This window comes from Microcoleus sp. B7-D4, from assembly GCF_036705125.1.
Lineage (GTDB): Bacteria > Cyanobacteriota > Cyanobacteriia > Cyanobacteriales > Microcoleaceae > Microcoleus.
On the sequence record NZ_JAUBTT010000016.1, the window covers coordinates 57,672 to 103,677 of the forward strand.

At 47.4% G+C, this 46,006-nt stretch carries 34 protein-coding genes (1 of these 34 running past the window's edge); 16 read left to right on the forward strand and 18 right to left on the reverse strand.

Features of this window, described 5'->3' with window-relative positions:
• Positions 1-656 carry the 5' portion of a carbohydrate kinase gene (locus QUB12_RS08910; protein ID WP_333306430.1) on the reverse strand. It extends 322 nt beyond the left edge of the window, so only the first 656 of its 978 coding nucleotides appear in the window; the start codon lies at positions 654-656; the stop codon falls past the left edge of the window.
• 148 nt (positions 657-804) lie between these two features.
• Positions 805-1,965, reverse strand: coding sequence for an RNA-guided endonuclease TnpB family protein (locus QUB12_RS08915; protein ID WP_333145332.1), 1,161 nt, complete (start codon positions 1,963-1,965; stop codon positions 805-807).
• 202 nt (positions 1,966-2,167) lie between these two features.
• Between QUB12_RS08915 and QUB12_RS08920 the strand changes: the two genes are divergently transcribed.
• The 8 genes from QUB12_RS08920 (at position 2,168) to QUB12_RS08955 (ending at position 8,530) form a co-directional block, all read left to right on the forward strand.
• Positions 2,168-2,305: a hypothetical protein gene (locus tag QUB12_RS08920; RefSeq protein WP_333301020.1), complete on the forward strand. Its 138-nt coding sequence runs from the start codon at positions 2,168-2,170 to the stop codon at positions 2,303-2,305.
• Positions 2,306-2,391: 86 nt separating this feature from the next.
• Positions 2,392-2,667 carry a photosynthetic electron transport-dependent transcriptional regulator PedR gene (locus tag QUB12_RS08925; RefSeq protein WP_006633901.1) on the forward strand — a complete coding sequence of 92 codons (276 nt, stop codon included), beginning with the start codon at positions 2,392-2,394 and terminating at the stop codon, positions 2,665-2,667.
• Positions 2,668-2,701: 34 nt separating this feature from the next.
• Positions 2,702-2,983, forward strand: a complete 282-nt coding sequence (locus QUB12_RS08930) for a hypothetical protein (RefSeq protein WP_333145331.1) — start codon at positions 2,702-2,704, stop codon at positions 2,981-2,983.
• 130 nt (positions 2,984-3,113) lie between these two features.
• A complete protein-coding gene (gene hisS / locus QUB12_RS08935; RefSeq protein WP_333145330.1) occupies positions 3,114-4,391 on the forward strand; it encodes a histidine--tRNA ligase in 1,278 nt (425 codons plus the stop codon).
• A 272-nt stretch (positions 4,392-4,663) separates the two neighbouring features.
• Positions 4,664-5,434, forward strand: a complete 771-nt coding sequence (locus QUB12_RS08940) for a Uma2 family endonuclease (RefSeq protein WP_333306432.1) — start codon at positions 4,664-4,666, stop codon at positions 5,432-5,434.
• Between the two features lie 96 nt (positions 5,435-5,530).
• On the forward strand, positions 5,531-6,655 hold the full coding sequence (locus QUB12_RS08945) for a DNA cytosine methyltransferase (RefSeq protein WP_333306435.1): 1,125 nt from the start codon (positions 5,531-5,533) through the stop codon (positions 6,653-6,655).
• A gap of 73 nt (positions 6,656-6,728) precedes the next feature.
• Positions 6,729-7,952: an AAA family ATPase gene (locus QUB12_RS08950; protein ID WP_333104285.1), complete on the forward strand. Its 1,224-nt coding sequence runs from the start codon at positions 6,729-6,731 to the stop codon at positions 7,950-7,952.
• Positions 7,953-7,954: 2 nt separating this feature from the next.
• Positions 7,955-8,530, forward strand: a complete 576-nt coding sequence (locus tag QUB12_RS08955; RefSeq protein WP_333145327.1) for a hypothetical protein — start codon at positions 7,955-7,957, stop codon at positions 8,528-8,530.
• Between the two features lie 21 nt (positions 8,531-8,551).
• On the opposite strand, the gene QUB12_RS08960 is transcribed toward QUB12_RS08955, so the two are convergent.
• From QUB12_RS08960 to QUB12_RS08975, 4 genes are read right to left on the reverse strand one after another with little or no spacing between them, the layout of a single operon-like run.
• A complete protein-coding gene (locus tag QUB12_RS08960) occupies positions 8,552-9,787 on the reverse strand; it encodes a class I SAM-dependent methyltransferase (RefSeq protein WP_333145325.1) in 1,236 nt (411 codons plus the stop codon).
• A gap of 35 nt (positions 9,788-9,822) precedes the next feature.
• Positions 9,823-10,050, reverse strand: a complete 228-nt coding sequence (locus tag QUB12_RS08965; RefSeq protein WP_333145324.1) for a type II toxin-antitoxin system HicA family toxin — start codon at positions 10,048-10,050, stop codon at positions 9,823-9,825.
• Positions 10,050-10,328, reverse strand: coding sequence for a type II toxin-antitoxin system HicB family antitoxin (locus tag QUB12_RS08970; RefSeq protein ID WP_333145323.1), 279 nt, complete (start codon positions 10,326-10,328; stop codon positions 10,050-10,052). The genes QUB12_RS08965 and QUB12_RS08970 overlap by 1 nt, the downstream gene beginning before the upstream one ends.
• A gap of 40 nt (positions 10,329-10,368) precedes the next feature.
• Positions 10,369-11,553, reverse strand: coding sequence for an NAD(P)H-quinone oxidoreductase subunit H (locus QUB12_RS08975; protein ID WP_333145322.1), 1,185 nt, complete (start codon positions 11,551-11,553; stop codon positions 10,369-10,371).
• Positions 11,554-11,610: 57 nt separating this feature from the next.
• Between QUB12_RS08975 and rsmH the strand changes: the two genes are divergently transcribed.
• The 3 genes from rsmH to QUB12_RS08990 all read left to right on the forward strand — a co-directional run bounded on the left by rsmH (position 11,611) and on the right by QUB12_RS08990 (position 15,685).
• Positions 11,611-12,513, forward strand: coding sequence for a 16S rRNA (cytosine(1402)-N(4))-methyltransferase RsmH (rsmH, locus tag QUB12_RS08980; RefSeq protein WP_333145321.1), 903 nt, complete (start codon positions 11,611-11,613; stop codon positions 12,511-12,513).
• 562 nt (positions 12,514-13,075) lie between these two features.
• The gene (locus tag QUB12_RS08985) at positions 13,076-14,749 is read left to right on the forward strand and encodes a SpoIIE family protein phosphatase (RefSeq protein ID WP_333145320.1); all 1,674 of its coding nucleotides are present in this window, start codon (positions 13,076-13,078) and stop codon (positions 14,747-14,749) included.
• 513 nt (positions 14,750-15,262) lie between these two features.
• Complete coding sequence (locus QUB12_RS08990; protein WP_333104293.1) at positions 15,263-15,685, forward strand: anti-sigma regulatory factor; 423 nt, start codon at positions 15,263-15,265, stop codon at positions 15,683-15,685.
• A 523-nt stretch (positions 15,686-16,208) separates the two neighbouring features.
• Here QUB12_RS08990 and QUB12_RS08995 read toward each other — a convergent pair.
• The 3 genes from QUB12_RS08995 to QUB12_RS09005 all read right to left on the reverse strand — a co-directional run bounded on the left by QUB12_RS08995 (position 16,209) and on the right by QUB12_RS09005 (position 17,946).
• Positions 16,209-16,643, reverse strand: coding sequence for a nuclear transport factor 2 family protein (locus tag QUB12_RS08995; protein ID WP_333145319.1), 435 nt, complete (start codon positions 16,641-16,643; stop codon positions 16,209-16,211).
• A gap of 36 nt (positions 16,644-16,679) precedes the next feature.
• Positions 16,680-16,874, reverse strand: a complete 195-nt coding sequence (locus tag QUB12_RS09000) for a hypothetical protein (RefSeq protein ID WP_333145318.1) — start codon at positions 16,872-16,874, stop codon at positions 16,680-16,682.
• 109 nt (positions 16,875-16,983) lie between these two features.
• Entirely contained in the window at positions 16,984-17,946 is a 963-nt protein-coding gene (locus QUB12_RS09005; protein WP_333145317.1) for an orange carotenoid protein N-terminal domain-containing protein, read from the reverse strand.
• 278 nt (positions 17,947-18,224) lie between these two features.
• Here QUB12_RS09005 and queG point away from each other — a divergent pair, with 278 nt between their 5' ends.
• Both queG and QUB12_RS09015 read left to right on the forward strand, forming a co-directional pair.
• Complete coding sequence (gene queG / locus QUB12_RS09010; protein ID WP_333145316.1) at positions 18,225-19,160, forward strand: tRNA epoxyqueuosine(34) reductase QueG; 936 nt, start codon at positions 18,225-18,227, stop codon at positions 19,158-19,160.
• Positions 19,161-19,466: 306 nt separating this feature from the next.
• Positions 19,467-20,105 (forward strand): HAD-IA family hydrolase, encoded by a 639-nt coding sequence (locus QUB12_RS09015; RefSeq protein ID WP_333145315.1) that lies wholly within the window; start codon positions 19,467-19,469, stop codon positions 20,103-20,105.
• Positions 20,106-20,256: 151 nt separating this feature from the next.
• Here the strand turns inward: QUB12_RS09015 and QUB12_RS09020 are convergent, their stop codons facing one another.
• Entirely contained in the window at positions 20,257-21,084 is an 828-nt protein-coding gene (locus tag QUB12_RS09020; RefSeq protein WP_333145314.1) for an SWIM zinc finger family protein, read from the reverse strand.
• A 135-nt stretch (positions 21,085-21,219) separates the two neighbouring features.
• The gene (locus tag QUB12_RS09025) at positions 21,220-24,615 is read right to left on the reverse strand and encodes a DEAD/DEAH box helicase (RefSeq protein WP_333145312.1); all 3,396 of its coding nucleotides are present in this window, start codon (positions 24,613-24,615) and stop codon (positions 21,220-21,222) included.
• A gap of 648 nt (positions 24,616-25,263) precedes the next feature.
• Between QUB12_RS09025 and QUB12_RS09030 the strand changes: the two genes are divergently transcribed.
• Positions 25,264-27,417, forward strand: coding sequence for a polyribonucleotide nucleotidyltransferase (locus QUB12_RS09030; RefSeq protein ID WP_333146959.1), 2,154 nt, complete (start codon positions 25,264-25,266; stop codon positions 27,415-27,417).
• Between the two features lie 358 nt (positions 27,418-27,775).
• Here QUB12_RS09030 and QUB12_RS09035 read toward each other — a convergent pair whose 3' ends face one another.
• The 5 genes from QUB12_RS09035 to QUB12_RS09055 form a co-directional block, all read right to left on the reverse strand.
• Positions 27,776-29,026 (reverse strand): Rid family detoxifying hydrolase, encoded by a 1,251-nt coding sequence (locus QUB12_RS09035; protein ID WP_333146957.1) that lies wholly within the window; start codon positions 29,024-29,026, stop codon positions 27,776-27,778.
• A gap of 301 nt (positions 29,027-29,327) precedes the next feature.
• Positions 29,328-34,643: a response regulator gene (locus tag QUB12_RS09040; protein WP_333306437.1), complete on the reverse strand. Its 5,316-nt coding sequence runs from the start codon at positions 34,641-34,643 to the stop codon at positions 29,328-29,330.
• Between the two features lie 51 nt (positions 34,644-34,694).
• Positions 34,695-35,513: an HNH endonuclease gene (locus tag QUB12_RS09045; protein ID WP_333306439.1), complete on the reverse strand. Its 819-nt coding sequence runs from the start codon at positions 35,511-35,513 to the stop codon at positions 34,695-34,697.
• A 140-nt stretch (positions 35,514-35,653) separates the two neighbouring features.
• Positions 35,654-38,746 (reverse strand): methyl-accepting chemotaxis protein, encoded by a 3,093-nt coding sequence (locus QUB12_RS09050; RefSeq protein WP_333306442.1) that lies wholly within the window; start codon positions 38,744-38,746, stop codon positions 35,654-35,656.
• Positions 38,747-38,893: 147 nt separating this feature from the next.
• On the reverse strand, positions 38,894-39,427 hold the full coding sequence (locus QUB12_RS09055; RefSeq protein WP_039887356.1) for a chemotaxis protein CheW: 534 nt from the start codon (positions 39,425-39,427) through the stop codon (positions 38,894-38,896).
• A 538-nt stretch (positions 39,428-39,965) separates the two neighbouring features.
• On the opposite strand from QUB12_RS09055, the gene QUB12_RS09060 reads away from it, so the two are divergent.
• Positions 39,966-40,142, forward strand: coding sequence for a hypothetical protein (locus tag QUB12_RS09060; protein WP_333146950.1), 177 nt, complete (start codon positions 39,966-39,968; stop codon positions 40,140-40,142).
• Here QUB12_RS09060 and QUB12_RS09065 read toward each other — a convergent pair.
• Positions 40,128-41,366, reverse strand: a complete 1,239-nt coding sequence (locus QUB12_RS09065) for a response regulator (protein ID WP_333146948.1) — start codon at positions 41,364-41,366, stop codon at positions 40,128-40,130. The two genes, QUB12_RS09060 and QUB12_RS09065, sit on opposite strands and share 15 nt — an antisense overlap.
• Positions 41,367-43,000: 1,634 nt before the next feature.
• Between QUB12_RS09065 and hmpF the strand changes: the two genes are divergently transcribed.
• Positions 43,001-44,746 carry a pilus motility taxis protein HmpF gene (gene hmpF, locus QUB12_RS09070; protein ID WP_333146946.1) on the forward strand — a complete coding sequence of 582 codons (1,746 nt, stop codon included), beginning with the start codon at positions 43,001-43,003 and terminating at the stop codon, positions 44,744-44,746.
• Here hmpF and tilS read toward each other — a convergent pair.
• Positions 44,743-45,888 (reverse strand): tRNA lysidine(34) synthetase TilS, encoded by a 1,146-nt coding sequence (tilS, locus tag QUB12_RS09075; protein WP_333146944.1) that lies wholly within the window; start codon positions 45,886-45,888, stop codon positions 44,743-44,745. The two genes, hmpF and tilS, sit on opposite strands and share 4 nt — an antisense overlap.
• Positions 45,889-46,006 lie beyond the last annotated feature (118 nt).

Consider the following 46,006-nt stretch of genomic DNA (forward strand, 5'->3'; position numbering starts at 1 on the left):
TAGGTAATAGCTCCAGGATCGGTAGTGTCAAACAACCATTCGGCTTCTTCCTCGGATAGCTTGACAAAATCCACTTTTTTTAATATTTTTCTAATGGGCGCTTTTGCTTCGTCTGGATTTGGCCAAAACACGGGACGCCAATTGATGTCAAGTATAATTTTAACGTCGTACTGTTCTGCTAGTTCGATCGCTCGGACGATCGCCTCTCGACTTTCAGGGTAAGCTAATTCTAAAGTGCCTAGCACTAAATATTCGGCATTTTCAAACAGCACTTCGGGTAGTTGTGCAGCAAGGAGGCGGGTGTCTGCAAAATCCGCAGTATCAAATTCGCCAAAACCGGCAAAAGATCGATCGCCCGCTTCATTCCGCAAGACATAAACTTGCCGCGTCGGCGCACTTGGATGTCGCTGCACTCCAGCGGTATCAACCCCTATTTCTTGCAATACCTGCACTAGAGAATTCCCCAATTCATCCCCACCTACAGCACCGATAAATCCCGCCGCCGTCCCCAATTTAGCCAAAGCACAGGCAACATTAGCAGGAGCACCGCCGGGATATGCCGTCCAAGATTCTACCTCTTCGAGAGATACTCCTGGTTTGTCTGCTAAACAATCAAATAAAACTTCACCCAGACACAGAACGCGAGGATAAGTCATATCAATTTTAGATTTTACATTTTAGATTTTAGACCAGCAGTAGACAGGCCAATAATTATTTTTAACCCATCTCAGAAAAATTGCAAGCTATTTTTTAATGGCTGCTCCTTTGACAACTCCCCGCCGTAAAACGGCCGAGATTCTTCCTTCATCCAACGTTGCCTCTAAAAGCAGTGCCTTTAGATGGTCTTACACGTCGTCTGGAAGCGTTAGCGAGATGCCCTCCCGCCAAAAGTCGTAAACCTTCATCGCGGATATTCATGGCGGCGTTAATGTCTCTGTCATGTACCGTTTGACATTTGGGACATTGCCAGCTACGAATATCTAAACTCAGGTTATCTAGTTGATGTAAACAGTTACTACAAGTTTTGGAACTGGGGAAAAATCTATCGATTTCGATATAGATTCTTCCCTCCCACTCTGACTTATACTTCAACATGGTGCAAAATTTACCCCATCCAGCATCACTGATTGATTTAGCTAGTTTGGAATTTTTTACCATGTTTCTAACTGCCAGATTTTCTACAATTATGACTTGGTTTTCGTCAACTAATTTACGACTTACTTTTTGGAGAAAATCTTCACGACATCTGGTGATTTTTGAAGGCACTTTAGCAACTTTAATCCGTGCTTTTTTACGATTGCTAGACCCTTTTTGTTTGCGACTAAGTTGCTTTTGTCTCTTGGCTAATTTAACTTCATATTTACGGTAATATTTGGGGTTGCCATGCTTAGTCCCGTCGGACGTAATTGCATAATAATTTATCCCCATGTCTATACCAATAGCTTTTCCCTCTGATGATGAAACAGGCTTATCTTTACCATCATCGTAGAGACAAGCGGCGTAGTATTCACCTGATGGATTTAGCGATACGGTAACAGATTTTAACTTCCCTTCGAGCAATCGAGATACTTTGCAGTAAACCTTACCTAGTTTAGGCAACGTGAGATAGTCGCCATCTAATTTAATTCCTTGTGGAAATCGGATAGATTGCTTTTGTCCCTTTTTCTTAAAATTTGGGTATTTAGCCCGTTTCTCAAAAAAGTTCAAAAAACCACTAGACAAATCCAATGCTACTTGCTGTAAACATTGTGAAGGTGGTTCTGTTAACCATTCATATTCTTTTTTTAGCGAAGGTAACAAATTAATGATGTCGTTTCGACTTAAACCCTTACCTGTTGCTTTGTAAGTTTCACTGGTTAGGTTAAGCGCAAAATTGTAAAACCACCGTACACATCCAAACGACTTACCAAGCAATATAGATTGCTCTTGAGTCGGATAGATTCTGTACTTGCAGGCTTTTAACATTGCACTTACCAAACTATATTTGCTATGGTAAGCTAAAGTGAAACAAAAGTAAAGTCCCCCTAGAAGGGGGAGGTTTTAGACCCAATTTTTCGATAATATCAGACTTATTGATACTGGCAGTTACTCGCTCAACGCACAAGTGCAGTGCGGGCGTATCAGTTGTTTTACCTGAAAACACCTGCGGGTTTGGCCCGGATGCCAGATGCGCGCAGGTAAAGGGCTCACCCGCCGCCCTCCGGTGCCAGCAGTGCAAGTCGGTGCGGGTCATGCTGTGTCGGCGCTGAGTTTGCACTTTTTGCGATTCTGCAAGCGAGTTGGTGCTTCGGCCCCGAAAGAGTAGCACAGCAAATTTAATTTTCTCTTCATACTTCATCCCTCATCCTCTAGAATTGTAGATAGGTAAATATGCAGACATAGGAAAAATTTATGAGTGGGATTGTCTCTGGAACCCCTGTCACCCTGTCGGACAGAGAATTGCAAGTGGTAGAGTTAGTAGCGGCGGGATTGACTAATGAGAAAATTGCCGAAAAGTTAGAGATTAGCAAGCGTACAGTTGACAACCACATTAGCAATATCTTGAACAAGACGCGCGCTGACAATCGAGTTACCCTTGTACGCTGGGCGTTGCAGTGGGGAAAGGTATGTTTGGACAATATTAACTGCTGTCCTCTACCGCGACCGATCGATAAAGAAGTATCTTAAGTAGGGTTTCTGGTTGGGTACAGGCAAAGAAATGATGCAAACGGCACAAGAAAAACAACTCCGCTATCACATTCAATCCCCTGGATTGCCGCTGGCGGTGTATCGCGAAGTGGCGACCCATTTGCGTCAAGTTGAAGGGGTGCAAACCGGTTTAATCCCGCAGCAGTCGCAGCGGTTTGATTACAGCGACAGCCAAATTGGGGGTTTGTGGATACAGTATCCTGAAGCGTTCGATTTGGCAGGTCGCGAGCGGGTCGATCGCATTTTGGCTTATTATGGCGATCGTTACGGAGCCTGGGAATTATTAAGTCCTTAGTTATTGGGAATTGTTAGCTGTTGACTGTTGACTGTTAACTAATAACTACTGACTAATGATTAATGACTGCGGACTAATGACTAATGACTACTGACTACTGACTACTGACTACTGACTACTGACTAACAAAATGAGTGCAATTAAAACTTTAACGGGAACGCGAGATATTTTGCCCGATGAAATTCGATATTGGCAAAATGTCGAAGAAGTGGCTAGAACAATTTTGAAAAAAGCGGCTTATCGGGAAATTCGGACGCCGATATTTGAACAGACATCTTTATTTGAACGCGGCATCGGCGAAGCTACCGATGTTGTAGGCAAAGAAATGTACACTTTTAAAGATAAGGGCGATCGATCGACTACTTTGCGCCCAGAAGGCACCGCCGGAGTAGTGCGAGCTTTTATTCAAAACAGTTTGTACGCAGCGGGAGACGTGCAGCGTCTGTGGTATGCTGGGCCGATGTTTCGCTACGAACGCGCGCAAGAGGGAAGACAGCGGCAGTTCAATCAAATTGGCGTGGAAGTCTTGGGGAGTGCGAATCCTCGTGCGGATGTCGAAGTAATTGCGATCGCCTGTGATATCCTGCAAACTCTCGGTTTAAAAAATTTGCGTCTCGATATTAATTCCGTCGGAAATAAGCAAGACAGACAAAATTATCGGCAAGCATTAATAGATTATTTTACACCGCACAAAGACGAATTAGACGCCGATTCTCAAGACCGCTTGACTCGCAATCCGCTGCGGATATTGGACAGCAAAAATCAGCGGACTCAAGAAATTGTAGCTGGTGCGCCTAGCATTTTAGAATATTTGGGAGAGGAATCGCGAGATCACTTCGAGCAAGTGCAGCAGATGCTCACAAATTTAGGAATTAGTTATCAGTTAAATCCCCGATTAGTGCGCGGTTTAGATTACTATACCTACACCGCATTTGAAATTATCTCCGACGATTTGGGAGCGCAAGCCACAGTTTGCGGAGGCGGCCGCTACGACGGTTTAGTAAAAGAATTGGGTGGCCCAGATACGCCTGCAGTCGGTTGGGCAATGGGTATCGAAAGGTTGATTATTCTGCTGCAAAAGTTGCAACCTTTGCCCGCGCCCAAGTTGGATTTTTATTTGGTATCCAGGGGCGAAAAAGCAGAACAGCAATCGGTATTGTTAGCTCAAAAATTGCGAAGTGCCGGGTTTAGTGTAGAGATAGATTTGAGCGCTAGTGCTTTCGGGAAACAGTTTAAAAGAGCCGACAGAAGCGGTGCGGTTGCGTGTTTAGTTTTGGGAGATGCGGAAGCTGAAAACGAGACGGTACAGTTGAAGTGGTTGGCGAGTGGCGAACAAAGTGCGATCGCCCAATCGGAACTACTAGCAATGACAAACGAGCTACAGCAGAAGATCATAGCTGCATATTAAGTCCGGCAGGGAATGAATTCCCTGCCTCAAAGCTAAAGTCCTCTGAAGAGGACTAATTATTTTAACAGTTTTCTTCTCAGTCCTCTTCAGAGGACTTTCGCTATTAGCCAGGGGTTTCAACCCCTGGCGGACTGTCGGCTTAAGTCGTTACTAATTGACTCTGCCCGGTAACGCATATCCAGAGGCTCTGCCTCGTCATTAAGCCATTAACATTAATCCCAAAAACCAAGAGATATAATTTAAGCATTAAAACATTTAACCTCTGATAAACTATGTCTGTAGCAACTAAAAACCCAGAAACAAAACTCACAATCACCTGGCCGCTACTACCAGAAGATTTCCAGCTACCAGACGACCCCGTAGAAGACGAAAGCCAACCATTGTTGGCTGCCGCTTTGCGCCAGCCGCTAACAGGATTTCCTGAATTAATGCAGGATGCCTTAATTGTTTCCAACTTTGCCTTGTGTGCCGGCATAAGTTTCCCAGGTTCAAGCAGCGACGAACAGCGTATTATCTGCAAAGCACCAGATTGGATGTACGTGAAACCCGTCAATCCAAAAAATGTCTCGGAAGTCCGCCGCAGTTACACGCCACACACAGAAGGAACCATCCCCCAAATCGTGATGGAATTTCTTTCAGAAACCTATGGAGAAGAATACTCGGTTGAATTTACCTCGCGGGTGGGAAAGTGGTATTTTTACGAGCAAGTAATCAAAGTTCCCCGATACGTCATATTCCGAGCCAAAACAGCTCATTTAGAAGTTTACGCTTTAGAATCAGAGCACTACAACTTGCAAAAACCTGATGAAAACGGACGTTATTGGATACCGGGATTAAACCTATTTTTAGGTATTTGGGAAGGAACGCACGAAGGAAGGACAGGCTGTTGGTTGAGGTGGTGGAATCCTGAAGGCGAATTGTTGCTTTGGTCGGAAGAACGAGTAGAACAAGAACGCCAACGGGCCGATCGCGAAAGACTCCGCGCGGAAAAATTGGCCGAAAAACTGCGTCAAGCGGGGATCGAGTTAGATGATGAAGAGTGAAATATCAATTGATGAGTCGAGTTCGATCGTGTTTTGGTATGATGACACTCTTGTGGTGGGGGCATCCAGCCCGCCCTTGGCTAACTTTGTACTCCTATGTTAATAGAACGTCTCCAGCCGATCGCCTGGACAAAAAAACCGCGACTCATATCCTTATTTTCTGGTTGTGGCGGCATGGATTTGCCATTCCATCAAGCCGGATTTGAGGTAGTTTGGGCGATCGACTCCAATCAATACGCCTGCAAAACATTCAGCAGAAACATTGCTGATGTCATCATCAACGACAGCATAGAAAATATAGACATTGCACAAGTTCCCGAAGCTGAAATATGTATAGGAGGGTTTCCCTGTCAAGATTTCTCCCTAATTTGGAAGCGCCCCGGACTTGAAGGAACCAGAGGCAATTTATATACATACTTTCTCGATTTTGTCAACAAAAAAAAGCCCAAAGCTTTTGTAGCAGAAAATGTCAAAGGCTTATTAAGTGCAAATAATTATCAAGCAATAAAACAAATAATTTCGGACTTTGAAAGTATAGCTCCGGGCTACTTAGTTAAACCTAAACTCTACAACTTTGCGGATTACGGAGTTCCGCAAGTTCGGCAAAGAGTGTTATTAGTTGGCATTCGGATGGATACAGGATTTAACTTTGTGCATCCTCAGCCAGAATACGGTCAAAATCGCAAAAATCCTTATCGAACAGCGGGCGAAGCACTCAAAAATGTGGAAGCAGTTCTTGACAATAACCAACATCATAAAATTCAAGCCCGCACCGTTGAAATTTTAAATCGAATTAAACCGGGAGGCAATTTCTCTGATATTCCCAAGGATAGTCCATACTATGTCAAAGGCATGATCAGTCACGTTTATCGGCGAATTCATCCAGATAAACCATCATCGACAATCATTGCTGGTGGAGGTGGCGGAACTTGGGGTTATCATTATTTAGAACCGCGTTCTTTGACAAATCGTGAAAGGGCAAGATTGCAAACATTTCCCGATGATTTTGTTTTTGAAGGTTCTACGACTGAAGTGCGGCGGCAGATTGGAAATGCAGTGCCACCGCAGGGAATCGCTGCTGTTGTTGAGTCTTTAATTCCGCTATTTAAGGGGGATTATCCGAAAGTGGATTTATATGAAATGAGTAAAAAGTTGCAGGGGATGTCAATTCAAGAACGATTAAAATGGGCTGAATTAGAACCAAGTGAAAATATTTTATAATCAGCAAGTAGTTTATAGTACAATATTTCTAAATATTGAGCTAATTATGTAGCTGATAGAGTGAATATTCAAAATGCTGAAAGAACTTCATCTAAAACAAGTCGGAACCGCCCCCCAGTTCGATGTAGAATTTGCCGATCGCATTAATTTATTTACTGGCGACAATGGTTTGGGGAAAACTTTTTTGCTTGATGTTGCTTGGTGGGTACTAACTGGAAAATGGGCGGATAGTCCAGCTTGGCCACAGCAGGGACAGGGCAATTCCCCGGAAATCACTTCTCGTTTAAGCAATCAAAAAAAATCCGATAAATATCGAAGTCTGTTTAGTTTTTCCGAACAAAAGTGGTTAGACAGTGGCAAGTATTCTAGTTTCAAAGGGTTAATTATTTACGTCCGTGTTGATGGATTTTCAGTCTTAGATCCTGCCCGTAATCGCTTAGCAGCTTATCACTTCAATTATGATAGTCTTTGGAATGGATTGATTAATTCCGAAGGAAAATTTATCTGTAATGGTCTAATTCATGATTGGGTGAACTGGCAACGTCAACCAGACCGATCTCAATTCCAACTATTATCTCGCGTCATTAAACAACTTTCTCCCGATGCTGATGAATGGATGGAACCGGGAGAACCAATCAGGGTTTCTGTTGAGGATGTGCGTGAGATTCCTACCTTAAATTTTCCCTATGGCAATGTTCCGATTATATACGCATCAGCGGGCATCAAGCGAATTTTAGGATTAGCTTATTTGTTAGTATGGACTTGGTATGAACACACAATGGCTTCTAAGTTGCGGCAACAAGAACCTCTGGATAAGATAATTCTTTTAATCGATGAAGTTGAAGCTCATTTACATCCACAGTGGCAACGATCAATCTTGCCAGCTATCTTAGAAGTAGCAACAAACCTCGAAAATGAAATGAAACTTCAGCTAATAGCTACAACTCATTCTCCGCTGCTACTTGCCTCAATCGAGCCTGAATTTGATGAGGAGCAAGATAAGTTATTTTTGTTTGAGTTACAAGGTAAAGATGTAACTCTTAATGAAGTTCCTTGGACAAAACATGGCGATGCTGTTGGCTGGCTAACTTCAGATATTTTTGGGTTAAAACAGGCTCGTTCCCGCGAAGCAGAAATAGCGATTGAGGCTGCGTATACCTTCATGCGAGGAGAAAGCATGGAAACTTTTCCTGAATACCTCAGAACTAAGGATCAAATTCATCAGGAACTCCTGCGAGTTTTACCAGAACACGATCGCTTCTGGCCGCGATGGATTGTGAGCACCGAGGTAGAGTAAAGATGATGCGATTTACTCCGCCACCGGAACCACCGGATTTTGAGCAACAAGTGCGACAAGCCGGCAATAATTGGTTAGTTAAAAATCCTGGTAAAGAACCAAAAGATTTTTGGTCTACCTTCAAACCTCAATTAGCTAAAGACTTCCAAAATCTTTGTGGCTATTCAGTTATGTACATACCGAGTCGGATGGGTACTGTAGATCATTATTTGAGTAAAAGTAAAGCCGAAAATCGGCATTTGATTTATGACTGGAAAAACTATCGCTATGCTTTGCAACGGGTAAATAGTTGCAAAGGAACTTACGATAGACAAATTCTCGATCCGTTTGAAGTAGAAGATAATTGGTTTGAGATTATCCTACCTTCTTGTCAGTTGATTTTGACTGATGCGATTCCTTCCCACCAGCGCGACCGAGCCGAATTTACCCTCAAAAAGTTACAGATTCAGAATAGTGAATGGGTTATAGAACAACGTCAGGAGTGGTATCGGATGTATCTAGAGAAGGAACTTAATTTAGAAGGGTTAGAAAAGAAAGCGCCTTTAATCGCTCGTGCGGTTAAAAAACAGCTTAATTAGTTAATAATCAATCTAAAATAATCAATCAGGCACCATCAAACCCTTCAATATTCTCCCCTTTTCCTCCTCCCTCAACCCCTTCGACTGCACCAAAACCCCAAAACCGCCCAAACCCATCGGATCGATCAACTGATGCAAAGCCTCCCGTCGCCGCAAAAACGTTGCCACATCCAATACTTCCGCATGATTTGTTGATAGAGAAGCAATACGATCGCCCAAACCCAACGCCATCAAAAACAAAGCCTGCTGAGTAAACCCTACCACATCCAAACCGCACAATTCCCCCTGCCTTTCCAACGCCGTAAAATTAACATGAGCCGTTAAATCCTGCCGCCCCACATTAATATAAGGATTGCTGTGATATCGGTGGCGATAATAACACTGTAGCGTCCCCTCCCTGCGCCTCGGATTGTAATAGCGGTGCGCCGGATGGCCGTAATCAATAGTTAACAAATATCCCCGCTGCAACTTTTTAGCAACTGTACTCATCCAGTCCAAAGCAGCCAAATTCACCTCACTGCGATAACCATCGCCATAAGCACTCGCCGACAAATCGATGCCCACCAAATCCAAATATTCGGCAATTTTAGGGGTGGAAACTTCGCCAACTACTTCAACAAATTTTATCTCTTCTTGTTCATTTTTTGGGGTTTCTGCGGCAACATAAATCTCCCTAACTTGCCCTTCTTCCAGAATGAATTGATGCACTGGCAAAGCATCCACTAACTCGTTAGAAAAAAAACAACCGACTATTGAATTATTAACTATCTCATCCCAATTACACCACTTAACACACTTAATATCGGCTAAAGTTTGCCGCTGTTCCGCTTGGAGCCCAGGGGAAACTTCAATAATAATGTATTCTAAAATATGAAAGAAATCGGGATGTTGCCGTTGCAGATATTGCAGCACATTTTCGGCAAAATTTCCCCGCCCAGCGCCCATTTCTACGATCGCGAAATTGAAAGGGCGATCCTCTTCGAGGGCTCCGCTAACGAGAAATTCCCACATTTCTACAAACTGATCCGCCAAAACCTCCGAAAAATCAGCACCCCAATGAGACGACGTGATAAAATCGCCTTGTTTGCCGATCGACGGGCGATCGCTATTGTAATAACCGTGCTGCGGATGATATAATGCCAAATCCATATATTCAGCAAAAGTAATACGCTGCTGGGGAGTTGCGGCAATTCTTTCGCCGATTAAAGCGCAGAGATCCGGGTTGCTGTCATTGATATCTGGTTGCTGGGATGTCATAATTTTTATGAGGCACTTAATCAAGCTGAACAAAATCATTCGAGTAGTGCTATAAACTCTTCCCTTGTGAGTTCTGCATCCCGCAGTATCTTGCGGAGTAAACCTCTACCTATGGTTTTGCCAGCATGGACAGGAATCGTTACTACCCGTCCATCTGCATGGATCATTCGCACATGACTGCCCTTTTGTCTAATCGTCTGAAAGCCTGCATTTTCTAAGGCGCTAATAACTGTATTTCCTATTAAAGCTGGTAGTTTTGGCATTAAATCATCACCCTTTGAATACCTACAAATTCAGGTAATTTTTCATTACCCTCTTCTTCTAAACAAAGTGCAATAACTTCTTTAATATTCGCAATCAACTCATCAATAGTCTCACCTTGGCTATAACAGGCTTTTAGCTGTGGGACTTCCCCGACATAATAGCCATCTTCATCTCGTTCAATAATGACGTAGAACTCTTGCTTGCTGACATTCATTCTGCAACCTCTTTGTTCTTTAAATGTTACTCTATCATTATTAACAGTCAGGGCTTTAGTCATACTCGTTTAATAACTAAAGCCCTTACTGCTAACAGCGGATCTACCTGTCAACCGAGCCCATAATAATGTCGATACTCCCCAAAATTGCCACCAAATCGGCAATCTTCACGCCGCGCACAATGTGAGGCAAAATCTGCAAATTATTAAAATCCGCAGCCCGAATCTTCCAGCGCCAAGGAAACACAGTATCATCCCCGATAATATAAATCCCCAGCTCACCCTTGCCGCTTTCAACGCGGACATAATGTTCGCCCTTGGGAATCTTAAAAGTCGGCGCCACTTTTTTGCCAATAAACTGATAGTCAAAACCATTCCATTCAGATTTTGGCCCGCTTTCTAAGCGCTTCGCTTCCAAATTCTCGTAAGGGCCGCCGGGGAGTCCTTTTAAGGCTTGATTGATAATCTTAACCGACTCGCGCATCTCCCGAATCCGTACTAAATACCGGGCTAAACAATCGCCAGCAGCTTCGGTACAAACTTCCCAGTCGAAGTCGTCATAACATTCGTAATGGTCAACTTTCCGCAAATCCCAATTTACGCCGGAACCGCGCAACATGGGGCCCGAAAGTCCCCAGTTAATCGCTTCGTTGCGGGAAATCGTACCCAAGCCTTCAATCCGGCGGCGGAAGATTGGATTGTTGGTAATTAAACGTTCGTACTCGTCAATTTTGGGAACGAAATAATCGCAGAAATCTTGGCACTTATCTACCCAACCATAAGGCAAATCGGCGGCGACTCCGCCGATGCGGAAATAGTTATTATTCACCATGCGATAACCGGTCGCTGCTTCCCACAAGTCGAGAATTGGTTCGCGATCGCGCATAGTATAGAAAAAAGGAGTTTGCGCGCCCACGTCCGCCAAAAACGGCCCTACCCACATCAAGTGGTTAGCAATCCGGTTCAACTCCAGCATGATTACCCGAATATAACTAGCCCGTTTGGGGACAGCAATATTTGCCAACTTTTCCGGTGCATTCACTGTCACCGCTTCGTTAAACATCCCCGCAGCGTAGTCCCAGCGGCTCACGTAGGGCACGTACATCACGTTGGTGCGATTTTCGGCGATTTTTTCCATCCCCCGGTGCAGATAGCCCAAAACAGGCTCGCAGTCCACCACATCTTCCCCGTCCAGGGTGACGATTAGCCGGAGTACCCCGTGCATGGAAGGGTGGTGCGGGCCCATGTTGAGCACCATCGGTTCGGTTCTAGTCTCAATTCTTGACATAATTAAATGAATTAATGATTACTAGCTATTGTTGATTTTTGTTTGGCTTTTATGATTATGAAGGATATCGAGCTCTCTGAGAAGGAGACCCTTGGATCGGATGTCAGTATTGACACCTATCACGTTCCAGTTTTGGGTCAAGAATTAATTGCGGGTTTGGCTGTGCGTCCAGGCGGCCGCTATTTGGACGCGACGCTTGGGGGCGGCGGACACACGAGTTTGATTTTAGCGGCGGCGCCAGATGTTACAGTGGTGGCGATCGACCGCGATGAACAAGCCATCCGTTTTTGCCAAGCCCGATTTGCCAACTCGCCCGTTGAGTTTTGGCACGGCAACTTTGCTGAATATCAGTCCCCAGAGGCCGAATTTGATGGTATCATAGCAGACTTGGGCGTCAGCTCTGCTCAGTTCGATACACCGGAACGGGGATTTAGTTTTCGCCACCCAGCTCAACTAGATATGCGTATGAACCAGCAGCAATCTTTGACGGCAGAAGAGATTATCAACCACTGGGAAGAAGTTAAACTAGCAGATATTATTTACAAGTACGGCGAGGAGCGACTGTCGCGGCGCATCGCGAGGCGGATTGTGCAAAGCCGTCCTTTTCAAACTACAACAGAACTTGCAGGGGCGATCGCCTCCAGCTTCCCCCCCAAGCAGCGCAACGGCAGAATCCATCCGGCCACCCGTACTTTCCAAGCTTTAAGGATAGCCGTCAACTCCGAACTCGCTTCTTTAGAAACTTTCCTAAACCTTGCCCCACGGTGGTTAAAACCCGGTGGGAGAATCGGAATCATTACCTTTCACAGTCTCGAAGACCGACCAGTCAAGCACCAACTCAGAGGAACACCCAATTTGCAGGTACTGACAAAAAAGCCGATCGTGCCACAATCCGAAGAAGTCGCTAGAAATCCCCGCTCTCGTTCTGCTAAGCTCAGACTGGCAGAAAGATTAGCTTGATTCGGCAGTAGTAATATGCTTGCTGCAAAAAGTTCAGAGATTAAGAGGACTTGCATCCTGCAATCAAGTACGATGCGGCAAAGATGTAGGGAATAGCGCCAACAACCCACCACTAACCCTCCGGGTACAGTGGGGCTTGAAATACAGCCGGTGTTGACCAGACTTAGGTAGCAATACTTGCGTTAGTAGTAAGTGTTAAAATTCACACCGAGGACAGTGCCCAGCTAGTTAAGAACTCTGCAATCAGAGCATTAATTAGCCGTTTTGAATGCTGGTGTGTTTAGAAAAGTACCGACTGCTAACAAGGTCATTGCTCGTATCACAGCGTTAAAGCTGACTCGGGAATTTTCCCTATTGAAGCGGCCTACCGAGGCGGGTTACAGTATCGAAAGCCTCTCATCTGTGCGAACAGATGGTGCGAAAGGAATGCTCACCTTGAGGTAAAACGGGTTTCTTTAACTCAACTTGACGTAACTGATATGTTGCATATATCCAGCCCTCCTTTTCCTCCCGCCACCTTGCTGAATACAGCTATGGTGGGGGTTTTCAAGGGGGAAGAAAGATGAGTCGGGGAGATGGAAGCAAGCTGAAACTGATGGTAGTCGATGACGAACCCGACAACTTGGATTTATTGTACCGGACGTTTCGACGCGACTTTCAGGTTTACAAAGCAGATAGCGCCCTCAGCGCCCTGGAAGTTCTAGACGAACAGGGCGAGATGGCGGTGATTATATCTGACCAGCGAATGCCAGAAATGAATGGCACCGAGTTTTTGGGGAAAACAGTCGAGCGATTTCCCGATACGATTCGGATTCTGCTAACGGGATACACCGATGTTGAAGATTTGGTTGAGGCCATCAACTCAGGTCAAGTTTTCAAATACATCACCAAACCGTGGAATCCAGAAGAACTCAAATTGGTGATCAATCAAGCCTCAGAAACTTACAAATACTACAAGCAGCGCAGCGTTGCATTGCGCCGCGCTTTACGCAAGGAATCTCTGTTCAATGAGGTAATGAGCGTGATTCGCGGGTCGCTAGATTACTCTAGTATGGTACAAACTATTGTTCAAACCGTAGGTCAAACTTTTGAGGCCAACTATTGTATGCTGCGGCCGGTAGAGACCGATCGACTATTGCCGAGTACCTTCCCCTACCAAGCCCAAACCTCTGAAGCCAGTAGCTTTTCTTTTGATGAAAATTTGCTGGTTCAAGCTGTAGCCACCCGCCAAACTCAAGTGAACTCCAACAGTGGGGGGCAGGGGAACTCGGTTGAGATTGCCGTGCCCCTGACTTACCAGCAAGAATTGCTGGCGGTACTGGCTTTGTCCCAGATTGGCGGCACTAACCCTTGGTCAGCAGAAGAGATAGAGTTAATAGAAGGTGTAGCAGCTCAAGCTGCTCTCGCCCTGTCTCAAGCTAAGCTATATCAGCGCACTCTGGATTTAGCCAAGCAGATGCAAAACGAGTTGGAAGTGGCTCGCCAAATCCAAACAAACTTGTTGCGCCAAAGTTGGCCGGATTTTGAAACTGTCAGGGTGCAAGCTTGCTGTTATCCCGCGCGGGAAGTGGGTGGGGACTTTTTTGAAGTCTACGTCCACTCCCAAGGGGATATTTGGATAGCGGTGGGAGATGTTTCGGGTAAGGGAGTTCCGGCTGCTCTATTTATGGCGAGCGCGATTTCGGTGATGCGTCGGGAACTTTCCCAAGAAGTTTCTCCAGAGCCCGATCGAGTTATGCACAATATGAATAGCAGTATGTCTGACGACCTGATCGGCAACAACCATTTTATTACAATGGTTGTAGCTCGTTACACTCCGTCAACCGGACACCTGGCATTTGCTAATGCCGGTCACATTTACCCGATTGTTTGGTCTCACTCGGAGGTGAAAGCTCAAGCCGCTAGCGGTGAAACGCCAGCCGAGCCGAATTTCCTGAAAGCTCGTGGCATTCCCTTGGGGATACTACCAGTTTGGAGAGGCAAAGCAGGTACGATCGAATTAAAGTCAGGAGATGTATTTCTGCTGACGAGTGACGGAATTACTGAAGCTAGCGTGACGACTGAAGCGGTCGCAGGGGGTGTACCAACCCGTTCTATGCTACAACAAGAAGGGCTTTGGCAACTCTTGATTCAGGAACCTGGTTCTTTCAACTTGGACAATTTGTTGGCTTACATCCGAGCCGACAATCCCGTTCAGGAAGACGACCAAACCATACTCTCTCTGGAGGTTCTTTGAATCTGTCAGCGACTCCCGACGCATAGTCGGGGGTGAGCGCCGAAAAAACTTAAGCCCTGCTTGTTGAGGGCCCATAGAGTAGTCCTGCAAAGGACGGCGTTATCGTCAACAGTCAAAAACCACAGTAAAAAACCTAGCCGGCGATGGCGCAGCTAGTTTCCTGAATCGCTTTCCTGGGGGATTAAATACCTGTCAAGGGTTAAGGTAGAAGGCATTCGTCAGAAAAAACCAACGCTTCTTAAAAGCCAAGGATTGAAACACAGATTTTTTATACCTCGCTGCTTGCAGTCTCGGTATAATTATCAATTGTTAGTGGGCTTTAGACTCATAACAAAAGTTTTCAACTATACTCTTAACTTCTGCCTTATACCAAATGACGAATGCCTGATTTTTAACCAGAAAAGGCTAGTATCCCCCGATTAGTGACAAGTATTGAGGCCGAATCCATTCGGCGCGTCGTGTTTCATACCTGGTGTGAAGACACAGGGGTTTTCAAACTTACGGGATTTTTTTATGAATACTGAGCTTCATGTGCCAAGCGACTTGCGGTTTTTAACAATTGTTGAAAATTGGTTGCTGAGCAGTTTGGAAGTAGAGCTAGGAGAGCACGTCGATTGGCCGCGTCAGTCGAATCGTTTGCGCTTGGTGTTAGCAGAAGCCTATTCTAACGTGATCCGCCATGCTCACAAAGATCAACCCAATTTGCCCGTGTTAATTCGCTTGAATTTAAAAAATAGGGATATTGGTTTAGAAATTTGGGATTACGGTAAAGGTTACGAAATGGATACTTACAATCCCCCGATGCCGGAAGCTAAACAGGAAAGCGGCTACGGCTGGCTGATTATGAGCAGACTTATGGATCGGGTGGACTACACTTTGCAAATCGACGGTCGCAACTGTCTCAAGTTGGAAGCGAGTTTGCCGGAAAAATCTTAATTAGTCGTTAGTCATTAGTCATTAGTCCTGAGTGATTAGTGATTGGCAATGCACTTTTAGACTCGCTTTGGCTGTCTGTCGCACGCGCTGCGGTGACAGCCACTTTTTCGTGCAGTATCGTCAATCGATTTTAGATTGTAGATTGTAGATTTTAGATTTTAGAATTGAAGCATTGACTTGCGCGAGATAAATTCGGGGGGCAAGTTTCATCGGATAAAGGTTTTTTATTTCTGGGTTCTGAGTCTGCTTTCGGAATGAATCACGTGGCGGGTATCCTGGATGCTTTCGGTCAGCCCAAGGCGAGACTGTAAGACTGTAGGGGTACAGTCCCGATCGCACAAATACCCCAGAAACGGGATTTTTATACCGTGAGTGGCACTTCACCAAAGATTTGAATAAAAACCCGGTTTCTGCCTCATTCTGGCGATAAAAAGCCGATTTACCTGTCGATCGCACGATTTTAGCTATTACGTGCGATCGACAGGTAAAACCAAAATAGACAATTTAAATGTGAAACAGCTTATCAAACATCAAATTTCGTCTGCGACCGCAGATTTAGCAATTCTTGGGGAGAAGCTAACAGTTTGACGGTGACAGAAAGGATTTTTTGGTGAGAATTGAGCAACAACAGCCATCCGACATTAACACCAAATGCGGAAGTTTGCACCCGGCCACTGACCTGAACTTCAACATTGCCATATTCTAAAATTTGGGTGACACCTTGCTGGGGTTCAAGCTTCATTCCTCGCGCTTCTGTTTTTAGATAAGTGGCGATCGAGCTGCTACCCATAATTGGCTCTTCAAACGGCGCGTGCAGAACCCCGTCATCGGCAAATAAATTAGCCGTCGCGTCAAAATCGCCCGCGTTTAAAGTTTCAAAATATCGCAGTACCGTTGGGTTTGTGATGCCGGCAATCTTTATAGAGCTAGTTATAATAGGTCGAGTTGTTGCGGTCATAAAAGAATTGATTTTAGATGAATGAGTATACTGTAATCATTCTCTTTGTCGCAGCAAATCCCTCAAAAGATATAAGTAGGGCCAGGAAAATAATTCTCCGAAAAAAGGAGGAACCGGAGAGCGTCGATCGCAGCTTTCAGAGCGATCGACCGAAATCAATACTAATTTCAAAAAATGCCAGTGTAGCCAAGCTGCAAACCCTGATACCATCAGCCATTTCCAATCGTTCAATTCTTGAATCTAAAATTTAAAATCTAAAATCTAAAATGATAGAAACCCAGATGCCGTCAGGCGTCTGGGTTTCTAGCCAAGTCTGTTTGACAGACCGAACCCGAATATTCTATTTGCGGATCAAATTGAGCAATTCTTTAGGAGATGCCAACAAGTCGATCGCCACAAAGAAAATTTGACCTTGGGGATCGAGCATAAACCGCCACGCAATGTTCATGCCCACATTCGCGCCGAACCAGGGAGTTTCGACTTTGCCAGTGACTTTCACTTGGCGGTAGCCATCTTCTGCGGGTTCTGATACGCCTTGCTGGGGCATCATTTTCAGTCCGATGCACTCTTCCCGCATATAGTTGAGGATAGCGTCGCGACCGACGATCGGCTTTTGGAAAGGTGGTTGCAGGGCACCTTCTTCAGCAAATAAACCCACGGCTGGGGTGAAGTCGAAGGCGTTCATGTAGTCGATGTAGCTGAGGACAGTCTGCTCGCTGATACCCTCAATTTGGGTTTTCACCCGCTCTTCTGGAGCGGTGGGAGTGCTGCGGGGGGCTGAGCGTTTGCCGTACTCTTGGCTGAAATCTGGGTCGTAGCCCATGTGAACTACGGTGTTGCGAAGTACGGTAATTTGTTGGCCTGGATCTAGTTTCTTGATGGTTTCAAGGACTTGGGTGGCTTCGGGAGACATTTGATAGCCAGCGGGGATCGGAGCGACAACGCCCTGTTTCATCAACTGTCCCAACTCGTACCAGAAACCGAGTTTGGTGTTGACGCGCAAAGAAGTGTAAATCCGGCCAATTGTTGTGTCGGCGTTGCTGGCTAGGTCAAACATGGTTTTGCTTTGAGCAGCCGGCGACATTTGCTTGATTTCGCTCAGGATGCCTTCAACAAGCGCCATGCTGGCTACTCCGGGAGCGGCTGCGGTGATGGAAACGCCCATTTCGGTGTAGGCATACCAGAGTAGTGCGAGTTGGTCTTCAACGCTGAGTTTGTAAAATGCTTCGGTGGTAGCCGGAACAACGCTCGCAATCTCGGTGTTCGAGAAGATAGATTGAGCTGATTGAATACTAACTGCCATGTGTATGCTTTGGGATTTGTGGTTTTAGTGAGGTACTTGAGTTAGGAAACCTCAAGCTCCCTTAATTAACATCATGTAACGTTTTGTTAAAGTTTGCAAATAGAAATTACATATAGCTGAGTTATAAAACTATGATCAATGGTTTGGTAAATTGCGATCGCCGTCACTAGACTGTGCGCCGAATTAGTTTATTTAGGAAGCCGATCGTTAAAATCGCTTTGCATATCATATAAAATCAAAATAGTCAATACAAAAGGTAAATATTTGCCTGGTGTCAAATGAAAGCGCCAATTAGCAGCATTTTGGTTAAGGAAAAAGCCCTTGAGTTGGGATTTCACAAAGTCGGGATAGCCTTGGTAGACTGCGGCACTGACAAGGAGGCACAAAGGTTGCAGGCATGGTTGGATAAAGGCTATCAGGCGGATATGGCATGGATGGCTAACCCGAAACGTCAGGATATTCGCGCTGCAATGCCAGAGGTGAAGTCCTTAATATGTGTCGCCATCAATTACTACACGCCTCACCAACGCCCAGGCGGTTCCGAATATGCCAAAATCTCTCGCTACGGCTGGGGAAGGGATTATCATAAAATCCTGCACAAAAAACTGAAGGTTTTGGCAAATTGGGTGCGATCGCAAGGCGAGGGAATTGAAGCGCGGTATTATGCTGATACTGGGCCGATTCAGGATAAAATGTGGGCGCAACGTGCGGGGATTGGCTGGATTGCCAAAAATGGTAATGTAATTTCGCGCGAATACGGTTCTTGGGTGTTTTTGGGAGAAATCTTGACTAATTTGGAGTTAGCGCCCGATGAGTCTCATACGGAACATTGCGGTACTTGTACTCGCTGCATTGAGGCCTGTCCGACGGGAGCAATTACTGAGCCTTTTGTGGTGAATGCCGATCGATGTATAGCTTATCACACGATCGAGAATCGAGCCGAAAAATTGCCCGACGAAATTGCATCTAATTTACAAGGTTGGGTAGCAGGTTGCGATATTTGTCAGGATGTTTGTCCTTGGAATCAGCGATTTGCTAAACCAACTGATGTTGCCGACTTTGAGCCTTATCCTGAAAATATAGCGCCGACACTTGCAGAATTAGCCGACATTTCCGACGAGGAATGGAACCGCAGATTTACCGCTTCGGCGCTGCGGCGCATAAAACCCGAAATGCTGCGGCGAAATGCGAAAGCCAATCAAATTAACCCTTAAAAGTTGAGAATTTCGTGCTTAGGAGGCACTTTACCCTATAGATAATAACCCTAGGGTGTTTACGGCTCGCCAAGAGACAATACATTCTGCCGTAAGTCATTCCCCCATCTAAAATCTAAAATCTAAAACGCATCGCTAAGAGTTAATAAATTATGCAGTAAGTCATTCCCATCTAAAATCTAAAATCTAAAACGCATCGCTAAAAGTCAATACATTATGCAGTAAATCATTCCCATTTAAAATCTAAAATCTAAAATCTAAAATCTAAAATTGTATGCTTCCCCGTTCCTTATTTGCTATTGTCCAATGACCAAAGTAATTATTTTTGATTTTGACGGTACTTTAGCAGATACAATCGATATTCTTCTAAGCATCACCAACCGTTTGTCAGTAGAATTAGGCTTTAAGTCTGCCACCAAAGACCAAATCGCTCAACTCAGCAATTTAACTTCTTGGCAAATTCTTCAGTATTCGGGCATTTCTATCTTCAAATTCCCGCTGTTGATTAGAATGTTGAAAGCAGAGTTACGCACCGAAATTCCCAATATTCAATTATTTCCGGGGATTAAAGAAGTTTTACTGGAGTTAAAAACACTGGGATTTCAACTGGGAATAATCACATCTAATTCCAGAGAAAACGTTTTGGCATCGCTGGAAAAAAATGGTTTGCCAGACACTTTTACATTTATTTACTCTGGTTCAACTTTTGGCAAACATAAAGTTATTAATAGCTGGCTAAAAAGAGAAAATATAAATCCTAAACAAGTCGTTTACGTGGGAGATGAGATTAGAGATATAGACGCTGCTAGAAAAACAGGAATTAAGGTAATTGCTGTAGGTTGGGGTTTTAATTCTCAGGAGGCTTTGGCTGCACACAATCCCGATTTTTTGATTAAACGCCCCCAGGAATTGATAGAGATTATGAGTAATTTGCGGGAAGTGTAAACTGAAATTGCAAAAAGTAAGACTCGTCGGTTGAAATCTATTCTAGACAAACTCTCGTTCCACCAAAGATGGACTAAAGAATAAAATGGGTATTAAAGCCTGATTTGTTATCAGCCATATTTCCTAGTATCATCTCTGCGAATAAATTATGTTAATCTCCTTCGCTCCGTTTCAGTGCTGCTAAAACTGCTTGCTGGCTAACTGCTTGGTAGATTTTGCTAAAATGCTGCTTCAGGGCGTCTGATGCGGGCGAGGATTTGCTAGCCGTTCCTTTTCCGTCGGTTGCGAGGGGAATTGGGCCTAAGATATCTAATACTGTTTCGCTGCTGGGCGGCGGAACAATGACTACTAAAGATGATTCTAGCTGCTGATTGTATTCCCAAAAGCGATCGACCTTCGGCAATTTAGAATTCGCAGTAGGGGAATTTTCACCCTTGTTTAGCTGGGTATTTTCCTCTCCTTCCTTACCCCGTCTTTGGCGGAGTGCGGTCAATATTTGCTCTTTAGTTCTTCCGCGCAGTTGGAAGAGTACGAAGGGGTCTTCACTGAAGCGATCGCCCAATAAGTAGTATACTGCACTGATGTGTTTGCAAGGGTTTTGGGGGTCAGGACAGCTACAGCGCGATCGAATATCAGATAAACTTAACGGAAATAGCGTTTTGCCCGCTGCTGCAAATACATCTTCAATATTGTGCGGCATTTCTCCTGCTAACAGTTTAGCTGAAAAAACTGCTCTTTGCGACATATTTTCAATCACATAATCCCAATCTTCATCGCTCAATGTGTCGAGTCCTAAAGAAACTTGATAGGGTTTTGGATCGGTTCCTTGAACTATGGCAATTACTTCTTGATTGGGAAATTTAATGCTGAGAACTTTACCCTCGCGCGCGTATTGCCAGCCACGTTCTAAGCGCTTTTTGAAGCGGTAGGTATTGATTAAATCTAACCACTGTTGTGTCCACCATTCTCTGTCAATCATTTATTTGGGAATTGGGAATTGGGCATCGGGCCTTGGGCATTGGTAATTAGGATGCTGGAGTCAGAAAGGAAAAAACAGCTATCCGTGTATCCGTGACATCCGTGTCGTGCTGTTGGGAATTGGTAATTAATCATATTATTCTTCTTCCGTTTCTATGATAGCATTGCGATCGAGGATTAGTAAATTGCGAAGTTGGTCTGTATCGAGTTCGGTGAGCCAGTTTTCCCCGGCGCTGACAACTTGTTCGGCTAGAGCTTTCTTACTTTCAATCATATCGTGTATTTTCTCCTCTAACGTACCTGTGCAGACAAATTTGTGGACTTGCACGTTGCGAGTTTGACCGATGCGAAATACGCGGTCAGTTGCCTGATTTTCTACTGCGGGATTCCACCATCTGTCATAGTGGAAAACGTGGGTTGCTCTGGTTAAGTTCAAACCTGTGCCGCCTGCTTTTAAAGATAAAATCATAATCGGCGGGCCTTGGGGGTCGTGCTGGAAGCGATCGATCATTTCTTCCCGCTGCTGTTGCCGAATTCCTCCGTACAAGAACAAAACTTCTCGCCCTAAATGCTGCTCTAGATGAGGTTTCAGGAGTTTTCCCCATTCGGCAAATTGAGTAAAAATTAAAGCCCGATCGCCCTCAGCGAGCACCTCTTCTAACATTTCCACCAACCGCTGCAATTTCCCCGATTCCTGACTCTTAATCTCCAATTCTTTCGGCTTAGCTTCTGCTTTCACAAGAGCCGGATGGTTGCAAAGTTGCTTGAGTTTTACCAGCAAAGCCAGAATCATTCCCCGGCGTTGAATACCTTCGGCTGAGTCTAATTCAGCTATTGACTCTTCGACTATTTTCTGATATAATACCGCCTGTTGATTTGCCAGCCCGCAAAATACAGTCATCTCCTGTTTTTCGGGCAAATCTTGGATGATTTCTTTGTCTGTTTTCAGGCGGCGGAGGATGAAAGGCCGAACGAGCGATCGCAAAGTCTGCAAAGATTCCCTATCGCCGTATTTCTCGATCGGAATTGCAAATCGGCGCTGAAAGAAATTGCGCGGCCCCAAATAGCCAGGATTCAGAAACTCCAAAATTGACCACAATTCTTGCAGTCTATTTTCCACCGGAGTCCCTGTCAGCGCAATTCTAAAAGATGCCTCGATTTGCCGCACCGCTTGCGACTGCTTAGCCTCGGAATTTTTAATATTTTGCGCTTCATCTAAAACCAATCCTTGCCACTTAATGCCTTGAAATTCCTTCGCATCGCGAAACACCAGCGCGTAACTGGTAATTATTAAATCCTTTCCCTTAATTCCCGCTGCAAATGCTTTTCCTTTAGCGCGTTTGTCTCCGTGGTGAACTAACACTTTTAGCGTCGGGCCAAATTTCTTGACTTCCCGCTCCCAATTGCCCAATACCGATGTCGGACAAACCAGTAATGTTGGCGCTTCTAGGGCATCTTGTTCCTGTAAGTGCACAAGGAAAGCAATTAGCTCGATGGTCTTACCAAGTCCCATATCGTCCGCGAGACAAGCGCCCAAACCCCAGCGTTCTAAGAATGCTAACCAGCCTGCTCCTAGCGCTTGATAAGGCCGCAATTGTCCTCGGAAACTAGCCGGAGTTGCGATCGCACTTACCGCTTGATTATCGCTCAAAGTATTCAACAATTCCTGAAGTTGACCCGTAGCCTCAAAATTAACCACAGGCAATTTCTCGATCATCTGAGAATCGCCCGACGCCAAACGCAAAGCATCCTCCAAAGAAAGAGTCATTTGCTCTTTGCGGCTGGCAAAAAAAGTTTGAGCAGCTTTCACATCCGGCGCGCGCAACTCCACCCACTCGCCGTTAATTTCCACCAAAGGCGAATTCAACGCAATCAATCTGTCAAATTCTGCCTTAGAAAGGCGCTGTCCGCCGATCGTCAATTCCCACTTAAAATTTAGCAGACTTTGCAATCCCAACCCGCCTTTCGCCGGAGTCACTTTCGGAGTTTCCGCTTGAATGCTCAAACCCAAACGACTCGCCCAACCATCCGTCTTTGTCAAACTCGGCGGCAAAACTACGCCCAACCCGCTATCAGCAAACCGCCAAGCTACAGACTTAATAAACTCGTAAGCTTGCAGCGGATTTAATTGGCAAGATTGAGGCCGCTGTGCTTGCAAACTCGGTTCAATTAACGGATAAAGTTTCGAGGCTAAACCCAAGCCGCTGAGCAAAGTTTCTTGAGGCAATTCTATTGTCCGCCCCGCATAAGCCAAACGCTCGACTGAGTTGTTCCAAACAGTTGTCGCGTCTACCAAAAATTCCGCTTCATCTGCAGCTTGCAAGCAATAATTTAAACTCCAGTTGGCTTTACCAGGAGACGGCGGTATGAGTTGAAAGCAAGTGCGAAATTGACTTTGTTGAGATAATTGGTTTTGCAGCGGTGCAGTCCAAGCACTCAGCTTGGTTGCCAAGTTTTCCAATGCTGTTGTTTCTACTTGAACTCTCCCAGATTCCTGCTGCAAAGCTTGCAGCCAGTCGCGCACAGGAGAAACTGCTTTGATGTCTAAAGTAGAGCTACCAGCAGATCGCACTTGACTATCTACAATACTGCTCAAAAAGCCTAACACCAATTCCTCAGCCCCCCTCGGCAAATCCACCGCTAAATGTAATTGACTGGATTCTTCTTCCTTTTCCCCTCTTCCCTCTTCCTTATTCCCTCTTCCTTCTTCCTTTTTCCTTCTTCCTTCTTCCTTCTTCCTGGCATCCGTTACATCCGTTACATCCGTTACATCCGTTACAGAATCCGTTGCCGAACTTCCTTCTTCCTTCGATTGATATGTTCTGCAAGCCGTCGGCATTTGCTTGACAAAAGTGCTGAGGCGGAGTATGTCTGTAGAACTATCTAACAGCGGTTGCCATTTGGCAATAGCAGAACCGTCGGACTGTTTCTCCAATCCAGGCAAGAATTTGCATCTTGCCAACAAATCCAAACTCCACCTAGCAATATGAGACCAAAAACGCAAATCAGAGCCGACAAAAGAGTCTGGTTCCGTGCTGTTAAGCGGTAGTGATTGCAAGAAAACAAAAGCTGCTTGAGGGTTGAGACAAAAACCCTCGACTTGCCAGGGATAAAGGTAAATTTCCTCGGTTTTAGCGGGTTCCTCATCAAGTGCTGCTGCTGAGTGCTGCGGCATCAAACTTGCGTTCGATTCTGAGATTTGGGTGGGAAGTGCGATCGCCCGAATTTCCCTTTGAATTGAGGAGTTGGGTGCGCTGATTTCTTCCTTGGGAGTTTTGGGCGATCGCCTAGTTTTTTTGCTTTTTTCCGGTGGAGTTTCTGCGGTTTCCGGTAATTGCCAGTTTAGTTTTCCCGACTGTTGCAAGGAATTTAGGAAAATCTTAAATTCAGATTCTGTCATTGCTAAGGGATGCGGTAAATTCCTCCCCGATTCTAGGGTTTCAATTGCCCCAAGTTTCCGCCAAGTTTCTCCCCAAATAAATAAGCAACTTTTTTCCTTCTCTAGGAGCCAACTGCCGTGTAAAATTGCCATTTTTTTTACCCTGATATTTGTATTTAAGTGCGAGGTTGACTACAGCATTTATATGGAATTTATGAAAATTTTATTTAAAACAAACCGAGGAAATTTTGAGCCAGATAGGAATTAGGTAGAACCTTTATATTTAGGTACTTATCGCACACCTTATACCAATTTAATGTGAAGTTGCACATATCTCGATCCCCCTCGCATACCCCCTACTCCCCCTGATTGTTGGGGAGTAGGGGTTGACTTTGAGAATAATCTTGTCCCCCCTTAGTAGGGGCGGTGCGACCCCTACTCCCCGTGCCCGCCCTCTTGGCTAGGGGGGATCGGATTCTATGCAACCTCATAAAAAATTGGTATTACGGCTTATTCCCTGTCCTAGATACCTAAATCCCTCTTCCTTCTTCCTTCAACGTCCCAATTCCCAAACGAAAATTCATCGTACCATCTATGGAAGGCGTTTAGCGGACGATCGACCGGAGAATCGACCCCAGACTGCAAAAAATAATTCGAGAGTATAAATGCTTATAAGCCTGACGCAGACAGTGGATCGCGGGGCGATTATCCCTGTCTTTTGGCGTCGGACTCTCAAACATCCTGTGGTAATGTTACGATCCCGACAGAGAAAGAATGTGGTAGATAAGGAAGCAGTGCTACATGGTAGAGATAGACAAGTCAATATCCTTCGATGGACGGGATATTAGACTGAAGATTGGTTTACTAGCGCCTCAAGCAGGCGGTGCAGTTTTGATTCAGTCGGGTGACACGGCGGTTTTGGTGACAGCGACTCGATCGCAGGGGAGAGAAGGAATTGATTTCCTGCCCCTGTTGGTGGATTACGAAGAGAGACTCTACGCTGGCGGTAAAATTCCCGGTGGATTTTTGCGAAGGGAAGGGCGTCCCCCAGAAAAAGTGACTTTGACTGGTCGTTTGATCGATCGACCGCTGCGCCCGCTATTTCCAAGCTGGCTGCGAGATGACATCCAAGTTGTAGCAACAACGGTTTCGATGGACGAACAAGTGCCACCGGACGTTTTGGCGGTGACGGGGGCTTCGGTGGCGATACTGCTGGCGAAAATGCCGTTTTACGGGCCGATGGCGGCGGTACGAGTCGGTTTGGTAGGGGACGATTTCATCATCAACCCCACCTACAGCGAAATCAAAGAAGGCGAGTTGGATCTCGTGGTAGCTGGTTCTCCTGATGGAGTAATCATGGTGGAAGCCGGCGCTAACCAATTGCCAGAACAGGATATCATCGAGGCGATCGACTTCGGCTATGAAGCAGCCTGTGACTTGATTCAAGCCCAGCGCGAAATTATGGCCGAATTGGGCATCGATTTGGTGGTAGAGGAACGGCCATCCCTAGACTCTGCCCTGGAAAACTTTATTCGCGATCGCGCCCAAGAACCCATCCGCATCATTTTGTCAAGATTTGAAAAAGACAAAACAATACGGAATGCAGCTTTGGACGAAGTTAAGGCAAATGAAGTCGAATCTGCGATCGCCGAACTCCCGGAAGACGATCCGGTAAAACTAGCCGCCACCGCCAACACCAAGGCGATCGGCAACGTTTTCAAAGACGTTACCAAAAAAATGATGCGGAAGCAGATCCTCGAAGATGGCGTCCGTGTAGACGGTCGCAAGCTAGACGAGGTGCGACCCGTTTCTTGTCGCGTAGGCGTGCTGCCGTCGCGAGTACACGGCACTGGGTTGTTTAATCGCGGGTTGACTCAAGTCTTGTCTGCAGCTACCCTGGGAACCCCAGGCGACGCCCAAGACTTAGGGGACGACTTGCACCCGCAGCAAGACAAACGCTACCTCCACCACTACAATTTCCCGCCGTTTTCGGTAGCAGAAACCAAGCCGATGCGATCGCCCGGAAGGCGAGAAATCGGTCACGGAGCCCTCGCAGAACGCGCTTTACTGCCGGTTTTGCCATCCAAAGAAGATTTCCCCTACGTGATTCGCGTAGTTTCAGAAGTCCTTTCTTCCGACGGTTCGACCTCAATGGGTTCAGTTTGCGCCTCAACGCTAGCATTAATGGATGCAGGCGTTCCCCTTTCCCAACCCGTCAGCGGCGCGGCAATGGGCTTAATTAAAGAAGGCGATGAAGTCCGAATTTTGACTGACATTCAGGCAATTGAAGACTTTTTAGGCGACATGGACTTCAAAGTAGCCGGTACCGACACCGGGATTACTGCTTTGCAGATGGACATGAAAATCAAAGGTTTGCCCTTAGATGTAATTGCCAATGCCATCCGCCAAGCCAAACCAGCCAGACTGCACATTCTAGAAAGAATGCTGGCAACCATCGACACTCCCCGCAAGGAAATGTCGCCGTTTGCACCGCGTTTGCTAACCCTGAAAATCGATCCAGAATTTATCGGTTTGGTAATTGGGCCTGGGGGCAAAACCATCAAAGCCATCACCGAAGAAACCGGTGTCAAAATTGACATCGAAGACGACGGAACCGTGACAATTGCTGGCAACGACAGCGAAAAAGCTCAGCGGGCTTACAACATTGTCCAAGGCATGACGCGCAAGTTGAATGCAGGAGACGTGTATGTCGGCCGCGTAACTCGAATTATTCCGATCGGCGCTTTTGTGGAAATTTTGCCAGGAAAAGAAGGCATGATTCACATTTCCCAGTTAGCGGACTACCGCGTCGGGAAAGTCGAAGACGAGTTAGCTGTAAACGATGAAGTGATTGTCAAAGTGCGAGAAATTGACAACAAAGGTCGAATTAATTTGACCCGCTTGAATATTCATCCCGACGAAGCGGTAGCCGCCCGCGAAGCGCTGAATAAATAGTTTACAGTTGGTAATTGGTAATTGCTTTTAGAGTAATTGCTAATTGCTAATTGGTAACTGGTGATTAGTAATTATTAATTGCTAATTGAGATTAAATCTGATTGTTTCAGATTGATTTGGGAGTAGGGTGCGCGACAGCGACAGATCGACTTTGTGCGATCGGCTGTAGAAGTTAATACAGTCGCGCACTTTACCCTCGGCGGTTGCTATAAGTAAACCTTGGAATTATTCATCTCTCTCCCCTCTTCCTCTGCGCCCTCTGCGCCCTCTGCGGTTAAATCGCTCATAAATATTAAAAAAAAAAACTATCCAGAAACCAGACTTCTTGAAAAAGTCGGGCATCTAAAAGAAGATGAAATCAAATCACAGCAATACAGTCAATTTCAACTAACACATCTTTCGGCAAACGCGAAACCTCCACACAAGCGCGCGCCGGTGCAGTTTCCGCATCAAAATATTTCGCATAAACCGCATTCACGGCGGCAAAATCATTCATATCTTTAAGGAAAACCGTAGTTTTTACCACATCCAACCAAGTAGCGCCGGCTTCTGTGAGAATGGCTTCGAGATTTGCCATAACTTGTTCGGTTTGTTTTGCCACATCCTCGGTGTAGACTATATCGTTTAGTCTAATGTCGATCGCAATTTGGCCAGCTACAAACAGCATAGTGCCCGTAGCGGCGATCGCTTGATTGTAAGGGCCCACGGGTGCCGGTGCTTTGTCAGTACGAATAATTTTGCGCGTCATAGATGTTAGTTTTTGGGAGAATTTTTCCGAAGTTTCCGGCTGGTAGAGTTCTGCGTCAGAGGTTTCAGGCTGGTAGATTTCTCCATCAGGCATTGTAGCACCAGTGAAGTCTGCATTTTCGATATTCCAACCATAAGTTCTTGCGTTAGTTAAGTCTGCCTTTTTCAAGTTTGCTCCACTTAGATCGGCTCTACTTAAATTGGCTCCTTGTAGATTAGCTCTTTCGAGATTCGAGCTTTGCAAACAGGCTTTTTTTAGGTTAGCTTCTTCCAAGTTTGCCACACTTAAATCTACATCAATCAACTTAATTCCTGACAAATTGCTTTTTGTCAAATTGACTGCCCTGAGTTTACAAGCGTTGAGATTTGCCTCTAAGAATTTTACACCATTTAGAATTGTTGCAGTTAAATTTGCTTCAGCCAGGTTTGCTCCAGTCAGATGAGCGTTAGTCAAGTTAGCTCTATTTAAGTCGGCCTGAAACAAGGAGGCTCTACTTAGGTTAGTAGCCGTTAGGTTTGCACCACTCAGATTTGCCATCTCAAGATTAGCATTAGTCAAGTTGGAGCCACTCAGATTTGCTTTACTCAAATTTGCACCGTTGAGTTCTGCTAAACTTAGATTACTTGAAGCACAACTTATTCCACTCAAGTTTGCACTTGTCAGGGATGCCCGACTCAGATTAGCATGGTTAATACTCGCATTTGTTAGGTTTATGCCACTCAAATCAGTTCCAGTCAAATTAGCACTCTGTAGGTCGATCCCACTCAGATCAGCACCTTTAAGGTCTACCCCACTTAACCGTTCATTATGAAATTTTCGTTCACCTTTGGCATATCTTTCTAAAAGTTCTTTAGCATCCATAAATCACCTCGATCGCCCTTCCGCTACACCCCACATTCCCAGCCTACCACCAAAACCGAAAGCGCGATCTAAATCCGCATCAATCCATTTTCATCTGCGGTCAATCAACTCCCTTTTTCAACCGCAGATAAACACAGATAAACGCAGATAAATTATATCAAATTCGTCCTTCCTCGGAATCATCGCTCTCTCTGTTCTCTTTCTCTGCGTCCTCTGTGTCCTCTGCGGTTTAATCAATCCAATTTCATCTGCGGTTAACAAATTCCCATTTTTCAACCGCAGATAAAAGCAGATTTACACATTACACACCAACCGGAGCACCAACAACCTCACCTTTCAACATCCGAGAAGCAGCATCAAGCAATTGCTCCTCCAAATAAGGCTTAGTGAAATAGCCCTTCGCGCCCAAACTGTAAGCCATTTGGCGGTGTCTGTCAGCACCGCGAGAAGTTAGCATCGCGATCGGCAATTCACACAAAACAGCATCCTTCTGCATCCGAGAAAGTAGTTCCAAACCGTCCATTCTCGGCATCTCAATATCGCAGAAAACGATATCGCAAGGCAGACCAGATTTCATCTTTTCCCAAGCTTCCTTACCGTCGCGAGCTTCTTCCACACGATAGCCAGACTTCTCGAAAGTAATCGACAAGAGCGATCGCACCGTAATCGAGTCATCGACAATCAGCACAGTCGGCTCAGTCTTCTCGATTTCCGCCTCCGCAGCAGCCCGATCGCCCTCATCCCAAAGCGTTCCGCCAGTGTCCTTCCGCAGCCTTCCCGTAGCCAAATCGATCAGCTCCAGAACGTCCGCAATCGCCACGATCCGACCGTCTCCGAGCACGGTAGCCCCAGCAATCCCGATCGGCTTCGGCACCGGCCCTTCCAACGGCTTGATCACAATTTCCTGTTCCGTCGAAACCTGATCCACCTGCACCGCCAAGAAATTGCCAGCAGAGCGCAGCACGATCACCGAAATCATGTCATCGTCAGTATTAAACCCGTAAACACTGCCCCGACCCAAATGGCGGCTGTAAGCCAGCAGATCCCGCAGCGGCCGGAACGGCAAGCTTTGACCCCGCCACTCAATGCAAGGCAAACCATCCGCCCCCGTCGTCACCTGATCGCGAGGCACATCGATCATATCTTCGACCCCATCCATCGGGAAAGCAATGCGAGCGCGATCGCTAATGCAAGTCAGAGCCTTAGAAATACTCAACACCAGAGGTAAACGGATGGTAAACACAGTCCCCTTGCCGATCGTTGAATCGATCGACACAGTACCGCGAATCTCCTGCAACGAAGTCTGCACCACATTCATACCGACCCCCCGGCCGGCATACTCCGTCGCCTGTTCCTGAGTGCTGAACCCCGGCATAAACAGCAAATCGTAAACTTCCGAGCGAGACATCCTTTGAGCCTGAGCCGCCGTCAGCATACCCTGCTTAATCGCCTTCGCCTTCACCTTTTGCGGGTCAATTCCGGCCCCGTCGTCTGAAACCGAAACCACGGTTTGGTTCCCTTGGTGGAAAGCCCGAATCGTAATCCTGCCGACTGCAGGCTTCCCAGCCGCCAGACGCACCTCCGGCGCTTCGATCCCGTGAGTAATCGCATTGTTCACCAAATGAGTCATCGGGTCATATAGCTGATCCACAATCATCTTGTCGATCAAAATCTCCTTACCCTCAACCTGCAACTGAGCCTGCTTCCCGCACTTAATCGCGATTTCCCGCACCGCCCGGAACAGCCTGTCCGTCGTCTCCGCAAACGGCTTCATCCGGGCGCGAGTCAAACCTTCTTGCAGTTGAGTCGTAACTTGTCGCAGTTGGCGAGTCACCTGATCCGCCTCATCCACCAAAAACTCAATGTCCGCCGCCGACTCCCGCACCCGCACGATCAGCTCAATAATCTCTTGAGCCAAACTGTGGAAAGGAGTAAACCTGTCCATTTCCTCCGGTCTCCAGGCACTTTCGCGGGTGTGGGCCGAATCCTCAGAGCGCCAGGCCGATCGGTGTCCCTGGCGGTTTGCCAGCAAAGCAATCTCCAAAAGACTCCGCTCGTAGAAATCCTGAGTCCGCTGGCTCACATCGCTCAGCAGCGCCACCTGGTGCAGCAAATTGTCCAAAAACTGCCGCATCCGTTCTTGGTCTTGCTCCAAACTGTTGCGGTTCACAACCAGTTCCCCCATCAAATTGCTGAGGTTGTCCAGTTGCTTGACCGGCACCCGCATCGTCTGGTCGCCGAACCCGCCCGCGCGGGGATTCCGCCTGGGTCTGTTGATCGCCGACGGCCCCATATTGCCTTCCCCTTGGCGGCCGCTGTCCTTGGGATCTTCCAGCAGTTTTTCCAAATCGCCAAATTCGTCGTCGCTCTCATCGGCAGCAGTGCGCGGAGCTTTACTAGCAGTTGTCGGTGCAGGAATTTCCGGCATAGTTGCGCTCTCGCTGAGGAGTTCTTCGAGATCCGAGAAAACTTCTGTATTTACCGGACTCTGATTTGTGCTTCCAGAAGCTGCTATGACAGCCCCAGCACCCCCTGCAATTAACAGTGCTTCTAAATCGTCAAAATTTCCTTCGGCATCATCTTCATCGCCTGATTCGCCCTCGGCAAAAAAGTCTGCCAGCGATCCCTCTTCCAACTCCGAGGAATCTGCCTCGGCCGAGTCGTCCTCAGCGTCCCAAAAGCCGGTCGTCAGTTCCGAAGTCACCAGAACCTCAGCATCGATCGAATCCAACAAATCATCAAAACCCTCCAACTCTGCGTTGTTGAGAGTAGCCCCGGTTTCCCTCGCCGAGAGCAAGTCAGCATCGCCCTCCAACATACCATCGAGAGATTCTGCAGGCAGCGGCTCTAAATCCGCACTCAAAAAATCCGTTTCCAGGGCATCAAACAAATCATCTTCGCCCTCAGATTCCCCGGCGCCATCTGTTTCGGATCGATCGAACAAATCCGCACCCTCCTCGTCGAACAAACCCTCGGCAGGTTGGGCAGACAATTCGTTCACATCCACAGCCGCGCCGTCATCTGGCGCCGTTCCAGCATCGCCTGGGTGCACCATGCCTTCGCCAAACATATCCTCCAAGAAATCGAAAGCTGCGCCCTCATCAGATTCGACATTTGAAATTTCCGACTCAGGACGATCGTCGGACAAAGCCCCAAGTTCAACCTCTGCCGAATTTGCCAAGCCTTGGTCGGAAACAGCCGCACCATTGTTATTGTTGTCGAACAAACTCCCCAAGTCGCCCTCATCAACTCCCACACCGGCACTCAGCAATTGTGAATTCCCATCATTGAGCCAACGCCCACGGCCTTGCCCCGAAGCTTCTCCGTCATACTCAGTACCCGTAGGTACAGAACCGAAAAGCTCAGCCAAATCTGCCGCTTCTCGGGAAGTAGCCACTCCTTGCCCATCCCGCACAGTCTGTTCATCCTCAGAAATCGAACCCGAGGTCATATCCCCAAACAGCGCATCTAAATCCGTATCGTCCAGATCCAGGTTGAGCGATTGCACAGACTCGTCTTCCATGCCGAAAGCCTCTTCTAGCCAGTTTCCATCCGCAGAGATATCTAAATCAGAATTTGATGTCATGTTAAGAACGTTGCCCATTTCCTCATTTTGTGGGATGCCTGCAGCTCGATCTCGATCGCCCCCGTTCTCCCCAGCTTCGTCTTCTGAAGAAAGGAAATTAGAAGTAATCCCCAACAGCTCGCTCAAATCCGAATCCTCGCCAAGCTCAGAGAGCAACTCGAAATCATCCATTGCAGGCAGAGCAAGGGCTTCGGCATCCCCTAAATCCTTGCCCCCCCCTGCAGGCTTCTTCGATTGTCCGTCTAAAGCCTCAGACTTCAGGGAATACTCCGAAGAGACTGCCGGCCCACCTGTTGTCTCAGATAAGCCTAAATCGCCGAACAAGTTCTCGAAATCAGCATTGTCCTCCGTACCACCAGCAGAAGTTTGGGCAGCCACTTCGTCCAAAAGCGTACCGAGAGCATCTTCGTCAGCTTGTCCCCTGGCTGGGGCCACCGTGTCGTCTCGCCGCTCCAAACGGCCCTTACCGTTACCCGTGTTAAGGTGTTTGCTAGTTAACCGCTGGCTCGAACCCGCATTTTTCTGACCGGGAGCTACTGCCGAGCCCTCTGCCTCGTCTCCAAACAGCAAATCCTCCCCAAACAAACTCGTCAAATCGTCAATCGGAGGCTTCGTGTTCGTTTCGGAACTTGCCGCATCGTATTCGTCAAACAACAAATCAGTAAAATCGCCGGAATTGTCCTCGTCTAACCCCAGCATTCCCGCAGCCGATATCCCAGAAGACTGTGCATAGTCGAGGTCTTCTTCTTCTTCCCAAGCGCCGTCGAGATCCGGGGACTCGCCGTCAAACAAGTCCGCTAAAGTGTTGAGTTCTGCCGCGCCCACTTCCGGGCCGGTGCGGGTCGAGCCTCTAAAAGCACCCGTCTCTATATCCGATTCTGCGAAGACGGAATCTTCGTCGAACTGGGACGATCGAATGCCATTGTCATGGTTGCTGTCGCCGCTGTCGAGTTGGTCGAACAGCTCGTCTATACTCAGCCCAGAAATAGTCGGCAGCAACTTGTTCAATCCATCCTGGGAATCGCCCGAACCCACCATATCCCAGGCCTCATCCTCAACAGAAACCACATTTTTCCCGGATTTACTCGGTTGAGCAAAGGCCAGCAAATCTTCAAAATCCGTTTCTGGAACCAGAACAGCCGGCTGCAGCGACAGAAGTTTTGCGCTTGGTGCGATCGACGATTCTAGACCAGAAATTACCAGTTCTTGCGCTTGTTTGATGTCTTTGATCACCGTTGGCGCTAAGGTGCGGTAGGTATTTTCTGGGTTGGCGATCGCCTTGGATACAGCTTGGATCAATGCTATCCAGTAGGGCAGTTCAAATTCTTCCCCTGCCCTGAGCAAGTTCCGACAAATGTTCTTGAGTTGCCGCCTGCTTTCTGGCCCTTCGGGCTGTTTGAACTCTTGCAGGAGTTCCCGCATCCTCGCCGGCACGTCCGACTCAAATACTAGCTGCAGGGCGCTGTCTTCTGTTGCTCTGGCATCAGGTGCGTAAACTGACCGCGAATCTGGAAAACTTCTTGATGAGGCAAACGCCCCGACTCCCACCCCCGCCATAACTGGTTCGGGTACGGCCAGAACGCTGCTCTCGTCTGCATGGTATTCTCCGTGTCCAACGAGTCCCCCCAAGTGCCCGTTGAGTTCTTCAAATACTGGTTCTAATTCTCGAACCATCTGTTCTCCCAATTCTTCTGTCAGTCCAAAAGGCCCCGACAGTTGCTCTAACAGCCCTTGCAATGTGTCAAAAATTCGCAGAAAAAGGGACTCTAGCTGTTGGTCTACTTTAACGCTGCACTCTTTTAAAACTTTAAAACTATCTTCTAGTCTGTGAGCTGTTTGCTGAATGCTGGTCAGCCCCAGCATTGCTGCTCCTCCTTTGACAGAGTGAGCGGCCCTAAATACTTCGTTGACCAGTTCTGGGTCTTCGATCGTGGTTTGCAGATTCAGCAAGCCTTGTTCGATCGTATTGAGGTGGTCTTTTGCCTCCTCAATAAAGTAGCCCATGATCCTCTGTTGTTGCTCCGGTAGCATAGTTTTATTCCTGATTTTAATCGTTATTGTATTGGGTCTATGTTAGTAGTTCTAGAGAAGCTCTTTGTAGATCTCGCCCCTTGCCAAGAGAATAATCTGACTGCGAGATATGGCAAATGTCCTGGCTATTTTTCTTTTGGATATGCCCTCACTTAAAAGATAGCGAATCTCGCGCACCTGTTCGGGTTTGAGTTTGCGGTTAGGACATATCTTGCCGGGAACGAAAGGAAAGCGGTTTTTCTCTATGGCATCGCGGGAGTTATCGGCGGGGGTTCCTTCCCACAAATGGTCAGGATTGACACAACCGCGATCGTCGCAACTGTGACACGCAAAATAACCGGGTTTTACAGGTCTTCCCAGTTTGTGTTCCAGTACAAGTCTGTGGGGATAGAAACTTTGATTTTTCCCGTTAATCTTGATAGTTTTCACCGAGTAACCATCACTTCTTTTAGCCAAGGTACAAATCATGCAGCCGTTCGGCTGTATTTCAGCGCGAATGCCTGGAATTACTTCTATGCCTCGCACTTGTTTTTGAGGTTGAGGAGCAGATGTACTTCCGACATCTTTAATTCGTCCTTTTTTAAACCTATCTTGAGAATTTTCAAGTCTAGAACCTTCCCATAAATGGTTGGGATTGATGCAGTTGCGGACATCGCAAGTGTGGCAAGCAAAGTATTCCGGTCTAATCGGACGACCTAAAACATTTTCTAATACTAAACGGTGGACGGTCAGCGTTTTCCATTCACCGTTAATCCGAAGTCTTTTGGTGGCATAGCCCCTGCTGTTTTTTGAGAGGGTACAGATAATACAGCCCGTCGGCTGAATCTCACCAAATATGCCAGTAATTACTTCTACTATGTTGTCGTCCATCGTGCAACTCCTACTTCCTTTAGGTGTTGAAGTGGCAGCCCCGCAGCGGTTTCACGACTGCGAGGTTGCTTTTTGTAGGCCATTATTGCCACACAAAGCTGATTGTAAATCATGCCGCAAAACAAGCATTAGACAATTGATTATTGTCTTTCTGCTGTTTCTACTCGGAATCTTTCCACCGATGTCAAAAGGTCGCGAGCAACGCCCACCAAATTTTGCAAAGCACCCGAAACTCGCTGCGCTTCTTGGGAGGTTTCCTGAGCAGTTAATTCCACTGCTTGCATCACACTGGCGACCGCGCGAGCTGTTTCGTTTTGCTCTACAGTGTCGGCAGTAATCGATCGCACTAACACGTCAATTCGGTTAGTTACTTGAATGATATCTTCAAGCGATCGCTTCGCCTGTTCTGCCAATTTTGTCCCCTCAATAACCTGCTGCGTCCCTTCTTCCATCGCCGTCATTACCGCGCCGGTTTCGCTTTGAATTTGCATCACGATCTGTTCGATTTCTTTCAAAGACTTAGCCGATCGGTCTGCCAATTGTCGCACCTCGTCTGCCACGATCGCAAAACCCCTGCCCGCTTCCCCAGCTCTCGCCGCCTCAATACTGGCGTTGAGGGCCAACAAATTCGTCCGGGAGGCGATCGTCGCAATTAAAGCCACAATCTTAGAAATTTCTTGAGAAGCTTCCGCCAACCTCTTGACTTTTCGCGTGGTTTCTGCTACCGTTTCTCGAATTTCCAAAATCCCGGCCACCGTCCGCTCCACAGCCTCGCCTCCTTTCAGAGCCGTTGCCGCCGCGCCCCGGGCCACTTCTTCCGCCTCTCTAGCGCTCTCTGCGACCCGCTGAATCGCGTCGGTGAGGACTTGCACGGAATTCAGCGTTGCCGCCAGTTCCTCAGCTTGCCGCAGCGCGTCGGAAGACAAATCGCCTGCAAACTTAGCACTATCCGTAGCGCCTTTGCTGACCTCCCGAGCCGCCTGCTTCACCTGATGGACAATTTCGCGCAGATTTTGAATTGTCAAGTTAAACGAGTCAGCAACAGCACCCAAAACGTCTGCCGTCACTTCCGCAGTCACCGTCAAGTCACCCCGAGCCGCTCCTTCCACGTCATCTAGCAAGCGAATCACTTGGCGCTGCAAGTCTTCTTTTGCCTGTTCCTGCTCGTCCGACTTGCGCCTGGTATCGCTAATCGTGGTTTGGATGACCTTCGCCATGTGGTTGAATTTAGCAGCCATTTTACCAAATTCATCTTCCGAGTAAACCGTAGCGCGAGCATCCAAAGTTCCTTGAGATACGGCATCGAACTGAGCTTGCAAATTATCCGACGACTTGCGTACCTGCTTGGCGATCAACTGACCGATGCCCCAAGAAGTTAAAAAGCTCGTAAAGCCTGCTGCTGCGGTCATTACCCAGCCTGTTTGGCGCAGGTAAACGATCGCCTCCGGTTTGTCTTGCCGCAGAGCTTGATAGGAGGCAATGTTGGTGACAAAAGCCACAGCTACCAGAGAAACCAGTCCCGCCCCGATTGCCGTGTACAACTGTTTTGTAAACAAAGGGGCATTTTCCAAGAAAGCCAGTCCCCCCTGTTCTACTGTTACCGAAGTATCGACCGCTTCTGTTTCGGTGGGAGAAAAAGTCGATACAGACGTATCAGCCGGGCCGCTTATGCTAAATATTTCGTCATCCCGAATTGCTGAGCCATCGCTGTTGTCAAAGTCCAGGCTGCTCCCGGTCGTTCCCATCATGCCGCTGGTCGAGTTGCCGAAATTGGTGTTACCTCTAGTCAATATCGAACTGCTGGCATCTTCTGAGATATCAAAGTCCGGCAAATTGCCTAAATCGTCAAACTCGTCAAATTCGTCTAAAAAGTCGCTGTGTTCTTGAGCGTTCCCAGCTTTTGACGACCAGGCGCTGTGGTTCTTGTCGGACGCCCCGAAAGCTGTCGCTTGTTCGTTTTCGTCGAAAGAGAAAGAATCGCTAAAAGCGTCGTCTTCAAAAGCATCTAACTCGAAGTTGTCTCTAGAGCCAAACGCCGGGGGTTCCGAGTCCCTGTAACCGTTGCTGTTGGCGGAGGCGGGATCGACTGAATTAAATTGTCCCCGGCTCGACCTTTGACTTTGAGAGTTGGGGACAGCACCTCCCATCAACAGCGTTTCGTCTTCCGCCAGCGAATAGTTTGACGAGTAGTCCGACCCGTTATTCGGCTGTTTGTTTTGAGGTCGAGAAGACCCGAAACCCGACGAGGGCATCGCCTCGGCAAAGGGGTCTTCCTCTTCGGCATAGGGTGCGTTATGACCGTAATTTTGGCCACTCTGGGGCGGGGATTGGTAGTCGTAGTCCGAGTTATCGTCGAATTCGTCTGGCAAATCGAGCGCAGCAAAAGGTTCGCCAAAATTGTCCGAGGGCCCGATGGGGGAGTCTAGTGGGTTCGAGTCGAAGGAATTCCCGACTTCTGAAGAGGCAAAACTTTGACCGTTGAGCATCTGAGTCGGAGCTTCTGAAAACGAATCTCCTGAGTAAGGTGCGCTTGAACCAGACTGTTTACTGCTAGACAAGTCAGCAGCATCAAACCCTCCATCATCTAAGGCAAAGGGGTCTCCAAAGTCCGAGTCGGCAAACTCGTCTATGTCTAGCGAGTCGGAGTTCTCAGCATAAGCTGCCATTCCGCCGCTGTCGCCACCAAACGGGTTAGAATGTGAAGCTAAATCTGGGACTGAGCCTGCGCCATCGTCGTCTTCTGGTTCCCACCCCAAGCCACTCATGCCCAAGTCGGCCAAGTCCTCGTTTTCCATGTCGTCTGGGGATTGACTTCTATAGGAAAGGGATGGGGAATTTCCTTGGAAAAGTCCCAAATCCGGGTCTTCTAACCCTTCATCGAGTGATAAGTCTGGGTAGAATTCTAATTCCGTTTCAGCAGACAAAGCCTCGAAATTTTCCGTTTGCAGCTCTCCAGATAAAAATTGGTCTGTGTAGGTAATTCCGTTGTGAGCGTGTTCCACCAAACTCGGGTCGTCACTCAGGCCTAGCACAACCGTGTACTGTTCCCGCGCCACCTCATACTGTTGCAGTCCGTAGCAGTAAATGTGTCCGCACAGCAGGCGAGCGCTGGGGTCTTCGGGAAAATCTTCTACTAATTGATAAACTAGGGCTGCGGCTTCTGAATAATTGCCCTCCATGTAGGCCGCTTCTGCCCGTTGGTAGTCCTGCTGAAAGTTGGTACTTGTTGCCATTTGCCGCCCTCTTTGGATTTTAGATTTTAGATTTGAGATTTTTGATTTTTATGTTGAATTGAATGTTTAGATGCGCGCCTCAAGTCGTGTGACTGTTGATGGTTAGACCTCAATCGAAAATCGCAAATCGCAAATCTAAAATCGATTTCACGCTGCCCACCGCGCCGAGCGCAGAATTTTCACTTGATCTAGCAGTCGGAGCACTTTCTGAGCTGGTGCACCTAACATCCATTCTCCCCTCAGAAATGGAATCATGCCGTCTGGTGCATTGTTCTGAGAGTGCAGTTGCTCTACGTCGAGCCAGTCCATCCCCACAATTCGATCGACTGCCAACCCCAAAATCGTGTCTTGGTCTTCCACAGCCACGATCGGGATTTCGGGTCTATCTGTGTTCAGAGGTGTTTGGTCTCCCAGAAATTGGCCGAGGTCTGCCACCCAAATCACTCGTCCTCTCATATTTAGCGTACCTAAAAGCAAAGAGGAAACGTTGGGGATCGGTGTCATGCGGTCTGGGGACGGGGATAGGACCTCTCTAATCCCTGTCGCCGGCAGTGCGAACTCGTTCCCCGAAGGAACGTAGAACCGCAGGTGCAGCTCGCCTTCGGGAGTTTCTAGTTCTTGGAATTCCGGAGCCGGATCTACGCCTAGTCCTGGTAATATAAAGTCTGGGCTACCGCTAATCATAATTCTGACACCTGCATTTCTAGCAAAAATTGTTGAGGTTTCCCGCCAAGAATAACCCGATCGAAACTTCGATGGTCGAAACTTGACACAGCCAAGCTTGACACAGCCAAGGGGTGAATGGCGCGACTGCCGGAGGCCCTTGGCAATAAATTTTCTCCGTCAATAATTGACTGCCATCAATAAATTCGCGCGACCAAGGCTTACAAGTTAGCTCAAATCGACTACGAACAATTAATTTGAAACCCCTAAAGCTTCACTTTGTATTCCCACCGCCGTCTCAATTGGTAAAACTCTGGGTAATTTCTGCGATGAATGCTAAACCGATACGGGCATTAGCGAGGAGTTGTTGACATGGCTGGTGTCGCGACAATCATGAACGGAGCCACTTAAGACTGAGAATTGGACTCTCTGACTTTGTACAGAAATACCTAGCCATAAGTAGCTCTGTACATCAGTTTTTCGGAGCGGCTGCAAGTGGATAACAAGTATATTATATTTGCACTTTGAGCGTGTTAGACCCAGTTGGGTCTAGAAATTGAACAGAGTTTTACCGACGCCCTTATGCCAGCGCGCGGATTTATACATTCTAGTTTATGGTGCGATCGCCAATAGTACCCCCAGCTTTCTGTTTGGGGCGGCGGAGACTCGATTTAACCGCAGGTACAAAAAAGCTCCCATCATGGCATCGGTGCGAAAGTTATTTTTCTTCTAATTGGTCTTCTAGCGAGCGCTCTAATAATCTTTCCGAGAGATTGACCCGAGGGTAGCCCGGGCCCACATATTTTTCTACCAGCATCAATAACTCGCTTTCACCAAAAGGTTTCGTGTAAAAGTCTGTAGCTCCGGCCATGCGGGCTTTAACGCGATCGATAAATCCGTCGATGCCCGTCAGCATAACGATCGGCGTCTGCCGGAAAGCGCTAGAACTACGCAGCATAGCGCAAATTTCGTAGCCGTCGAGTTCCGGCATGGCGATATCACACAGAATTAAATCGGGTTTGAGTGGAAACACCAAACTCAGGGCTTGGAGGGGATTGCCGATCGTAGTAGCTTCGTAACCGTGTTCATTTAAAATTGACTCGACTGTTTTGCGAATAGTATTGTCGTCGTCAATACAGACAACTCTGGGAACCTTGGTTTCTGGGGACGACCATTCTTTTTTGTTGTTGGTGGGGGCAACAGAAGGTTCGTAAAATACTTGCACCAATCCCTGCTGCACAAATGGGTAAATCGCCTTAGCGACAGTCAGCACGTCTCGGTTGAGGTAGCGCGCCATTTGGCGGATCGAAGTGTGCCCGTCGGCCCAGCGTCTGAGAGTATTAAAGGTATTGACAGGCAGCGCGACTCGCAGTTCGGAGGGGTCTGAAATCACCGGGCATTGGTTGGGCGACTGAATGTGAGGGTGAAACTGCTTCCACTGCTGCACCTGTTTGACAATCTTGGCCAGCAGCGAGCTAATTTCTAAGCTGGTCAGTTGAGGAGCCAAAGCTGGGCCCATTTCAAAAGTGAAGGAACCCTGGTGGAGACTGAGCAAGTCAAATAGGGTTTCGTGGATCATGCTCTGGATGATGTTGCGCCCTTGAGCTGGGGTGAGGATGTGGTTTTCTAGCAGGGCCCATAGATAGCCGTATTCTGGGGCATTGGTAGATGCCATATAGGGAACTTGGATTTTGTCGAGGGCGGTATCTGCTTTGTAGCGGCGCAGGTAGTCGCGCAACCGAAACAAACTGCCCGCACTCTGGGTAGCGTAAATAATCTGACCGTTGAAGCAGAAGACATACCAGGATTGTCCTGCAAGGGAGCGCGGCGTAGGTTGAGTACCCGTGCTGCTGCCGGTGGAGGTGTAGGCCTCTACGAACAGTTCTCCGGTTCGCTGACCTAACTCAATCAATTGCAGGATGCTGCGGATGTCTATTTCACTCAAATTTCCCTGCATGCAGCTAAAGTATCCTCCTTAAAACCGTTGGCGTCTGAGCTCGGAAAGACTGTGTGCGGGCGAAAAGATTGACTTTAGTTTCCGTCAATAATTTACGCGCTGATGCTGATCTCACAATTGGGAATTGACGAAAGGGCGATACTTGCTGCCGATCCTCGGCCGCGCTACCAGTCCACAAGCTGAAACCGCGAAACTCGCGGCATTCTCTAAGTGTAGAGTTTCACCTTCTATTCCCACTGTTGCCTATTGCCTAAACTCGTAGAATCCACATCGCACGCTGGCACGGGTTCTTCGAGTGTGCAACGCTGGCATTCCCGACGGATTCAAGCCTTCGATGCCAAAGTTTTGAAGTTTTTGGCTGAGTATGCCGTCAGTTTCTCCAGCACATCTTGGCGTAGGTCAACTTCAAAATACCAAGGATTCTCTGGTTTTACCGCTGCTACCAGCAGCAAGTGCCGATCGATCCCCTATGGGAACTTGAGGCTAGTCTGTTGGGTTGGATGAGTTGCGATCGAGGTTTTTTTGGGTTTGCCACAGCCCTAAAATCAGGTGCAGTCAAAATGAACCTTGGTTGGCAGTTGTCAGGAAAACCCTCAGTGCCGATCGACCTTTTTGCTCGCCCGCGGCTCCGTCATAGGCTCGCGTCATTACCCTATTCTAAGGCAGCGCGGTTCAAATCCCTAGTCCGCCGGAGGATGGCGTCCGCTTGGGGGCAGCGATGGCTTTTCTGACGATCGACCCATAACTAAAGCGTTGTAAAATCTATAGAAACTTTTGGATCGAAACGCCAGAGGCAAGCCCTGGGCTAACGACATGGGGATTTAGATTTGGGGATCAGTCGGTAGGGACTTTTAAGTCTCGTGAAACGATGGTGTTGCTAAAACCAGGGTGGTATAATTGGCAAAGAGCAATTCGCCAGAGTAAGAATAACTTTCAACCCATTGAAATATCCTAGAGGGCGAGCAGCCCCGGCAACGCACTAATCCGATTAATTCGGAATAGTTAAAGGGCAAATAATTGCAGCATAGGTCACGTTCAACCTTAAAAATAGGAAGAACTCAGCAAGTATGCGCTCCAGGAGAAGTAAAGTTCTTTGAGTGAGTAGAGGGATATTTTAATGTCCCGTTGTCGCCTTGAATGTGGGCAAGAATCCCCCGGCTTTAGAGGTGGGGAGGTTCAAGGACTGACCTTTTTCAGGTTTGGCCTATGGCAGTCCCCGCAGTGAGAGCTAGTCTGGAATCAAGCGGCATTGATACTGCTGTCTCATTCCTCCAGACAAGTGCCGGCGGCCGTACTTTCTGGAAGTTCTCCCGTGAGGACGTGCTATGGGTGAGTGCTGCTATAGTTAGGAAAAAATGCTATCCCCCGATTGGGCAAACGATACCAAAAAGTAAGACTTAAGTGGCAAAAAGTTATCCTTACTTGCCTATACTTTTTTACTTTAGGGAAGTTGACTAAAGATCGCACACAATGTTATCTTTAGTCAAGAACCTGGGGCTTAAGGGGGATAGCCTACTTATGTTGGGATTAGCCGTCTACCCAACAGCGTAGGAAGTAAACACCACTTATTTTTTAGGCCTTTAAGTAACTTAAAGTAAGTTGGGATAGGTTTTACGAAGCAGAGGACTATTAGTGTGCTGTATCTAGCGGAAGTACAAAAACAGAAAAGCGGCTTTGGTCTCGGTGGCGGTAAGGCTGAACTGAAACTGCTAGCTTGTCAGCGGGGCGAACATAACTGGAGCGCCGTACCAGGCGATGACGGGATCCCAGTTGAGGAAGCTAATAAGTTTAACGACGGCACGCTGGTGCTGGTTGAGTTGAGCGCTAGCAAGCAAGTGCAGCGGATTCAGGAGGCGGCCCGCCAGTTGGTGAGCATTCTGCAAAATTTCTCGCGATTGCAGGACAAGTTTAAGGATAAGGAAGAGGAAATTGAACAGTGGAAGGCTTCTCTGACGTTTTCGAGTCAGGAACTCAATCGCCGGGAAATGGAAATGCAAGCCCGCGAAGAGCAGTTGGCTCAAATGGAAGAGGAGTTGGAGCGGCTGGAGGCTCAGCGCTCGGAAATAGAAAATACTAGAGATGAAGCTAACCGACTGCGAGAAGAAGTCGATCGCAGTCGCGTGGAAATAGAGACGGCTTGGGAACAGTTGCGGGGCGAGCAGCAACGGGTGGCCCAACAGCAGTCTGAGGTTCCCCAGGGGGCAGTAATTGATGAGCAGCAGACTCAGAGGATTCAGGAGTTGATGCAGAAGTTGGGAGGGGCAATTGCTTCGGCTCAAGGGGTGCGGGAACAACTGAATCAGTCTTTTGGTGCGGTGGGCGCTCAGCAGGCAATTCTGGATCAGCACTGGCAGCAGTTGGAGCAAAAACAGAGCATAGCTCAACAGCAACAAGAAGAAGTCGATCGACAAAATCAGAGCCTCCAAAACCGCTGGCAAGAGTGGTACCAATCTCAAGATGCTTTGGCCGGGGCTCGGGCGGAGCTTAAAGGGCAGCAAAGTACCCTCAGCGCTAAGCAGGATCAGGCTCAGTCCGTGTCTTTGCAGGTGCGGGCTGTTGAGGATCTTTACCAGCAAGTTTCCAGGCTGGCATCTGCTTCGGGTACTGCGGGTACGGAGCAGAAAGTAGATGTGTCAGCTTTGGAGAAGATGCCTGTTGATGAGTTACAGGGGCTGGTGCAACACCTGCAACAGGATTTGGAAAAGGTGTTCCGGTTTGTTAACGATCAAGAGGAAGAGTTGACTCTGCAGCGGGAGACAATCGAGGAGCTCCAAGGGAAAATTCAAGCTGCTAGCGAGTACGATCGCATGGCTTTGGAAAATGAAATGGCAGATGAACTCGAAAGTTATCAGATGTTAAACGAAACTCTGGTGGGACAGCGCCTCCGGTTGCAGGAACGGGAAGATGTTTTAAAGCAGCATCAGGCGGTGCTGTGGCGGCGGCTGGGTACTGCTAATGCTCCAAAACAAGAGCGAGGAAATATTGATTTGGGGCCGATTGTGGCACAGCTCAATACTCAGCGGCAGCAGCAAAGCCAAGAATTGCAAAGACTGGAAAACGAAATTCAGCAGGTGCGGGAAGCAATATCCCAAATTGAGGCAAATGTCAACCGCCAAAATGGGGAAAGTGAGGCGAAACGCTACGAACTCAAGCAGTTAGAGCAGAATTTGTTCAACCAGAAAGGTGCAGTGGCGCAACTCTGGGGCAGGGTGAATGTTTATCAAGAAATGTTGCAGCCGGTGCAGGACAATTTGACTGCGCTACGCCAAAAGCTCGAAGCGGCGGCGGGGGAACTCGATCGGGTGCAGCAGACTGGAGAGGAGCAAGATCGGGTAGTTTCCGATTTGCGGCAAGTCCTTTCGGGTTTGATCACAGGTTAAAATTTAATATGTAAAATTATCGAAGGGTGTTCGACTCGACCGATCGCTCCTCCAGGAAATGGATCGGTTTGCGATCGGTTGGGCGCTACGATTAAGCTGGTTAGTTTTTCTACGCTTTCAAAACTGGGCGCCGAGGGCAATATTTGTTGCAGTAGTTGCCGCATTGCCCGTCGCTGCAAGGCCAGGGGTGCTTCCCGCAAAATCGGGCGATTTAACTTGACGGGAAGTTGAAAATTCACCTGGGGGCTGTCTGCAATTGGAGACATTGCTCGCTGTAGCAAGTCGCTGGCTGCAAGTTCCAGATATTCTACGTCGGCGCGGAGGAGTTCGGCTGTTTGAGCTAGGGCTTGTTGGGCTTTTGGGTTGAAATGAGTTTCCAAATAAGGCAATAATTCCGATCGAATCCGGTTGCGACTATATTGCAAGTCTTGATTTGTGGAATCTTCCCAAATGGGTAGTTTTTGCTCTTGACAAAATTGACCTGTTTGCGATCGAGTTATTTCGAGCAAGGGACGAACTAAATAGATTTTAGATTTTAGATTTTGGATTTTCGATTGGGAATTTTCATCCTGATTTTCCAATCTAAAATCGGCCGATATTTGGGAGTTGGAATTTTCGCCGGAATTCCCCACTCGAAAATCGAAAATCGGCAATCGAAAATCGAGCAGGGGCCGTGTCCAGGTGAGGGCAGAAAGTCCATCGGCGCCACTGCCGCGAATCAGGTTGTAGAGGAGTGTTTCGGCGCGATCGCTGGCTGTGTGGCCTGTAACAATGTAGGGGTAGTTGTGGGCGATCGCAATTTCGGTTAAAGCTTGATATCGCCACTGTCTGGCCGCTGCTTCAGTTTTGGGGATGTCCGAGGCTGTTTCCAAATAGTAGGATATTCCCCAGTTTTTAGCTAATTGTTCTACATGATTGGCCGAGGCTTCCGAGTCAGAACGCCAACGATGATCGCAGTGAACAATCGCTAGGTTCCACCCCCATTTGGGCTGCAAATCTAGCAGTAATTTAATTAAACACAGAGAATCTTGCCCGCCGGATACTGCTACTAGCAATCGCTGATTTGATGGCAATATTTGTCGGTACAGCAGCGTCCTGTGCACTTGAGCGTGGAGGTGCGTCCAATTGGAAGATTCAGCCATGAGAGCAGTTTTTTATTAAGCAAAAATCAGGAAGTTAAGATCGCGAATTAAATAACTTACAATTTTAATTGTTATTGTGGGATGGGCGTCCCGCCCGTCCGTTTTGGACGGGCGGGGC

Excerpts from the sequence above, each read along its gene's own strand:
- QUB12_RS08915 (WP_333145332.1), bottom strand. The coding sequence starts at position 1,965 with ATGTTAAAAGCCTGCAAGTACAGAATCTATCCGACTCAAGAGCAATCT.
- QUB12_RS08920 (WP_333301020.1), top strand. The coding sequence starts at position 2,168 with ATGCGCGCAGGTAAAGGGCTCACCCGCCGCCCTCCGGTGCCAGCAGTG.
- QUB12_RS08925 (WP_006633901.1), top strand. The coding sequence starts at position 2,392 with ATGAGTGGGATTGTCTCTGGAACCCCTGTCACCCTGTCGGACAGAGAA.
- QUB12_RS08930 (WP_333145331.1), top strand. The coding sequence starts at position 2,702 with ATGCAAACGGCACAAGAAAAACAACTCCGCTATCACATTCAATCCCCT.
- hisS (WP_333145330.1), top strand. The coding sequence starts at position 3,114 with ATGAGTGCAATTAAAACTTTAACGGGAACGCGAGATATTTTGCCCGAT.
- QUB12_RS08940 (WP_333306432.1), top strand. The coding sequence starts at position 4,664 with ATGTCTGTAGCAACTAAAAACCCAGAAACAAAACTCACAATCACCTGG.
- QUB12_RS08945 (WP_333306435.1), top strand. The coding sequence starts at position 5,531 with ATGTTAATAGAACGTCTCCAGCCGATCGCCTGGACAAAAAAACCGCGA.
- QUB12_RS08950 (WP_333104285.1), top strand. The coding sequence starts at position 6,729 with ATGCTGAAAGAACTTCATCTAAAACAAGTCGGAACCGCCCCCCAGTTC.
- QUB12_RS08955 (WP_333145327.1), top strand. The coding sequence starts at position 7,955 with ATGATGCGATTTACTCCGCCACCGGAACCACCGGATTTTGAGCAACAA.
- QUB12_RS08960 (WP_333145325.1), bottom strand. The coding sequence starts at position 9,787 with ATGACATCCCAGCAACCAGATATCAATGACAGCAACCCGGATCTCTGC.
- QUB12_RS08965 (WP_333145324.1), bottom strand. The coding sequence starts at position 10,050 with ATGCCAAAACTACCAGCTTTAATAGGAAATACAGTTATTAGCGCCTTA.
- QUB12_RS08970 (WP_333145323.1), bottom strand. The coding sequence starts at position 10,328 with ATGACTAAAGCCCTGACTGTTAATAATGATAGAGTAACATTTAAAGAA.
- QUB12_RS08975 (WP_333145322.1), bottom strand. The coding sequence starts at position 11,553 with ATGTCAAGAATTGAGACTAGAACCGAACCGATGGTGCTCAACATGGGC.
- rsmH (WP_333145321.1), top strand. The coding sequence starts at position 11,611 with ATGAAGGATATCGAGCTCTCTGAGAAGGAGACCCTTGGATCGGATGTC.
- QUB12_RS08985 (WP_333145320.1), top strand. The coding sequence starts at position 13,076 with ATGAGTCGGGGAGATGGAAGCAAGCTGAAACTGATGGTAGTCGATGAC.
- QUB12_RS08990 (WP_333104293.1), top strand. The coding sequence starts at position 15,263 with ATGAATACTGAGCTTCATGTGCCAAGCGACTTGCGGTTTTTAACAATT.
- QUB12_RS08995 (WP_333145319.1), bottom strand. The coding sequence starts at position 16,643 with ATGACCGCAACAACTCGACCTATTATAACTAGCTCTATAAAGATTGCC.
- QUB12_RS09005 (WP_333145317.1), bottom strand. The coding sequence starts at position 17,946 with ATGGCAGTTAGTATTCAATCAGCTCAATCTATCTTCTCGAACACCGAG.
- queG (WP_333145316.1), top strand. The coding sequence starts at position 18,225 with ATGAAAGCGCCAATTAGCAGCATTTTGGTTAAGGAAAAAGCCCTTGAG.
- QUB12_RS09015 (WP_333145315.1), top strand. The coding sequence starts at position 19,467 with ATGACCAAAGTAATTATTTTTGATTTTGACGGTACTTTAGCAGATACA.
- QUB12_RS09020 (WP_333145314.1), bottom strand. The coding sequence starts at position 21,084 with ATGATTGACAGAGAATGGTGGACACAACAGTGGTTAGATTTAATCAAT.
- QUB12_RS09025 (WP_333145312.1), bottom strand. The coding sequence starts at position 24,615 with ATGGCAATTTTACACGGCAGTTGGCTCCTAGAGAAGGAAAAAAGTTGC.
- QUB12_RS09030 (WP_333146959.1), top strand. The coding sequence starts at position 25,264 with ATGGTAGAGATAGACAAGTCAATATCCTTCGATGGACGGGATATTAGA.
- QUB12_RS09035 (WP_333146957.1), bottom strand. The coding sequence starts at position 29,026 with ATGGATGCTAAAGAACTTTTAGAAAGATATGCCAAAGGTGAACGAAAA.
- QUB12_RS09040 (WP_333306437.1), bottom strand. The coding sequence starts at position 34,643 with ATGCTACCGGAGCAACAACAGAGGATCATGGGCTACTTTATTGAGGAG.
- QUB12_RS09045 (WP_333306439.1), bottom strand. The coding sequence starts at position 35,513 with ATGGACGACAACATAGTAGAAGTAATTACTGGCATATTTGGTGAGATT.
- QUB12_RS09050 (WP_333306442.1), bottom strand. The coding sequence starts at position 38,746 with ATGGCAACAAGTACCAACTTTCAGCAGGACTACCAACGGGCAGAAGCG.
- QUB12_RS09065 (WP_333146948.1), bottom strand. The coding sequence starts at position 41,366 with ATGCAGGGAAATTTGAGTGAAATAGACATCCGCAGCATCCTGCAATTG.
- tilS (WP_333146944.1), bottom strand. The coding sequence starts at position 45,888 with ATGGCTGAATCTTCCAATTGGACGCACCTCCACGCTCAAGTGCACAGG.